Source organism: Microbacterium sp. Root53, from assembly GCF_001426925.1.
Taxonomy (GTDB): domain Bacteria; phylum Actinomycetota; class Actinomycetes; order Actinomycetales; family Microbacteriaceae; genus Microbacterium.
The window spans coordinates 1-56,044 of record NZ_LMFR01000010.1 but is presented as its reverse complement, the minus strand read 5'-3'; the positions used below and the strand labels follow the sequence as shown (position 1 = coordinate 56,044).

At 73.0% G+C, this 56,044-nt stretch carries 57 protein-coding genes and 1 tRNA gene (1 of these 58 cut by a window edge); 27 read left to right on the top strand and 31 right to left on the bottom strand.

Features of this window, described 5'->3' with window-relative positions:
• The 3 genes in view from ASD19_RS04620 to ASD19_RS04610 are tightly spaced (at most 14 nt apart) and all read left to right on the top strand, a layout consistent with a single transcriptional unit that may run on beyond the window.
• Positions 1-67, top strand: partial view of a sugar phosphate isomerase/epimerase family protein gene (locus ASD19_RS04620; protein ID WP_055989046.1) — the end only. It extends 833 nt beyond the left edge of the window; only the last 67 of its 900 coding nucleotides appear in the window; its start codon lies beyond the left edge, outside the window; its stop codon occupies positions 65-67.
• The gene (locus tag ASD19_RS04615) at positions 64-831 is read left to right on the top strand and encodes an SDR family NAD(P)-dependent oxidoreductase (protein ID WP_055989042.1); all 768 of its coding nucleotides are present in this window, start codon (positions 64-66) and stop codon (positions 829-831) included. The genes ASD19_RS04620 and ASD19_RS04615 overlap by 4 nt, the downstream gene beginning before the upstream one ends.
• 14 nt (positions 832-845) lie before the next feature.
• Positions 846-1,532, top strand: coding sequence for a GntR family transcriptional regulator (locus tag ASD19_RS04610; protein WP_055989039.1), 687 nt, complete (start codon positions 846-848; stop codon positions 1,530-1,532).
• Positions 1,533-1,597: 65 nt separating this feature from the next.
• On the opposite strand, the gene ASD19_RS04605 is transcribed toward ASD19_RS04610, so the two are convergent.
• From ASD19_RS04605 to ASD19_RS04580, 6 genes are all read right to left on the bottom strand, one after another.
• Entirely contained in the window at positions 1,598-2,455 is an 858-nt protein-coding gene (locus ASD19_RS04605) for an NAD(P)-dependent oxidoreductase (RefSeq protein WP_162246650.1), read from the bottom strand.
• A 59-nt stretch (positions 2,456-2,514) separates the two neighbouring features.
• On the bottom strand, positions 2,515-3,852 hold the full coding sequence (locus ASD19_RS04600; protein ID WP_055989033.1) for an NAD(P)H-dependent oxidoreductase: 1,338 nt from the start codon (positions 3,850-3,852) through the stop codon (positions 2,515-2,517).
• A gap of 73 nt (positions 3,853-3,925) precedes the next feature.
• Complete coding sequence (locus ASD19_RS04595; RefSeq protein WP_055989030.1) at positions 3,926-4,948, bottom strand: TRAP transporter substrate-binding protein; 1,023 nt, start codon at positions 4,946-4,948, stop codon at positions 3,926-3,928.
• A gap of 29 nt (positions 4,949-4,977) precedes the next feature.
• Positions 4,978-6,288: a TRAP transporter large permease gene (locus ASD19_RS04590; RefSeq protein ID WP_162246649.1), complete on the bottom strand. Its 1,311-nt coding sequence runs from the start codon at positions 6,286-6,288 to the stop codon at positions 4,978-4,980.
• Positions 6,289-6,299: 11 nt separating this feature from the next.
• Positions 6,300-6,857, bottom strand: coding sequence for a TRAP transporter small permease (locus ASD19_RS04585; protein ID WP_055989024.1), 558 nt, complete (start codon positions 6,855-6,857; stop codon positions 6,300-6,302).
• Between the two features lie 40 nt (positions 6,858-6,897).
• Complete coding sequence (locus ASD19_RS04580) at positions 6,898-8,253, bottom strand: NAD(P)H-dependent oxidoreductase (protein ID WP_055989020.1); 1,356 nt, start codon at positions 8,251-8,253, stop codon at positions 6,898-6,900.
• 132 nt (positions 8,254-8,385) lie between these two features.
• Here ASD19_RS04580 and ASD19_RS04575 point away from each other — a divergent pair.
• Positions 8,386-8,460: transfer RNA gene (locus ASD19_RS04575), tRNA-Arg, on the top strand.
• A gap of 99 nt (positions 8,461-8,559) precedes the next feature.
• Here ASD19_RS04575 and ASD19_RS14985 read toward each other — a convergent pair.
• From ASD19_RS14985 to ASD19_RS04550, 5 genes are all read right to left on the bottom strand, one after another.
• Entirely contained in the window at positions 8,560-9,795 is a 1,236-nt protein-coding gene (locus ASD19_RS14985; RefSeq protein ID WP_055989016.1) for an AMP-binding protein, read from the bottom strand.
• A gap of 7 nt (positions 9,796-9,802) precedes the next feature.
• Positions 9,803-10,483 carry a hypothetical protein gene (locus ASD19_RS04565; RefSeq protein ID WP_055989013.1) on the bottom strand — a complete coding sequence of 227 codons (681 nt, stop codon included), beginning with the start codon at positions 10,481-10,483 and terminating at the stop codon, positions 9,803-9,805.
• Between the two features lie 119 nt (positions 10,484-10,602).
• Positions 10,603-11,100, bottom strand: a complete 498-nt coding sequence (locus ASD19_RS04560; RefSeq protein WP_055989010.1) for an HNH endonuclease — start codon at positions 11,098-11,100, stop codon at positions 10,603-10,605.
• Between the two features lie 358 nt (positions 11,101-11,458).
• A complete protein-coding gene (locus ASD19_RS14900) occupies positions 11,459-12,262 on the bottom strand; it encodes a M23 family metallopeptidase (protein WP_268777924.1) in 804 nt (267 codons plus the stop codon).
• A gap of 338 nt (positions 12,263-12,600) precedes the next feature.
• Complete coding sequence (locus ASD19_RS04550) at positions 12,601-13,308, bottom strand: metal-dependent transcriptional regulator (RefSeq protein ID WP_055989002.1); 708 nt, start codon at positions 13,306-13,308, stop codon at positions 12,601-12,603.
• A gap of 99 nt (positions 13,309-13,407) precedes the next feature.
• On the opposite strand from ASD19_RS04550, the gene serC reads away from it, so the two are divergent.
• The gene (serC, locus tag ASD19_RS04545) at positions 13,408-14,523 is read left to right on the top strand and encodes a phosphoserine transaminase (protein ID WP_055988999.1); all 1,116 of its coding nucleotides are present in this window, start codon (positions 13,408-13,410) and stop codon (positions 14,521-14,523) included.
• A gap of 12 nt (positions 14,524-14,535) precedes the next feature.
• Here the strand turns inward: serC and ASD19_RS04540 are convergent, their stop codons facing one another.
• The 3 genes from ASD19_RS04540 to ASD19_RS04530 form a co-directional block, all read right to left on the bottom strand.
• Positions 14,536-15,933: an HNH endonuclease signature motif containing protein gene (locus ASD19_RS04540; protein ID WP_055988997.1), complete on the bottom strand. Its 1,398-nt coding sequence runs from the start codon at positions 15,931-15,933 to the stop codon at positions 14,536-14,538.
• Between the two features lie 189 nt (positions 15,934-16,122).
• The gene (locus ASD19_RS04535; protein ID WP_082542976.1) at positions 16,123-16,830 is read right to left on the bottom strand and encodes a DUF3027 domain-containing protein; all 708 of its coding nucleotides are present in this window, start codon (positions 16,828-16,830) and stop codon (positions 16,123-16,125) included.
• A complete protein-coding gene (locus ASD19_RS04530; protein ID WP_055988995.1) occupies positions 16,823-17,203 on the bottom strand; it encodes a cold-shock protein in 381 nt (126 codons plus the stop codon). Before ASD19_RS04530 ends, ASD19_RS04535 begins: the two co-directional genes overlap by 8 nt.
• A 98-nt stretch (positions 17,204-17,301) precedes the next feature.
• Between ASD19_RS04530 and ASD19_RS04525 the strand changes: the two genes are divergently transcribed.
• The 7 genes from ASD19_RS04525 to ASD19_RS04495 all read left to right on the top strand — a co-directional run bounded on the left by ASD19_RS04525 (position 17,302) and on the right by ASD19_RS04495 (position 25,572).
• A complete protein-coding gene (locus tag ASD19_RS04525) occupies positions 17,302-17,574 on the top strand; it encodes a hypothetical protein (RefSeq protein ID WP_055988993.1) in 273 nt (90 codons plus the stop codon).
• Positions 17,575-17,603: 29 nt separating this feature from the next.
• The gene (locus tag ASD19_RS04520) at positions 17,604-19,298 is read left to right on the top strand and encodes a helicase-associated domain-containing protein (RefSeq protein WP_055988991.1); all 1,695 of its coding nucleotides are present in this window, start codon (positions 17,604-17,606) and stop codon (positions 19,296-19,298) included.
• Positions 19,299-19,338: 40 nt separating this feature from the next.
• Complete coding sequence (locus ASD19_RS04515; RefSeq protein WP_055988989.1) at positions 19,339-20,982, top strand: DNA repair helicase XPB; 1,644 nt, start codon at positions 19,339-19,341, stop codon at positions 20,980-20,982.
• Positions 20,983-21,027: 45 nt separating this feature from the next.
• Entirely contained in the window at positions 21,028-22,476 is a 1,449-nt protein-coding gene (locus tag ASD19_RS04510; protein WP_055988986.1) for a L,D-transpeptidase, read from the top strand.
• Positions 22,477-22,611: 135 nt separating this feature from the next.
• Positions 22,612-23,307 carry a response regulator transcription factor gene (locus tag ASD19_RS04505; RefSeq protein ID WP_055988984.1) on the top strand — a complete coding sequence of 232 codons (696 nt, stop codon included), beginning with the start codon at positions 22,612-22,614 and terminating at the stop codon, positions 23,305-23,307.
• A 133-nt stretch (positions 23,308-23,440) separates the two neighbouring features.
• Positions 23,441-25,159 carry a sensor histidine kinase gene (locus tag ASD19_RS04500; protein ID WP_442922503.1) on the top strand — a complete coding sequence of 573 codons (1,719 nt, stop codon included), beginning with the start codon at positions 23,441-23,443 and terminating at the stop codon, positions 25,157-25,159.
• A 125-nt stretch (positions 25,160-25,284) separates the two neighbouring features.
• Positions 25,285-25,572, top strand: coding sequence for a WXG100 family type VII secretion target (locus tag ASD19_RS04495; RefSeq protein ID WP_055988982.1), 288 nt, complete (start codon positions 25,285-25,287; stop codon positions 25,570-25,572).
• A 59-nt stretch (positions 25,573-25,631) separates the two neighbouring features.
• Here the strand turns inward: ASD19_RS04495 and sfnG are convergent, their stop codons facing one another.
• The 6 genes from sfnG to ASD19_RS04465 form a co-directional block, all read right to left on the bottom strand.
• On the bottom strand, positions 25,632-26,828 hold the full coding sequence (sfnG, locus tag ASD19_RS04490; protein ID WP_055988980.1) for a dimethylsulfone monooxygenase SfnG: 1,197 nt from the start codon (positions 26,826-26,828) through the stop codon (positions 25,632-25,634).
• A 161-nt stretch (positions 26,829-26,989) separates the two neighbouring features.
• Positions 26,990-28,609, bottom strand: coding sequence for a chaperonin GroEL (gene groL / locus ASD19_RS04485; protein ID WP_055988979.1), 1,620 nt, complete (start codon positions 28,607-28,609; stop codon positions 26,990-26,992).
• A gap of 193 nt (positions 28,610-28,802) precedes the next feature.
• The gene (locus ASD19_RS04480) at positions 28,803-29,006 is read right to left on the bottom strand and encodes a cold-shock protein (RefSeq protein ID WP_055988977.1); all 204 of its coding nucleotides are present in this window, start codon (positions 29,004-29,006) and stop codon (positions 28,803-28,805) included.
• 105 nt (positions 29,007-29,111) lie between these two features.
• Positions 29,112-29,660 carry a LytR C-terminal domain-containing protein gene (locus tag ASD19_RS04475; RefSeq protein ID WP_055988975.1) on the bottom strand — a complete coding sequence of 183 codons (549 nt, stop codon included), beginning with the start codon at positions 29,658-29,660 and terminating at the stop codon, positions 29,112-29,114.
• 53 nt (positions 29,661-29,713) lie between these two features.
• On the bottom strand, positions 29,714-29,953 hold the full coding sequence (locus ASD19_RS04470) for a DUF3263 domain-containing protein (RefSeq protein WP_055988973.1): 240 nt from the start codon (positions 29,951-29,953) through the stop codon (positions 29,714-29,716).
• Positions 29,954-29,988: 35 nt separating this feature from the next.
• A complete protein-coding gene (locus ASD19_RS04465; protein ID WP_055988971.1) occupies positions 29,989-31,005 on the bottom strand; it encodes a DUF2332 family protein in 1,017 nt (338 codons plus the stop codon).
• 94 nt (positions 31,006-31,099) lie between these two features.
• On the opposite strand from ASD19_RS04465, the gene msrB reads away from it, so the two are divergent.
• Both msrB and ASD19_RS04455 read left to right on the top strand, forming a co-directional pair.
• The gene (msrB, locus tag ASD19_RS04460; RefSeq protein WP_055988969.1) at positions 31,100-31,525 is read left to right on the top strand and encodes a peptide-methionine (R)-S-oxide reductase MsrB; all 426 of its coding nucleotides are present in this window, start codon (positions 31,100-31,102) and stop codon (positions 31,523-31,525) included.
• On the top strand, positions 31,525-32,100 hold the full coding sequence (locus tag ASD19_RS04455; protein ID WP_055988967.1) for a nitroreductase family protein: 576 nt from the start codon (positions 31,525-31,527) through the stop codon (positions 32,098-32,100). The genes msrB and ASD19_RS04455 overlap by 1 nt, the downstream gene beginning before the upstream one ends.
• Positions 32,101-32,119: 19 nt before the next feature.
• Here the strand turns inward: ASD19_RS04455 and ASD19_RS04450 are convergent, their stop codons facing one another.
• Both ASD19_RS04450 and ASD19_RS04445 read right to left on the bottom strand, forming a co-directional pair.
• Complete coding sequence (locus ASD19_RS04450) at positions 32,120-33,079, bottom strand: DMT family transporter (protein WP_082542975.1); 960 nt, start codon at positions 33,077-33,079, stop codon at positions 32,120-32,122.
• 10 nt (positions 33,080-33,089) lie between these two features.
• A complete protein-coding gene (locus ASD19_RS04445) occupies positions 33,090-33,680 on the bottom strand; it encodes a nucleotidyltransferase family protein (RefSeq protein WP_200941062.1) in 591 nt (196 codons plus the stop codon).
• 103 nt (positions 33,681-33,783) lie between these two features.
• Between ASD19_RS04445 and ASD19_RS04440 the strand changes: the two genes are divergently transcribed.
• From ASD19_RS04440 to ASD19_RS04415, 6 genes are all read left to right on the top strand, one after another.
• Positions 33,784-34,821 (top strand): XdhC family protein, encoded by a 1,038-nt coding sequence (locus ASD19_RS04440; protein WP_055988965.1) that lies wholly within the window; start codon positions 33,784-33,786, stop codon positions 34,819-34,821.
• Positions 34,812-35,639, top strand: a complete 828-nt coding sequence (locus tag ASD19_RS04435; RefSeq protein WP_055988963.1) for an FAD binding domain-containing protein — start codon at positions 34,812-34,814, stop codon at positions 35,637-35,639. The genes ASD19_RS04440 and ASD19_RS04435 overlap by 10 nt, the downstream gene beginning before the upstream one ends.
• Complete coding sequence (locus ASD19_RS04430) at positions 35,636-38,341, top strand: molybdopterin-dependent oxidoreductase (protein ID WP_055988961.1); 2,706 nt, start codon at positions 35,636-35,638, stop codon at positions 38,339-38,341. Before ASD19_RS04435 ends, ASD19_RS04430 begins: the two co-directional genes overlap by 4 nt.
• Before the next feature lie 170 nt (positions 38,342-38,511).
• Positions 38,512-39,468, top strand: coding sequence for an ABC transporter substrate-binding protein (locus ASD19_RS04425; protein ID WP_055988959.1), 957 nt, complete (start codon positions 38,512-38,514; stop codon positions 39,466-39,468).
• A gap of 2 nt (positions 39,469-39,470) precedes the next feature.
• Positions 39,471-40,370: an ABC transporter permease gene (locus ASD19_RS04420; RefSeq protein WP_082542974.1), complete on the top strand. Its 900-nt coding sequence runs from the start codon at positions 39,471-39,473 to the stop codon at positions 40,368-40,370.
• Entirely contained in the window at positions 40,367-41,146 is a 780-nt protein-coding gene (locus ASD19_RS04415) for an ABC transporter ATP-binding protein (RefSeq protein ID WP_055988957.1), read from the top strand. Before ASD19_RS04420 ends, ASD19_RS04415 begins: the two co-directional genes overlap by 4 nt.
• Positions 41,147-41,165: 19 nt before the next feature.
• Here the strand turns inward: ASD19_RS04415 and ASD19_RS04410 are convergent, their stop codons facing one another.
• From ASD19_RS04410 to ASD19_RS04380, 7 genes are read right to left on the bottom strand one after another with little or no spacing between them, the layout of a single operon-like run.
• On the bottom strand, positions 41,166-42,464 hold the full coding sequence (locus tag ASD19_RS04410; protein WP_055988955.1) for an allantoate amidohydrolase: 1,299 nt from the start codon (positions 42,462-42,464) through the stop codon (positions 41,166-41,168).
• Positions 42,461-43,738: a pyridoxal-phosphate-dependent aminotransferase family protein gene (locus tag ASD19_RS04405; protein ID WP_055988953.1), complete on the bottom strand. Its 1,278-nt coding sequence runs from the start codon at positions 43,736-43,738 to the stop codon at positions 42,461-42,463. Before ASD19_RS04405 ends, ASD19_RS04410 begins: the two co-directional genes overlap by 4 nt.
• Positions 43,735-45,324 (bottom strand): AtzH-like domain-containing protein, encoded by a 1,590-nt coding sequence (locus ASD19_RS04400; RefSeq protein WP_055988951.1) that lies wholly within the window; start codon positions 45,322-45,324, stop codon positions 43,735-43,737. Before ASD19_RS04400 ends, ASD19_RS04405 begins: the two co-directional genes overlap by 4 nt.
• Positions 45,325-45,328: 4 nt before the next feature.
• Entirely contained in the window at positions 45,329-46,480 is a 1,152-nt protein-coding gene (locus tag ASD19_RS04395) for an acetamidase/formamidase family protein (RefSeq protein WP_082542982.1), read from the bottom strand.
• A gap of 8 nt (positions 46,481-46,488) precedes the next feature.
• On the bottom strand, positions 46,489-47,829 hold the full coding sequence (gene allB / locus ASD19_RS04390; protein ID WP_235562969.1) for an allantoinase AllB: 1,341 nt from the start codon (positions 47,827-47,829) through the stop codon (positions 46,489-46,491).
• Positions 47,826-48,590: an aspartate/glutamate racemase family protein gene (locus ASD19_RS04385; protein ID WP_055988949.1), complete on the bottom strand. Its 765-nt coding sequence runs from the start codon at positions 48,588-48,590 to the stop codon at positions 47,826-47,828. The genes allB and ASD19_RS04385 overlap by 4 nt, the downstream gene beginning before the upstream one ends.
• Positions 48,591-48,600: 10 nt before the next feature.
• Positions 48,601-50,334, bottom strand: a complete 1,734-nt coding sequence (locus tag ASD19_RS04380) for an NCS1 family nucleobase:cation symporter-1 (RefSeq protein WP_082542973.1) — start codon at positions 50,332-50,334, stop codon at positions 48,601-48,603.
• A gap of 180 nt (positions 50,335-50,514) precedes the next feature.
• Between ASD19_RS04380 and ASD19_RS04375 the strand changes: the two genes are divergently transcribed.
• The 7 genes from ASD19_RS04375 (at position 50,515) to ASD19_RS04345 (ending at position 55,320) form a co-directional block, all read left to right on the top strand.
• Positions 50,515-51,144, top strand: coding sequence for a helix-turn-helix domain-containing protein (locus ASD19_RS04375; protein ID WP_055988947.1), 630 nt, complete (start codon positions 50,515-50,517; stop codon positions 51,142-51,144).
• Positions 51,145-51,221: 77 nt separating this feature from the next.
• Positions 51,222-51,764, top strand: a complete 543-nt coding sequence (gene uraD / locus ASD19_RS04370; protein ID WP_055988945.1) for a 2-oxo-4-hydroxy-4-carboxy-5-ureidoimidazoline decarboxylase — start codon at positions 51,222-51,224, stop codon at positions 51,762-51,764.
• Complete coding sequence (gene uraH, locus ASD19_RS04365; protein ID WP_055988943.1) at positions 51,764-52,081, top strand: hydroxyisourate hydrolase; 318 nt, start codon at positions 51,764-51,766, stop codon at positions 52,079-52,081. The genes uraD and uraH overlap by 1 nt, the downstream gene beginning before the upstream one ends.
• A gap of 2 nt (positions 52,082-52,083) precedes the next feature.
• Complete coding sequence (pucL, locus tag ASD19_RS04360) at positions 52,084-53,025, top strand: factor-independent urate hydroxylase (protein ID WP_055988941.1); 942 nt, start codon at positions 52,084-52,086, stop codon at positions 53,023-53,025.
• 67 nt (positions 53,026-53,092) lie between these two features.
• Positions 53,093-53,578, top strand: coding sequence for a DUF2975 domain-containing protein (locus tag ASD19_RS04355; protein ID WP_055988939.1), 486 nt, complete (start codon positions 53,093-53,095; stop codon positions 53,576-53,578).
• A complete protein-coding gene (locus ASD19_RS04350; protein WP_055988937.1) occupies positions 53,578-53,844 on the top strand; it encodes a helix-turn-helix domain-containing protein in 267 nt (88 codons plus the stop codon). The genes ASD19_RS04355 and ASD19_RS04350 overlap by 1 nt, the downstream gene beginning before the upstream one ends.
• A gap of 48 nt (positions 53,845-53,892) precedes the next feature.
• A complete protein-coding gene (locus ASD19_RS04345; RefSeq protein WP_055988935.1) occupies positions 53,893-55,320 on the top strand; it encodes a serine/threonine-protein kinase in 1,428 nt (475 codons plus the stop codon).
• On the opposite strand, the gene ASD19_RS04340 is transcribed toward ASD19_RS04345, so the two are convergent.
• On the bottom strand, positions 55,317-55,790 hold the full coding sequence (locus tag ASD19_RS04340) for a GNAT family N-acetyltransferase (protein ID WP_055988934.1): 474 nt from the start codon (positions 55,788-55,790) through the stop codon (positions 55,317-55,319). The two genes, ASD19_RS04345 and ASD19_RS04340, sit on opposite strands and share 4 nt — an antisense overlap.
• Positions 55,791-55,820: 30 nt before the next feature.
• Positions 55,821-56,044: HNH endonuclease (locus ASD19_RS04335; protein ID WP_162246648.1), on the bottom strand; the 224-nt coding region annotated here is incomplete at its 5' end.

Sequence of the window (56,044 nt, the reverse complement as noted above, 5' to 3'; positions counted from 1 at the left end):
CCACGTGAGCCCGCTGCTCACCTCCGGACCTCCGTCCTCCACCATCCCATCCAAGGAGCACCCATGACCCAGCGCACGGCCGTCATCACCGGCGCCACCTCCGACCGCGGCATCGGCATGGCCACCGCGGAACGCCTCGCCCACGACGGGTGGGCGGTGGTCGTCCTCGACCTCGACGCCGCACGCTCCGCCGACGTGGCCGCCCGCATCGGCGCCGAGCATGGCGTGCCGGCGTTCGGCACGGCGATCGACGTGACCGACGAGGCCTCGGTCCTCGCGGCGCGCGACGCGGTCGCGACGGAGGTGGCCGAGGGCCGGCTGCCGCAGATCGGCGCGGTCATCAACATCGCGGGGATCACCTCGCCGGTGCCCTTCCTGGAGACCGACCTCGCGCTGTGGAACACCGTGATGGCCGTCAACGCGACGGGCACCTACCTCGTGACCAAGGCGTTCCTCCCGGCAATGATCGACGCGGGCTGGGGTCGCATCGTCAACATGTCGTCCGTGTCGGCTCAGCGCGGCGGGGGCGTGTTCGGCAAGGTCCCCTACTCGGCCGCGAAGGCCGCCATCCTCGGCTTCACCAAGGCCCTCGCCCGAGAGGTGGCCGACACGGGTGTGACCGTGAACTCCATCACCCCGGGCGCGGTGGACACGAACATCCGCGTGGGCACCACGCCGGAGCTCGAGGCGCGCATCGCGGCCGACATCCCGCTCGGCCGCACGGCGAGCACGGCCGAGATCGCCGCCGTGATCGCATTCCTGACCTCGGAGGACGCGTCCTACCTGCAGGGAAGCAATATCGATATCAACGGCGGAAGCCACATGCACTGATGGATACTGATCTCATGTCAACAGACGGACATTTCCAGGTCCTCGGGTCGATCACTCGCACGACGCGTCGCGAGCTGATCCTCGATCGCCTGCGGGCCGCGGTGACGTCCGGGCAGATCCCGCCGGGCACGCATCTCGGCGAGGCCGAGCTGAGCGCCCAGCTCGGGGTCTCCCGCGGCACGCTGCGCGAGGCGCTGCGGCACCTGCAGGAGGAGGGCCTGCTCTCCAAGGACTCGCGCGGACGCCTTTCGGTGCGCGTGGTCTCTCCCGACGAGGTCGGCGAGATCTTCGCGGTGCGCTACGCCTTGGAATCCCTCGCGATCGCCCTCGTCTGCGAGCGCGAGGACCTCCCCGCCATCGGCAAGACCCTGAGCGCGGCCCTGGCCAAGCTGCAGCAGAGCGAGATGGACACGCTGGACGCCCAGGTGGCGGCAGACCTCGCGTTCCACGAGGCCATCTGCGTCGCGAGCGGAAACCGCACGCTCGTCGACTCGTGGCGCCGCGTGAGCGGTCTGGCGCGCGCGACCATCACGGCCGCCGGCCGCGAGACCGCCCGCGAGAACATGTCGGCGGCGCGGCACGCGCCCATCCTCGACGCGATCGTGTCGGGCGATGCAGCGGAGGCGACCGCCGTGCTGCGCGAGCACAACGACGTCGCGCGGGCCCGCATCGTCGCGAATCTGACGGCCGGCGCCAGCTGACCTCCGCAACCCGCAGAGCGGCTCCTCCCGATCCGGGAGGAGCCGCTCTGTGCGTGGAGAGGGTGTCAGCGCGCGATCACGCGGTACACGCCCGTGTGGTCCAGCCCGCCGTCACCGGCGGCCACGGACCGCTCGAAGAGCGAGAGCGCCGTGCGCGCCCCGTCGAGCTCCAGCCCGTGCGCGGCGGCGACCTCGAGTGCGTAGCGGAGGTCCTTGACCTGATAGGCGACCGTGCCGCCCGGCTCGAAGGACTCCTCGACCCAGTGGTGCCGCTTCTGCCTCAGCACCTCGCTCTCCGCCAGGCCCGCGCCGAGCGCGTCCGCGAGGGTCTCCGGATCGATCCCCGCAGCGCGCGCCAAGGCGAACGCCTCGGACAGGGCGGCGACCGACTCGGCGACCACCAGCTGATTGCACAGCTTCGCGGTCGCCCCGGCGCCGACGTCACCCATTCGCACCACGCTCTTGGCGCATGGGGCGAGCACGCGGCCGATGACCGCGAAGTCGGGCTCGGACGCGCCGACCATGATGCTGAGCCGCCCCTCGGCCGCGCCCAGGACGCCGCCCGAGAGCGGGGCGTCGGCGATCGTGACCCCCCTCTCGTCCATCTCAGCGGCCAGCCCCCGCAGCGCGACCGGCGAGACCGTGCCGCAAACCAGGACGATCGGGCGCCGCGCCCTGCGGCCGAGTCCGGCGAGGAGACCCTCGCCGGACCCGGTTCCGAACAGGACGTCGCGCACGTCGGCGATGTCCGGCAGCACGGTCACGACGACGTCCGCGACCGCATCCGGAAGGGTCTGGGCGACCCGCGCACCGCCGACCTCGGCGGAGGACCGAGGCGACCGGTTCCACACCGTGAGCGGCCCCGCCGCCGCGAGGTTCCGCGCCATCGGCAGCCCCATGGCGCCGAGGCCGATGAGACTCACCGTCGGCGGTGCGCCGCCGTCCGCGACTTCCGCTGCATCCCGCATGAGCGCCGTCCGGTTCAGGAGCCGGCGACGAGCGCCTCGGTCTCGCGCCGCAGCTCGAGCGCCTGCGCCAGGCTGTCGTCGATCTCCACGTCGTCCCAGCGCACGCTCTGGCCCTGGGCCACCGCGTTCTTCAGGGGCACGTGGTGCGCGAGCGCCACCGGGAGGTACCCCTTGTCGACCGACGTCTGCGCGGGGACGAGCTTGCCGTACACGGCGAAGCCGCCCTCGCCGTCCAGCACCTCACCGGCCGCGAGGTCCTTCTTCGCCGTCGCGACGACGTCCGCGTAGAAGCCGGTCGCGGCGCCGGTCGCGACGCCGCGCAGCACGGCGTTGGCGATCGACATGTTCAGCTCCAGGCCGACGTAGTGGTACGGGCGATACAGCGCGGCGTACTGGCCGCTGGGGTCCGGGTGCCACGGGTACTCCGTGAAGCACGACGACACGTACTCGTTCGTGGCCTTCACGACCACGAACACGCCCTCCTGGGTGTTGTGGGGGATCCAGTCGCCCTCGCGCGTGTAGCTCGACATGACGTCGACCGTCCCCTCGTGCTCGAGCGCGCCGCCGGCCGCCTGCGGACGGCACACCGTGGCGATCTCCTCGAGGTCGCCCGGCGAGAAGGTGAGACCGTTCTCCCCCGGCCGCAGCTGCGCGGCGTTCGCGACGGCGGCCATCTCGATCGCAGCCTTCGTGCCATCGCGGAACGACGTGTGCATGTAGGGGTTCAGCTGGCCGGAGGCCTTGAGCTCGTCCGAGAACTCCCAGTGGTCCCAGACGTTGTCCGGGTTCATCTGGTGGTAGCCGGGCAGGTACTTGGCCCCCTTGCCCGCGCACACGACGTCGAAGCCGCTGGTGCGCGCCCAGTCGACCAGCTCGATGATGAGCGCCGGCTGGTCGCCGTACGCAAGGGCGTACACGACGCCCGCGTCCTTCGCGCGCCGGGCCAGCGCGGGCCCGGCCAGCGCGTCGGCCTCGACCGTGACCATCATGACGTGCTTGCCCGACTCGATCGCGGCGAGCGCGTGCGTGATGCCTACGACGGGGTTGCCGGTGGCCTCGACGATGACGTCGAGGTCGGCGGCGATCAGCTCCATGGCGTCGGCGACGACAGCGGTCTTGCCCTCGGCCAGGTCGGCCACGGAGTCGACGATGTCCTCAGCGGGCCATCCCACGCGCTCGAACGACTCCCGGGCGCGCGCGACGTTGATGTCGGCGACGCCCACGACGCGCACGCCGGGGATGTTGCGCGCCTGGGACAGGTACATGGTGCCGAAGCGGCCGGAGCCGATCAGCCCGACTCGGATGGGTTCGCCGGCGGCTTCGCGCTCGCGCAGCAGTTCGTGCAGGTTCACTCTTCTTCGCTCCTCGGGGATGTGTGCGTGCGGGGACAGACGTCGGGGCCCGCGGCGCGGGCCCCGACGCGACTCATCCCAGTTCGCGGATCTGGTCGATCCAGGTCTGGACCTGCTCGGGCAGTGCGTCGACGACGGGCTGGACCGCCTCCACCCATGCCTCGCGGTCGGTGATCTCATGGAACTCGGCGCCGGCGGCCTCGAGGTCGGCCCTGTACTGCTCCTCGTTGGCCAGCGTGCGCTCGCTGTACTCCGCGCCGACCTCGGCCGCGGTCTCCTCGATGATGGTGCGGATGTCCTCGGGGTAGCCCTGCAGGGTGTCGTTCCACATCAGGAAGTGGTAGTTCGCGTACATGTGCGACGTCATGCCGATGTGCGGCGCGACCTCGTGGATCGAGTTGAAGTAGATCGCGTCGAGCGGGTTCTCCTGACCGTCCAGCACGCCCGACTCGAGCGCCGAGTAGACCTCGTTGAACGGCAGCGCCTCGGCGCGGGCGCCGAGCGCGTTCCAGGTGTCCAGCATGGTCTGGGCGCTGGGTGTGCGGATGGTCAGGCCCTGCACGTCGGCGAGCTCGGTCACGGGCTCCTTGGTGGTGAGCTCGCGCGAGCCCCGGAACATGTTGCCGAGCATGGCGTAGCCGGAGGCGTCCGTGATCGACTGCTTGATCTCATCGCCCAGCTCGCCGTCCCAGACCTCGAAGAACTGGTCGCTGCTCTCGTAGAGGAACGGCGCGGTCTCGACTGCGGCGAGCTCGGTGTATGCCTCGAGCGACAGGATGGACTCGATCACGATGTCGGTGCTGCCCAACTGCAGCCCGTCGATCATCTCCTCCCACGTGCCGAGCGTGGAGTCGGAGTGGATCTCGACCGTGACCCGGCCGTCGGAGGCCTCTTCGACGCGCTTCGCGAACTCCTCCGACGCCCACTGGCGGGGATCGGTGGTGGAGCCCGCGTGGCCCAGGACGAGGTTGTAGGCCTCGTCGCCGGCGCCCGACGCGGCGCCGTCGCCGGTCTCGGACGTTCCGGAGCAGCCGGTCAGCAGCAGGCCGGTCGCCGCGACCCCCGCGAGGGAGGCGAGGAGCTTGGTGTTTCGCATGTGACTTTCCTTTCGGGTGGGGACGTGATTCAGGACGCCTCGAGGAGGGACGGCAGGAAGAGCGATATCTGGGGGATGTAGGTGATGAGCATCAGGTAGATGAGCCCGGTCAGGATGAACGGCCAGGCGGCCTTGATCGCGCTCACGAACGAGACCTTGGCGATCTCGCTGGACAGCATCAGCGCGATGCCGACGGGCGGTGTGATGAGGCCGATGCCGAGGTTGACGACGATGATGATGCCGAGGTGCACCGGGTCGACGCCGGCGGCGGTGAGCACCGGGAAAAGAATGGGCGTGATGATGATCAGCGCCGCGTTCGCCTCGATGAACATGCCCGCGACGATGAGCATGAGGTTCACCATCATCAGCAGCACGAGCGGGTTCTCGGTGACCGAGAACAGCGCCTCGGCGACCGTCTGGGGCACGCGCCCGGACGTCAGCGCCCACGAGTACAGCTGAGCCGCCGCGAGCACCAGCATGATGAGCCCCACCATGATCGACGACTCCGCGAAGGCGTGCACGAGCTTCTTCCACGTCAGCTCGCGGTAGATGAAGAGGCCCACCAGGAGCGCGTAGACGACCGCCACGGCCGCGGCTTCGGTCGCCGTGAACCAGCCGAAGCGGATGCCCGCGAGGATCACGAGCGGCAGGAGCAGCGCCGGAAGCGCCGGAAGCAGCGAAGGCCAGAACCTCGGACGCTCGGCCGGCGGGGTCTTGCCGATCAGTGCGGGGTCCGTGTTCGCAACGGCCTCGGGAGTGAAGCCACGGCTGCGCACCGTGAGGTGCACGGTGACCATCAGCATGGCGATGTAGAGGATCGCGGGGACGATGCCGGCGAAGAACAGGTGACCGATCGAGGTGCCCGTGACGACGCCGTACACGATCATCGTGATGCTCGGCGGCATGATCGGCGCGACGATCGGCGCCGCGGCGGTGACCGCAGCTGAGTAGGCGGCGCTGTAATTGCGCTGTTTCATGGCCTCGATCAGGATCCGCCCCAGGCTCGAGATGTCGGCGACGGCCGAGCCCGAGATGCCGCCGAAGAACAGCGCCGAGAGCACGTTCGTCTGCGCGAGCCCGCCACGCCACCCGCCCACGATCGAGTCCGCGAGTGTGAGCAGCCGGCGCGTGATGCCGCCGGCGTTCATGATCCCGCCCGCGAGGATGAACAGCGGGATCGCGAGCAGCGCGAACGGCGTGATCCCGGCCACGATGCGCTGCGCGCCGATTGCCAGGGGCGTGTCGGTCATGATCATCAGCGCCACGAAGGACGCCAGCGCAAGGGCCCAGCCGACGGGCACGCGCAGCAGCATCGCGAAGAGGAAATTCCCCAGGAGCATGGGCCCCATGATCAGATCTCTCCCTTCACGACGAGCTCGTCCTCGGGCTGGCAGAGGATCCGAGACGGAAGCGGGTCCGAATCCGGATCGCGGTTGAACACCGTGCGGAACCACGCCTCGACCGCGAACACCGCCGCGAGCGCGCACCCGACCGGCACCGCGAGGGAGAGGAGCCCGAACGGCACGCCGAGGCCGGGCAGCGAGCGTCGCATCGCGCTCGGCAGGGCCTGGGCGCCGTACAGGATGAGCGCGACGATCGCGACCAGCACGAGCACGCTCGCCACGGTCGTGACGAGGATCGCGATCCAGCGACGGCTCGGGAGGAACTCCCAGATGTCCAGCACCATGTGCCGGCCCTGGCGGACGCCCAGGGCGATCGCGAGCATGGACAGCCAGACGAACGCGAGCGCCGCGAGGTCGACGGTCCACGAGGACGAGGCGCGTGTGACATAGCGCGCGAGCACCTGCCAGGTCACGGCGAAGAGCACCACGGCGAGGCACACGACGCACAGCGCCTGCACGACGCGGTCGAGCCCTCCCATGAGTCTGTCGATCAGGGTGCCGTTCATTGTTCGCTCCTTTGCGACGCCGGGAGAGGTCCGGGCGGGATCAGTTCGGGCTGACGACGGGGCGGAACTCGGCCTCGAGCTCCCTGCGGACGCGGACCGCGAGAACGGACTCGTCGACGTCCACGTCCTCCCAGCGGACCACCGCACCCTCGGCGACGTCGCTGCGCAGCACCGCGCTGTGCGCGAGCCCCAGGGGCAGTGCCCCCTCCGCGAGCGAGTCGGCCGCGGGACGCAGCGTGCCGTAGACGGTGTACCCGCCTTCGCCGTCGAGTGTCGTCCCGCTCGTCAAGGCGCGCTTCGCCACGGTCACGACGTCGCCGCGGAACTGCGTCGGCGCGCCCGTGGGCTCGCCGCGGAGCACCGCGCTCGCGATGCTGACTCCGAGCTCGAGGCCGATCATGTGGTACGGCCGGTAGAGCGACGCGTAGCGGCCGCTCTCATCCGTCCGGACACCGTACTCGGCGAAGCACTGCGCCGCGTAGTCGGTCTGGGCCTCGAACGTGACGTACACGCCCCACCGCAGGTCGCGCTCGACCTCGGTGCCGTCACGATGCAGGCTCGACGCGATCTCGACCGTGCCGCTGCGGCTCAGCGTGCCGCCGGCCGAGGCCGGGCGGAACACGTCGGGGAGGTCGTCGACGCCGGCGGGCGGGAACGACAGGCCGTGCGCCTGCGGCTCGAGGCCGGTGCCGTTGGCGACGGCCGCCATCTCGATCGCGGACTTCGTGCCGTCGAGGAACGAGTTGAACATCTTCGGGTTGAAGTCGCCCGTCGCGAGCTGCTCGTCCGTGAAGCCGTAGTGGTCCCACACGGTGTCGGGCGTCGAGCGGTGGTACTCGGGGAGATACTTGGTGCCCTTCCCCGCCGCGACGACCTCGAACCCGACCGTGCGGCACCAGTCGACGAGCTCGCAGATGAGCGCCGGCTGGTCACCGTACGCCATCGAGTACACGACGCCGGCCTGCTGCGCGCGGCGCTGCAAAAGCGGCCCGACCATGCAGTCGGCCTCGACGTTGACCATGACGACGTGCTTGCCCTCGTCGATCGCGGCGATCGCGTGCGCCGTGCCGGCAAGCGGGTTGCCGGTGATCTCGAGCACGACCTCGACCGCCGGGTGTGCGAGCAGCGCGCGGGAGTCGTCGATGACGGCCGTGCGCCCCGTCCGAGCGGCCTCATCGAGACTCCGGGCGTCGCAGCGTTCCTGCGCCCAACCCGTCCGCGCCATCGCCGCCCGGGCCTTTGGGACGTCGAGATCGGCGACCCCGATGACATGGAGTGCGGGTGATACTGCCGCCTGTGTGAGGAACATCGACGCGAACTTGCCTGCCCCGATGACGCCGACGCGGACCGGCCCTGCTTCGTCGACGCGACGCGTCAACAGCGCGTGAAGGTTCACCCTGCTCCCTTGCAGTTGATCTGACGGTTGATTGTTGACAGTAGAATGGGTAACTGATGGTGTCAAGGGCTGATTCCAATCCACTCCCCGAACAGGGCGCGGCGGACGGCACCCCGTAGACTGGGCGGGCCAGCCTCTGTAGCTCAATGGAAGAGCAGTTCCGTCCTAAGGAAACGGTTGGGGGTTCGAGTCCCTCCAGGGGCACCAGCGATCGCCGCGAGTGCCGTCGGCACCGCCCATCCCGGGAGCGCGCATGTCCGACATCCGGCAGCTCGGGCCCGTGCTGATCGCGTGGGAGGACATCGGTCACGCGGAAGACCGCTCGCGCGCCGCAGGCAGGCTGCTCGGGCACCCGATCGGTCGCCTCGCGCCCGGCGCGGATGAGCGCGTCGGCCGCCGCTGCGCCCGGTGCGACGGGGACGACCACGGCGCGCCCCGGCCGCTCGCGGCCCCGGTCGCGCTCAGCGTCGCGTATGCCGGCACGACGGTCGTCGCGGCCGCCGCGCACGCGCGGGAGGCGGCCTCGGTCGGCGTGGACGTCGAGCGGGGCGACGCGGAGACCCTGCTCGAGGGCCTCGCTCCCCTCTTCGCGCCGCATCCGCCGCCGGATCTGCGTGGATGGACGCGGCTGGAGGCGGTGCTGAAAGCCGACGGACGCGGGCTGCGCGTCCCTCCGGGCGACGTGCGCGTGACAGAAATCCCGGGGAGCGTCCTGCCGGGGTCGCTCATGGCGCGGGTCGCGGGGCGCGCCGAGCCGATCGAGGTCGGGGCGGGCCCCGCGCCGGCCGGCTGCGTCGTCAGCGTGGCGGTCGTGCTCCCCCGGCCGGCAGCGACGGGCTGACCGGCGCGGGCGTGGCGCCCGGCGCCCCCTTGGGCAGCCGCGGCAGCTCCTCCTCGTCCAGCCAGGCCCGGAGCAACTCCACGACCGCGGGTCCGGCCGTCTCCTCGCACAGGCCGCAGGAAGTCGGCGGTCTTGGCCGTGCCGTCCCGGTGCGCGGCCGTCCACGCCCGCAGGATGCCGAAGAACGCGTCGTCGCCCACGGTCAGCCGCAGCGCGTGCAGCGCGAGGGCGCCGCGCTTGTAGACGCGGTCGTCGAACATCCGGTCCGCGCCGGGGTCCGACAGCACGAGGTCCTGCGGCTCGTGCGCCAGCTGCGCGTGGTGGCCGAGCGCGAGCCGGTGCGCATCCGGGCCCCCGGACCGCTCGGACCAGATCCACTCCTGCGGGTCGTCGGCGTCGACGGGCACGTAGGCGGCGCCCGCCGCCATGACGCCGAGGATCGCGATGTAGAGCTCGCGGTCGCCGGAGGGCATCCGCACCCCGACGCGGTCGCCACGCCGCACGCCGTGCTCGTGCAGGCGCGCGGCCGTGCGCCAGACCAGCGCGAGCAGCTCGCGGTAGCTGAGCGCTCCGGCCTCGTCCTCGAGCACCGAGGCCTCGGGGTGGCGCTGCGCGGTCTCGCGCAGGATGTCGATCAGCGTCCGGGCGGGCGGCGTCGCGCCGCTCCGGTTCAGCGGACCGGTGGCCTCTGCGGTGAGCACGCGCGCGTCAGGAGAGCAGTTCGACGAGCTGCGCCTTCGTCAGGCGCGAGTACCCGGTGCGCTGCTCCGCGCGCGCCTTCGCGCGCAGCTCGGCGACCGTGAGCGACGAGAGGTCGGACGCGTCGAACGGCGCCACGGCCGCCTTCGGCGCCCGCCTCCGCGGCGCGGGCTCGTTCGCCACCGCCGGGGCGGGGGCGCCGATCGTGGCGAGGTCCTCGACGTCGGCCGGCGGCGCCTCCTCCACCGGCACCTCGGGCACCTCGGGGGCCGCGGTGGCCTCGGCGGCCGCGGCCGACGAGACCTCGACCGCGGGCGGCTCCTCATGCACCGGTCGCGCCTCGCGCGCCTCCGCGCGCCTGCGGGCCTTCTCGACGAGCTTCGCCGCCGCCTTCTTCTCCGCAGCCTTCTCGGCGGCCCTGCGCGCGGCGAGCCTCGCCTCGACCTTGCCGGTCGCCTTCACGAGCGCGGCCAGGGCGGCCGTCGCCGCCTTCTCGACCTTGCGCGGCTTGCGCGCGACCTTCTTCTTCGAGACGTCGGCCGCGGCGGCGGCCTCCTCGACGACCGAGCGCAGCTTCTTCGCGTCCTTCTTCGGCAGCGTCCTGCTGAGCTTCTTCGCGCCCTTCGCGGCGTCGGCGGCGGCCGCGACCGCCGACCCCGCCGCCTTCTCGGCCTTGGTCTTCTTCGCCACGATCGGCCCCTCCCTCTCAGGTCCCGAGGATCGCGCGCCGTGCGCGGCCGCAGAGTCTACCGGCCACCGGGAAACGACAGGAGAACGGCCGCGGAATCACGCGGCGCGTCCGGCGGCCCTCAGGCCGCGAGGGCGAGGTACGGCTCCCAGCGCGGATCGGCGCGCTCCGCGCCCCGCACGCTCCAGGCCGTGCCGTGCGGTGGACGAGGCGTGATGCGCAGCTCCCACCCCATCTCCTGCGGCGTGCGGTCGCTCTTGATGTTGTTGCAGCGCAGGCAGCAGGCGGCGAGGTTCTCCCACGAATCGGCGCCGCCGCGCGAGCGGGGCAGGATGTGGTCGATGGTCGACGCCGGCTTGGCGCAGTACGCGCACCGGTAGGAGTCGCGGCGCAGCACGCCGCGACGGGTCACCGGGACGCGCCGCGAGACCGGCACCCGGACGTAGCGGGTCAGCACGATCACCGCGGGGCGGTCGTACGAGGCTCGGGTGCCCCAGACGGGCTCCTCCGCGTCGTGTTCGATGACGGTCGCCTTCTCGTTCATCACGAGCACCAGGGCCCGCTTGAACGACACCACGGCGAGGGGCTCGTAGCCCGCGTTCAGCACCAGCGTGCGCATCTGCATCCTCTCGATGGGTCCCGGACGGCTTCCGGGCTCTCGAACATCTGCCGCATCGCGGGGCTCAGGGATGTGCAGAGACGAAAAAAGGCGCTGTCACGCAGACAGCGCCTTCTCCACCGCGGTGTGACCGCGGCCCGTGTGCACACGATGCCGAAGGACGTAACGCCCGAGCGCATCCATGGTGCGGATGCGAGGTATTCGCTCCATCGGCTTCTCCCTTCGTCCCTCTCGGCGACGGGATCAGGGTAGCCCACGCGGGTGAGCCGTGCGCCGAACGCACGGTGAATTCCTGCGTGTCGCGCAGACGACGAGAGCCCCGGCGGATGCCGGGGCTCTCGAGGACGCGGGGATCCGGTCAGATGGGGAGGACGTTGACCGGGTCGACCAGGCCGCCGTTGATGCGCACCTCGATGTGGAGGTGGTTGGCGGTCGAGCGGCCGGTGGTGCCGACGTAGCCGATGATCTGGCCGGCCGAGACCGTCTGGCCGGGGCTCACGGCGATCGAGCTCATGTGGGCGTTGCGGACCTCCACGGACGAGCCGTTGACGTTTCCGACGAACGTGACCAGGTTGCCGTAGGCGCCCGAGTAGCCGGCCGTCACGACGCTGCCGGAGGCGACCGCGTAGATCGGGGTGCCGGCGGGGCTCACCATGTCGGTGCCCTGGTGGGCGCCGCCCACCGAGCGGCTGATGTAGTACGAGCCGCCGGGCAGGGGCGAGCCGAAGCTGCCGTTGAAGACCGGGGCGGCCGCGCTGGCGACCGACGGGGCCGAGGCGACCGAGGCGCTCGAGGACTGGGCCTTCGCGGCGGCGGCAGCGGCGGCCTTGGCGGCCTCCGCCTGCTCCTTGGCCCGCTCGGCCGCGGCGCGCTCGGCCTCGGCCTTGGCGATCTCCTCGGGGGTCGTAGCGGCGTAGCTCGAGCCGGTCAGCTCGGGCGACTCGACCTCGGAGGCGACGACGAGCGACTGGGCCTCGCCGGCGGCGACGTCGTGGATGGTGACGGCCTCGGTGTCGGACTGGATCGCCGCGTAGGCCGGGAAGGCCACGCCGGCGATCAGGGCGCCGACCGCGGCGACGGTGCCGATGGCCCGCAGGGGACGGACGCGGGGCTTGCCGGCGCGACGCGCCTCGCGCTCGGCGCGACGGATGGTCGATCGCACGGAGCGGGCGCTTGCGGGACGGGACGGGACGAGAGAGGTGGGGGCGTCGGAGTCGGCCACGGGCACGACGGCAGACGAACGGGTCTCGGACAAATCTGTTCCTCCATCACCTCGCGGTTCGGGTCCGCCGGCTCGTCAGCACTGGTTTGTCGGGGCACACAGTGTGCGATCCGTGGAAACGACGAGCCGTTGAGGCGATTTCCCACGGAGCAACCCAAGGAGGGTGCCTTGGGTATCCCCCGACCATACGGGAAAGTAACGGAATTGTCACGCTCGGATCGACATCCGACCCTGTGGATCCCCGGAGAGTGGGGCGAAGGGGCTTGACGCCCCCGGAATCACGCGGAGACGCGGTCGTCCACGAGGAAGATGTGGGAGGCCACCTCGACCGGCAGCTCGAGCCCCTCTTCGCGGTCGCCCATGTGGACGAGCACGTAGCCCTCGCTGTACCGGTACTGGCCCTCGGCCCCGGGGACCACGCCGGCCTCGCGCAGCTGCTGCAGCAGGTCGGGATCGACCTGCGCCGGCTCCGCCAGGCGGCGCACCGTGCCGCGGATGGGGCCGCCCTCCGCGTCGAGGCGCTTGACGAGGCCGACCACGCCTTCCTCGAACGTGTGCGCGGCGGGGCCGCCGAGCTGATCCAGGCCGGGGATGGGGTTGCCGTACGGCGACTCCGTGGGGTGGCCGAGCAGCTCGACCAGGCGGCGCTCCACCTGCTCGCTCATGACGTGCTCCCAGCGGCAGGCCTCCTCGTGGACGTACGCCCAGTCCAGTCCGATCACGTCGGACAGCAGGCGCTCCGCGAGGCGGTGCTTGCGCATCACGTCCACGGCCTTCTGCCGCCCGGCGTCGGTCAGCTCGAGGCGGCGGTCCTCGCCCACGACGACCAGGCCGTCGCGCTCCATCCGGCCGACGGTCTGCGAGACCGTGGGGCCCGAGTGACCCAGTCGCTCCGAGATGCGCGCCCGCAGCGGCACGATGTTCTCCTCCTCGAGCTCGAGGATCGTGCGGAGATACATCTCGGTGGTGTCGATCAGGTCGGTCATGGGAGCCCCGTCAGCTGGCAGCGGTGTCGCGATACTCAGGCCATCCTAACCAGCCGTCACCTGGCACCGGCGGCCCGCGCGGAGCGATAAAGTCGGGCCATGACGCTCACGATCCCCGCCGACCTCCTTCCCGCCGACGGACGCTTCGGATGCGGCCCCTCGAAGGTGCGCCCCGAGCAGGTGCAGGCCCTCGCGGCGATCGGCTCGTCGCTGCTGGGGACGTCGCACCGGCAGGCGCCGGTCAAGAACCTCGTCGGGAGCGTCCGCGAGCGGCTCTCGACGCTGTTCCGCCTGCCGGAGGGCTACGAGATCGTGCTGGGCAACGGCGGCTCGACCGCGTTCTGGGACGCGGCCGCCTTCGGCCTGATCGAGCGCCGCAGCCAGAACCTCACGTTCGGCGAGTTCGGGTCCAAGTTCGCCAAGGCGGCCAAGGCCCCCTGGCTCGAGGCGCCCGATGTGCGCGAGGCCCCCGCCGGCTCGCGCGTCGCGGCCGAGGCCGTGGCCGGCGTCGACGTGTACGCGTGGCCGCACAACGAGACCTCGACCGGCGTCGCCGCGCCGATCGCCCGCGTGCAGGGCGACGAGGGCGCGCTCACCGTGATCGACGCGACGAGCGCCGCCGGCGGCATCGACTTCGACGTGATCGAGACCGACGTCTACTACTTCGCGCCGCAGAAGAACCTCGGGTCGGACGGCGGCCTGTGGTTCGCCGCCATGTCGCCGGCGGCGATCGAGCGCATCGAGCGCATCGCGGCCTCGGACCGGTACATCCCGGAGTTCCTGAGCCTCTCGCAGGCCGTGGCGAACTCGCGGCTGCAGCAGACGCTGAACACCCCCGCGCTCGCGACGCTGCACCTGCTGGACAGCCAGCTCGGCTGGATCCTCGACAACGGCGGTCTCGAGTGGGCGGCCGCCCGCACCGCCGAGTCGTCGGGCGCGCTGTACGCGTGGGCCGAGGCGTCGGAGGTCGCGACGCCGTTCGTCGCGGACCCCGAGCACCGCTCCCCCGTGGTCGCCACCATCGACTTCGACGAGTCGATCGACGCCGCCGCGATCGCCAAGACGCTGCGCGCCAACGGCATCGTCGACACCGAGCCCTACCGCAAGCTCGGGCGCAACCAGCTGCGTGTGGCGACGTTCGTCTCGATCGACCCCGAGGACGTCCGTCAGCTCATCCGCAGCATCGACTTCGTCATCGAGAACACCGCCCGCTGACGCTCCGGCGTCCTAGAACGGCGGCGGGCCGGCGCCGAAGTCGGCGCGCGCGATCTCCGAGGACGCCTCGAACCGGACCACCGGTGTGGGTTTGTGTTTCACGACCCGGCCGGTGGGGCTGATGACCTCGATGACGCCGCCGGGCCCGTGTCGGAAGTCCCAGGCGGAGTTGTGTTTCAACACGTGGTGGGCCCGGCAGAGGTTGGCGAGGTTCCCGACGGCTGTGGGGCCACCGTCGGAGTACGGGATGGTGTGGTCGTCTTCGCAGCGGATCGCGGGTTGCCGGCAGCCGGGGAAGCGACAGTGCTCGTCGCGGGCGATCAGGAACCTGCGCTGCGCTTTGGTGGGCGTGTAGGTGTCGACCGTTCTCAGGCACCCGGTGTCGGGATCCTGGAACAAACGGATCCACGTCGCGGCCTCGCCGGCCAGGCGGCGCGCGGCGTCGGCGGGGATCGGGCCGTATCCGGCGAGGAACGCGGACTCGTCACCGATCCCGGTCAGGGTCTGCCACGGGACGGTGACCTGCACGGTGGCCTTGATCTTGGTGAGGGCGTCGCCGCCGTGCTGGTCGATCAAATCCGCCGTGGGGAGCCCGGCGAGGGTGATCTCGGCGAACACGTCCGCCCGGATCTGATCCAACGTCCGCCCATCACCCTCGCCCTTGGTGCGGTAGATCGTGCGGGCCATCTGGGTGGCCCGGTCGTGCATCGCGTACACCGTCACGGCCGGACCGATGTAGGTGAGCTCGCCCATCCCGTCCGGAAGCGGAGCCACGCTCACGGAGCGGTCGGCCATCGCCTCCTCGTGCCGCTCCTCCAGTGGTAGCGGCTCGATGTCATCGGCGAGCTTCCGTGCGACCGACCCGAGCTGCCCGGCGGTGAGCTTCACCGCCCGTGGCAGGATGATCCGCTCGAACTCCGCCCGCGCGTCCTCATCCCGTGCGACCGACCCGAGCTGCCCGGCGGTGAGCTTCACCGCCCGTGGCAGGATGATCCGCTCGAACTCCGCCCGCGCGTCCTCATCCTCCAGACGACTGCCGGCGTCGACGATCGCCCGGACGTGGGCCTCCGAGATGCGCCCTTCCTCGAACACCGCGAACGTCGCCGGGAACCCGTCAACCAGGTCGACGGACCATTCCATCCGGGCCCGGATCGTGCGGTCCGAGATCCGGGCGGCCACTCCGAACTCGGCAGCCATCGATCGGACCGGGTGCTCGAACTCCGACCCGATGCCGGCGCGGCGCATCTGCGCCTCGGCGATCGCACGGGCCTCGGCGAGCCGCTTGGCCTGGCGCGCCTGCGCCCTCGCGATCACCGCCTGGTCCTCCAAGAACCCCTCGACCAGCTCCGACGTGCGCGCCAGCTCACCCAGGGTGGGAGTCCACCCGGTCGAATGCGGCCGCGTCGTCATGCCCCGATTCTCCCAGGGGCCACCGACATTCCGACGCCCGGAAAGGGCCGATCAGGTATCTAAACCGAATCTGTGGACAAGTCGTCGCGGGTGCATCCTGTGGACGAGTGGCGCGCCTCCGCTCAACGACCGGAGGGCGGGCCGGCGCTGGCGCGCCTCCGCTCAACGACCGGAGGGCGGGCCGGAGGGTCACTCCTCCGAGTCGTCGTCCTCGTCGTCCTGCTCGTCGAAGTCCTCGTCGTCGTCCTCGTCCGACTCGTCCTCGTCGTCGTCCGGCGCTTCCTCGTCCGGGTCGAGCGTGTCGATGTCGACGCCGTCGACGTCGCCGGCGTGCAGGATCGGCGAGCCGTCCTCGTCGAAGTCCTCCTCGCCCTCGTCCTCGAAGTCGTCGCCGTCCTCGCCGTCCTCGCCCTCGGCGGCCGCCGCCGCCTCGGCCGCTGCGGCGGCCTGGGCGGCCTGGTACTCCTTGAGGCGCACGGCCCACGGCACCCACTCGGGGGCGAGCAGCGCGTCGTCGCCGGGCAGCAGCTCGGCCTCCAGCACGGTGGGCTCGGATCCCTCGACGACCGCGAGGGACACGGTCCAGAACCAGCCCGGATAGCCGAGCAGCGTGTTCTCGAATCGCAGGGAGACGACCCCGTCGCGCTCGACCGTGTGACCCGCGGGCGCGCCCACGGTCGACGGCGGCGTGATCTCGTGCAGGGCGGCCAGGGCAAGGTCGTGCGCCTCGAGCAGGCGACGGTCCGGCTCGGGCAGCTCCTCGGGCTCGGCCACGGGCTCCGCGTCCGCCACCTCGGCCTCGGCGACGGCCGACGCGGGCACCTCGAGCTCCGTCCCGGCCTCCACCGGCTCGGGCAGCTCGGCGCCCTCCGCGCCGTCCGCGGGGGCGTCAGACATCGAGCTCGTCCGCGACCTTGCGCAGCACGGCGGCGACCTTGCGGGCGTGACCGGACGACGGGTAGTGCCCGCGGCGGAGGTCCTCGCCCACGCCGTCGAGCAGCTTCACGAGGTCCTCGACGATGACCGCCATGTCGTCGGCCGGCTTGCGCTTGGCCTTCGCCAGGCTGGGCGGCGCCTCGAGCACGCGCACCGACAGCGCCTGCGGGCCCTTGCGGCCGTCGGCGATGCCGAACTCCAGGCGCGCACCCGGCTTCAGGGTCGTGCCGGCGGGCAGCGCGCTGGCGTGCAGGAACACGTCCTGGCCGTCCTCCGAGCTGATGAAGCCGAAGCCCTTCTCCTCGTCGTAGAACCTGACCTTGCCGGTGGGCATGACACAACCTCGATGCGCTGGGGAAAGACGAAACGCGAGACCGTCCGATCCCGCCCCTCCAGCCTATCGCGCCCGCGCGTGCGGCTAGTCTGAGGAGGATGAGCACGAACCGCCCCGACGATCTCCCCGTGCGCCGTATCGACCGCGTCCTCGCGTTCATGGCGCTCGGCATCGCGGTGCTGTCGGTCCTGTGCTTCTTCGCGATCATGATCTCGACGGCCGCCGGGATGCAGCACGCGGACTACGCCACGGGGATCTGGCCGGTGGTCGCCGCCATCCCGCTGTTCGGACTGCCGATCGCGTTCGCCCTGATCCTCGTGCTCCTCATCATGAGCTTCGTGCGGAGGGGCAAGGCGAACGGTCGGGCCTGACCGCCGCCTCCCCGTGACGTCTGAGCGCCGTGAACACCGCTGATTCCCGCGCCCTGGCCGAACGACTGGCCGCGGCCTCCGACGAGGACATCGCTGCCCTGCTGGGGCGGCGCCGGATCCCGGCCTCCGTCGGATGGCATGACTTCTTCGACGCCGCGGAGGCGCTGCTCGCCCCCGACGCCGTCGCCCGCGCCGTGTCGGCGCTGCCGCGCGACGTGCTCGCCGACCTCGCGGCCGGGGCGGGTCCCGAGCGCCTGGGCCTGACGGACGCGCAGGGCGCGCCGTACGCCGAGGTGCGCGCGGCGCTCGGCGACGTCGCTCCGACGCGCACGCCGGCCGGCGCGCCGGCCCCGGCGGACGAGCTCGCCACGGCGCATGCGGCGGAGCGCGCGTTCACCACGACCTCGGCGCTCGCCGACCTCGTGCTCCTCACCCTGCGCGCCCCGCTCTCCCGCGTCGGGACGGGGGCCGTCGGCGCCGCCGACCGCCGCCGGATGGCGCAGGACGAGATCGTGCGTGATCCGGATGACGCCGACGAGCTGGTCGCGCTCGGCGAGGCTGGCGGCCTGCTGTCGGTCGCGGACCGGCAGTGGCTCGTCAGCCCGGCGGGGGCCGCATGGGTGCGCGAGTCCACCGGCGAGCGCTGGAGCCGCCTGGTGACGTCGCTGCGCGACGCGCTCCCCGAGGGCGTCCGCACCGCAGAGGGCGGATGGATCGACCCCGCGCTGTGGGACGACGCCTACCCGCTCGACGAGTCGTGGCCGCCGCGCGCGGCGAGATGGCGCGGGCTGATGCGGCTCGCGGGCCTCGTGACCGAGGGTGCCCGGGCCCCGTGGGACGCCGAGCCGCCCTGGGCCGCGCCGCTGCGCGAGGGGCGCGCGCCGGACGTCGCCGCGCTCATCGAGCTGCTGCCGCACGAGGTGGACCAGGTGTTCCTGCAGAACGACCTCACCGCCATCTCGCCCGGCCCGCTGGCCCCCGCGCTCGATGTGCGGCTCCAGGGCATCGCGGCGCGCGAGTCGCACGCGCAGGCCTCGACCTACCGCTTCACGGAGGCGACGATCGCGGGCGCGCTGTCGGCCGGCGAGACCGCCGAGGGCATCCTGGCGTTCCTGTCGCAGCTGTCGCTCACGGGCGTGCCGCAGCCGCTCGAGTACCTCGTGCAGCGGACCGCCGAGCGCCACGGCCTCGTGCGCGTGACGCTGGATCCGTCGACGCGCCAGACGATCGTGTCGAGCCGGGACCACGCGCTGCTCGAGACGATCGCGGTCGACCAGTCGCTGCGGGCGCTCGGGCTGGTCCAGGACGGCCGGATGCTCCGCACCCGCGCGGCCCGGGATGCCGTGTACTGGGCGCTCGCCGACGCCCGGTACCCCGTCGTCGCCCTCGACGAGCAGGGCGAGGCGCAGGCGCTCGACCGCCGCCGCGTCGCCCCGCGCGCGGCCGACGACGGCTCCGCGAAGCGGTACGGCCCGCTGATCGAGCGGCTGCGCGGAGCCCACGGCGCCGATGCCGATGCCGCGTGGCTCGAGCGCGAGCTCGAGACGGCCGTGCGCACGAAGGCCGTGCTCGAGGTCGACGTGGCGCTGCCCGACGGCTCGAGCCGCACCTTCACGCTGGAGGCGACCGGTCTCGGCGGCGGGCGCCTGCGGGGCCGCGACCGGGGCGCCGACGTCGAGCGCACGCTGCCGATCAAGAGCATCATCGCGGTCCGCGCCCGCTGAGCGGACCCCGCCATCCGGTGCGCCGGTAGACTGGTCCGCTATGGCTGATGGCCCCCTGATCGTCCAGAGCGACCGCACCGTGCTGCTGGAGGTCGCGCATCCCGACGCGGAGACCGCGCGTCACGAGCTCGCGATCTTCGCCGAGCTCGAGCGCGCGCCCGAGCACATCCACACCTACCGGATCACCCGGCTGGGCCTGTGGAACGCGCGCGCCGCGGGCCACACCGCCGACGACATGCTGCAGACCCTCGACCGGTGGTCGCGGTTCCCGGTGCCGCCGTCGGTGTCGGTCGACATCCGCGAGACCGTCGAGCGGTACGGCCGCCTGTCGATCCGCCGGGGCGACGAGGGCGAGCTGCTGCTCACCTCCACGGACCGCGCCGTGCTCGCCGAGGTGTCGCGCAACAAGCGCATCCAGCCGCTGCTGATCGCGCAGCCGAGCCCCGAGACCTACGTGGTCGACGCCTGGGCACGGGGTCACATCAAGCAGGAGCTGCTGAAGATCGGCTGGCCCGCGGAGGATCTCGCCGGCTACACGCCGGGCACTCCGCACCCCATCGACCTGGACGAGGACGGCTGGGCGCTGCGCCCCTACCAGGCCGAGGCGGTCGAGAAGTTCAGCGAGGGCGGGTCGGGCGTCGTGGTGCTGCCGTGCGGCGCCGGCAAGACGCTGGTCGGCGCGGGCGCGATGGCCGTCACCCGCACGACCACGCTCATCCTCGTCACCAACACGGTTTCGGCGCGCCAGTGGCGCGACGAGCTGCTCAAGCGCACGTCGCTCACGCCCGAGGAGATCGGCGAGTACTCCGGCCAGACCAAGGAGATCAAGCCCGTCACGATCGCGACGTATCAGATCCTGACGGCGCGCCGGAGGGGCGAGTACCCGCACCTCGCGCTGCTCGACGCGCTGGACTGGGGCCTGATCGTGTACGACGAGGTGCACCTGCTGCCCGCGCCCGTGTTCAAGCTGACGGCCGACCTGCAGGCGCGCCGGCGTCTCGGCCTGACCGCGACGCTCGTGCGCGAGGACGGCCGCGAGGGCGACGTGTTCAGCCTGATCGGGCCCAAGCGCTTCGACGCCCCGTGGAAGGAGATCGAGGCCCAGGGCTTCATCTCCCCCGCCGCCTGCTACGAGGTGCGGGTCGACCTGCCCCCGAGCGAGCGCCTCGAGTACGCGGCGAGCGCCGACGAGGACCGCTACCGCCTCGCGGCCACGGCGCCGGCGAAGATCGACGTCGTCAAGAGCCTGATCGCCAAGCACCCCGACGAGCAGATCCTCGTGATCGGGCAGTACCTCGAGCAGCTGGACGAGCTGTCCGAGGCGCTCGACGCCCCGAAGATCACCGGATCCACGCCGGTGGACGAGCGGGAGAGGCTGTTCCAGGCCTTCCGCGAGGGCACGATCAACCTGCTCGTGGTGTCGAAGGTCGCGAACTTCTCCGTCGACCTGCCGGAGGCCTCGGTCGCGATCCAGGTGTCGGGCTCGTTCGGCTCGCGCCAGGAGGAGGCCCAGCGCCTGGGCCGCCTGCTGCGGCCCAAGCAGTCGAACCACACGGCCAGCTTCTACACGCTGATCGCCCGTGACACCGTGGACCAGGACTTCGCGCAGAACCGTCAGCGGTTCCTCGCCGAGCAGGGCTACAGCTACACGATCCTGGATGCCGAGCGCCTCGAGGCCGCCTGACCGCATCCGCGTGAAGGGAACGGGCTCCACCGGGCAATACCTGGTGTGAGCACCGTCACCGAGCCGATCGTCCTCCCCGACGCCGCCGTCGAGCCCGCGCCGCCGTCGCGACCCCGCGCGCGCGGCGCCCGCGTCGCGCTGTGGCTCGGGCTCCCCCTGCTCCTGGCCGGCGCGGCGGCGGCCGTCGCCTCCACCCAGCTGATCGCGCCGGGCGTCACCGTGGCCGGCGCGGACATCGGCTGGATGACCGCCGACGCGGCCGCCGACGCCATCCGCGACCGCGTGTCGGGCGCCGAGGTGCACGTCGCGGGCGCTGCGCTGACCTCCGCGGGCCTGGGCGTCTCGGTCGACGCCGAGGCGCTCGCCGCGCGGGCGCTGGGGGCGCATCCCCTCTGGAACGTGACGGCGTGGGACCCCGGGCCGCTCCCGACGGGGCTCGCGCTCGACGCCGCCACGGCGGCCGCTACGCTGCGCCAGCACCTCCCCGACCTGTTCGCCGACCCGGTCGACGCCCGGGTGGTCTTCGACGAGGAGGCCGGGAGGTTCGCCGCGGATCCCGCCCGTCCCGGACGGGGCGTCGACCTGGCCGCGCTCGAGACCGACCTGCGCGACGCGCTGACCGCGGGCGGCGCCCTCGCCGCGGAGCCGCGGCCGACCGAGCAGGAGCCGGCCATCGAGACCGGCGCCGCCGAGGAGCTCGCGTCGCGGCTCAACGGACAGGCCGACGAGGCGGGCTTCCACCTGGACGGGGCCGGCTCGCTCCCGATCGGCCTGGCGACCGTCGCGTCGTGGATCGACATCGCCCCGGATCCGGCCGCGGGAGGATTCACGATCTCGGCCGACGTCCCGGCCATCGGCGAGGTCGTGGCGGGGCTGCCGCAGAAGCTGAACCGCGCGCCGGCGGACTCGCTCGTGGTGACGGACTCGGCCGGCCGGCACCTGCGCGCCATCCAGGCGGGACAGGACGGCTACGGCCTGGCCTCCACCGCGGGGCTCGCCGAGAAGGTCGCCGCCTCGGTGGAGAAGGGCGACCTGACGTTCGAGCTGCAGGGGCAGATCATCCCGCACGGCGCGCAGACGCTCTTCCGGAGCATCGAGGTCGACAAGAGCGCCGGCAGGACGCACCTCTACGAGAACGGCGCGCTCGTCGCGTCCTATCCCGTGGCGATCGGCACGGGCGGCGTGCGCGACGGCGTCCAGACCGAGACGCAGACGGGCCGCTTCACCGTGACGTCGCAGCTCGCGGGACAGCACATGGGCTCGTGCGACGCACGGGGGAACCACATCCCGGGCGGCCGGTTCGCCTACTGCCAGCCGAACGTGCCGTGGGTGTCGTACTTCAACGGCGACCAGGGCTTCCACGGCACGTACTGGCACGGCAACTTCGGCGCGGGCGCCCGCATGAGCCACGGCTGCGTCAACATGACCGTCGCGGCCGCCGAGCACGTGTACCGCTTCGCCCAGATCGGCACCGAGGTCTGGGTGCACGAGTGAGGCGGGGCGCCCCAGGGCCTCGCCGCTTGAAGTCGCCTCACCGAGGCGTGACCCGGACAGCGGGCCGCTGTTCGCTTTCGGCCGATCCGGCGCGATATCCAGCCGGATCATGAACAGCACCGACATAATGGGCGCATGACCGCACCGCGCATCCTGGTCGTCGACGACGAGCCCAACATCCGAGACCTGCTCTCGCAGAGCCTGCGGTTCGCGGGCTTCCAGGTGAAGACCGTCGCGAACGGCGCACAGACGATCTCGGCCGTCCTCGAGGAGGAGCCCGACCTGATCGTGCTCGACGTGATGCTGCCCGACATGAACGGGTTCAGCGTCACCAAGCGCCTGCGCGACGCGGGCTACACCGCCCCGATCCTGTTCCTCACCGCCAAGGACGAGACCGAGGACAAGATCAAGGGCCTCAACGTCGGCGGCGACGACTACGTCACCAAGCCGTTCAGCCTCGACGAGATCGTGGCGCGGATCCAGGCGATCCTGCGCCGCACGATGCAGAACGACGAGGAGGAGCAGGTCATCCGCGCCGGCGAGCTGACCATGGATCAGGACACGCACGACGTGTACGTCGGCGACACCGCGATCGACCTCAGCCCCACCGAGTTCAAGCTGCTGCGCTACCTGATGCTCAACCCGAACCGGGTGCTGTCGAAGGCGCAGATCCTCGACCACGTGTGGGAGTACGACTTCAACGGCGACGCGGGCATCGTCGAGTCCTACATCTCGTACCTGCGTCGCAAGATCGACCCGCACGCGTCGGAGTCGCTCATCCAGACCAAGCGCGGCTTCGGCTACATGCTGAAGGTGGACAAGGCGGGCTGATCCCCGCCCGCGCCGCCGCATCCCCGCGGCGGCGCTCCCGTTCGAAAGAGGCGACGCCCTGGCTGACAAGACCGATGCGCTGACGCGATGGTGGCGCCGCATCAGCCTGCGGGCCAAGGTCACGGGCGTCACGGTGACGGTGCTCGCGCTCGGCCTGATGGCGGCGGGCGTCGGGACCGTGCCCATCCTGCGCAACGCGATGCTGAGCAACGTCGACTCGTCGCTCACGCAGCTCGCGGCGGGCGCGGTCGGAGAGCAGCTGTTCAACATCTCGTCGAGCGGCGACGCCGGCCCGACGTTCACGGCCAAGGCGGGCGCGCCGCGCACCGAGTACTACGTCGCGATCTACGGCCCCGACGGCGACCTGATGGCCAGCGCGGGCGGGCAGGATCCGCGGCAGAGCCGCCCCGACTTCCCCGCCAAGTTCGGCACGGACTACGCGTACTCGCACCAGGGCAGCATCATCCTGCTCGACAACACGACGGGCGAGGGCCCCGGCTACCACGCGGCGTTCGCGGTCGTGCAGTTCCCCGGCAGCAACAACATCTACACGCAGCTGGTCGCCCTGCCGCTCGACGAGGTCGAGAAGGTCGTCGGCACCTACTTCGGGATCTTCTTCCTGGTCGCGCTCGTCACGATCATCGGCGGGGCGCTGCTGACCCGCTGGGCCGTGACGCTCACGTTCCGCCGGTTCGGGCAGGTCGAGGCCACCGCGATGTCGATCGCGGCGGGCGACTTCAGCCAGCGCCTGACCGACATCGAGCCCAGCACCGAGATCGGCCGGCTCAAAGCCGCGATCAACACCATGCTGGACCGGATCGACGACGCGATCGCCGAGCGCGACGCGACCGTCCGGCAGATGCGACGCTTCGTGGGCGACGCGAGCCACGAGCTGCGCACGCCGCTGGTCAGCGTGCGCGGCTACGCCGAGCTGTACCGGATGGGCGCCATCCAGGGCGACGAGGACACGGCCCGCGCGATGGAGCGGATCGAGAAGGAGGCCATCCGGATGGGCGTCCTCGTCGAGGACCTCCTCGCCCTCGCGCGCCTGGACGAGAAGCGCGAGCTCGACATCCAGCCGCTCGACCTGCGCCCGCTGGCACGCGACGCCGCGCTCGACGTGCGCGCGGCCGAGCCGTCGCGCACGGTGACCGTGATCGACACCACGATCGAGGCGCTGACCGGCCCCATCACGATCTCGCGGCCGGACGAGGAGCTGCCGGCCGAGGCGGGCGGCGGCGCGGACGAGGCCCCGCGTCGCCGCGCGCGCCCGGTCGCCGCGAACGCCCTCACGGCCCTGCTGCGCCGGCGCCCGCGCGCCGCGGGCGAGCCGGCGGCCGACACCGGCGAGGCCGAGACCGCCGTGCCGCGGCTCGACTTCTCGGTGCCGCAGGCCCTGCGGCCCGTGGCCGTTCCGCCGATCGTGCTCGGTGAGGAGCACCGCGTGCGCCAGGTGATCGCGAACCTGCTCGGCAACGCGCGCCGCTTCAGCCCGGAGGGCTCCCCGATCGAGATCGAGGTCGGGGTCGACGTGGGCGCGGGCATGGGCTGGATCGCCGTGGTCGACCACGGCGAGGGCGTGCCGGAGGCGATCCGCGAGCAGATCTTCGAGCGGTTCTGGCGGGCCGACACGTCGCGCGCGCGGGAGACCGGCGGCAGCGGCCTGGGCCTGGCCATCGTCGCCTCGATCGTCGAGGCGCTGCACGGCTCCGTCGAGGTGCGCGACACCCCGGGCGGCGGCGCGACGTTCCGCGTGGCCTTCCCGCTCGCGCCGCGCACCGACGAGGAGCTCGCGCTGGCCGCGACCCGGCCGATGCCGCGCATCCGCGGCGCCGAGACGCCCTCGGGCTGAGCGGCCGTTCGTCCCCAGCCTCGCCGACGCGGCGGGCTGTTCGAGGCCGCCGGGCACGGGCCGACGGGCCGCGCCACGCGTCCCTAGCGTGGGTGTCACCCATCCGATGACCCAGGGAGCACCTCATGGCCGTGTTCAGTGTCGACAGCGACGCGATCCTCACCGCGAACGGGCAGGCCCTCGCGACCGCCGAGCGCCTGCGGGCCGAGACGGCCGCGCTCAGCGCCCAGCTGCTGGACCTGCAATCGGCCTGGACGGGCTCGGCGGCGGTCGCGTTCCAGGGCACGCTCGATCAGTGGAAGGCGACCCAGCGCGCGGTCGAGGACACGCTCGACGGCATCGGCCGGCTGCTCGGCGCGGCCGGGGCGCAGTACGCCGACACCGAGCGCACGGCGGCCGGCATGTTCCGCTGACGCGCGGAGGGGGTGGGGCGCGATGCCCCACCCCCTCCGGGTGCCGTTCGTGCGCCGGGTCAGACGGCCGCGGGCGCGGCGACCTGCGGCAGCAGCTCGGTGTTCAGCTCGGTGCCGTTGGCGCGTGCCAGGTCGGCCTCGAGCTCGCGGACGATCGGCAGGACGTCGCGGCCGAAGGCCTCGACCTCCTCCTGGAAGTGCAGGTAGGCGGTCAGGACCAGGTTCACGCCGATCTTCTTGAACGCGATGATGCGCTCGGCGATCTGCTCCGGGGTGCCGATCAGGCCGGTGCGGAAGCCGTCGTTGTACTGCACGAGGTCCTCGAAGGTCGAGTCCTCCCACATGCCCTTGCCGTCCTTGGTCGACTGGCCGGCCTCCTTGACCGCCGCGGCGAAGCCCTCGACGGCGGGGCGGTGGGCCTTCGCGATGATCTCGCGCAGGGTCTCGACCGCCTCGTTCTCGGTGTCGCGCGCGATCACGAAGCCGTTGATGCCGAAGCGCGGCTTCTGCGGCGCGGTGCGCCCGCCCGACTCGGCGGCCGCGACGACGCCCGCGATGTTCTCCTGGAAGCCCTCCAGCGAGCGGCCGTTCGAGAAGTACCAGTCCGCGGTGCGGCCGGCCGCGGCCTGCGCCGCGGTCGAGTTGCCGCCGAAGAAGATCTCGGGGTGCGCGCGGCCGGGCACGTCGAGCGGCTTCGGCGAGAGCGTGAAGTCCGAGATCTGGTAGTGCTTGCCGTCGAACGAGTAGCCGTCCTCGGTCAGCAGGCCGCGCAGGATCGAGATGAACTCCTCGGTGCGCACGTAGCGCTCGTCGTGCTCGAGCCAGGGCAGGCCGAACTTCACGAACTCGTCCTTGAGCCACCCCGACACGATGTTGACGGCGGCGCGGCCGTTCGAGATGTGGTCGGCCGTGATGAGCCACTTGGCGAGCACCCCGGGGTGCCACATGCCCGGGTGGACGGCGGCGATGATCTTGAGTCGCTCGGTCGCGCCCAGCAGGCCCAGCGTGAACGACGTGGCCTCGTGCTGCTTGTCGGCGCCGTAGCTCGCGGCGTAGCGCGTCTGCGACAGCGCGTACTCGAAGCCGGCGTCCTCGGCGATGCGGGCGAGCTTCTTGTTGTAGTCGAAGTCCCAGCTGGTGCGCTGCTCGATGGTGGAGACGACGAGGCCGCCGGAGACGTTCGGCACCCAGTAGGCGAACTTCAGGGGCGTCTCGAGGTCGGCGACGGGCGAGACCTCGGTGTCGATGACGGTCATGGGAATCCTTCGGGTGTTCGGATCGGGTCACGCAAGTATGGCGACGCACCCTACCGTGCTCCAAGCGGCTGTTACGCCCTGTGTCATCCACGCCCCGGAGACGCGGGACGGCCCCTCCCCCGCGAGGGGAAGGGGCCGTCCGAGAGGAGATCAGGCGTGGATCAGAAGTCCATGCCCGCACCCTCGGCGCCCGCCGGAGCGGCCGCCTTCTCGGGCTTGTCGGCGACGACGGCCTCGGTGGTGAGGAAGAGGCCGGCGATCGACGCGGCGTTCTGCAGCGCCGAGCGCGTCACCTTGGCGGGGTCGATGATGCCCTGCGCGAACAGGTCGCCGTACTCGCCCGTGGCGGCGTTCAGACCGTGGCCGACCGGGAGGTCGGCGACCTTGTTGGCCACGACGCCCGGCTCGAGGCCGGCGTTGAGGGCGATCTGCTTCAGCGGAGCCTCGATCGCGACCTTGACGATGTTCGCGCCGGTCGCCTCGTCGCCGACGAGGTCCAGGCCGTCGAACGCGGTCTTGCCGGCCTGGATGAGGGCCACGCCACCACCGGCGACGATGCCCTCCTCGACGGCGGCCTTCGCGTTGCGCACGGCGTCCTCGATGCGGTGCTTGCGCTCCTTGAGCTCGACCTCGGTGGCCGCGCCCGCCTTGATGACGGCGACGCCGCCGGCGAGCTTGGCGAGGCGCTCCTGCAGCTTCTCGCGGTCGTAGTCGCTGTCGGTGTTCTCGATCTCGCGACGGATCTGGGTCACGCGGCCCTCGATCTGCGACGCGTCGCCGGCGCCCTCGACGATCGTGGTCTCGTCCTTGGTGACGATGACCTTGCGGGCGCGGCCGAGGAGCTCGAGGTCGGTGTTCTCGAGCTTGAGGCCGACCTCCTCGGTGATGACCTGGCCGCCCGTGAGGATCGCGATGTCCTGCAGCTGGGCCTTGCGGCGGTCGCCGAAGCCGGGGGCCTTGACGGCGACCGACTTGAAGATCCCGCGGATCTTGTTCAGCACGAGCGTCGCGAGGGCCTCGCCCTCGACATCCTCGGCGATGATGACGAGCTCCTTGCCCGCCTGGATGACCTTGTCGACGACCGGCAGAAGGTCCTTGATGTTCGAGATCTTCTGGTTCGCGATCAGGATGTACGGGTCCTCGAAGACCGCCTCCTGGCGCTCCGGGTCCGTGACGAAGTAGGGGTTCAGGTAGCCCTTGTCGAAGCGCATGCCCTCGGTGAGCTCGAGCTCGGTGCCGAACGTGTTCGACTCCTCGACCGTGACGACGCCCTCCTTGCCCACCTTGTCGATGGCCTCGGCGATGAGCTCGCCGATCGCGGGGTCGGCGGCCGAGATCGACGCGGTCGCGGCGATCTGCTCCTTCGACTCGACCTCCTTGGCCTGCGCGAGCAGCTCGTCCGAGAGCGCCTTGACGGCCTTCTCGATGCCGCGCTTCAGGCTGATGGGGTCGGCGCCGGCGGCGACGTTGCGGAGGCCCTCGCGGACCAGCGCCTGGGCGAGGACCGTGGCGGTCGTGGTGCCGTCACCCGCGACGTCGTCGGTCTTCTTGGCGACCTCCTTGACCAGCTCGGCGCCGATCTTCTCGTACGGGTCGTCGAGCTCGATCTCCTTGGCGATCGAGACGCCGTCGTTCGTGATGGTGGGGGCGCCCCACTTCTTCTCGAGCACGACGTTGCGACCGCGCGGGCCGAGCGTCACCTTGACGGCGTCGGCCAGCGTGTTGAGGCCGCGCTCGAGGCCACGACGGGCCTCCTCGTCGAAAGCGATCATCTTTGCCATGTTGGTGTCGTCCCTCCCGGACGTAGGCGTGTGGTCTTTAGCACTCCTCTTGCACGAGTGCTAGGACGATTCTGGCACTCTCCCCCATCGAGTGCAAGCCGCGTCCGGCGGGCGCGCCCGTGGGCGGGCGACGCCCGGACGCGCGAGAGCGCCCCGCGGTCCGGGCCGCGGGGCGCTCTGCGTGGACGCCGGGTCAGACGGGGCGGACGGCCTCCGCCTGCGGGCCCTTCTGGCCCGAGCCGACGGTGAACTCGACGGACTGCCCCTCCTCCAGGACGCGGAAGCCGCTCATCTCGATGTTCGAGTAGTGGACGAAGACGTCCTGGCTGCCGTCTGCCACGGTGATGAACCCGTAGCCCTTCTCGGCGTTGAACCACTTCACGGTGCCCTGGGTCATGCGAAAACTCTCCTGGTGCTGGGGGCGGATATCGGGAATGGTATCCGCGCCGTTCCGCGCCAGAACGCCGAGAGGGCGAGAATGAACACGCCCGAATCGAACTGTTTACCCGGCCGAAACACGGTCGAGACCGGCGACCACCGTGATCTCCTTGAGCGCCGGATCCGGCGGGCTCTGGTACTGGTCGCTCAGCGCGACGCGCGCGCCGCCGATGGCCTGCGCGATGCCCAGCGCGACGGCCTCCTCCTCGGGAGACGCGTAGTACACGGTCGTGGCGGGGAAGTCCGTCGCGGACGACTCGCTCGGCAGGACCATGTCGTCCGACCATCCGGCCGCCACAAGTTCGGCGGCGACCTCCTCGGCCACGCCCTGCGAGCCCGTGCCGTTGAGCACGAGCACCGTGTAGGTGGGGTCGAAGATCGGCGACACCGTGGACTGCGGCACCGGGGACTGCTGTCCCGGCACGATGTCGACGCGCTGCGACAGGACGAGGAACGCGAGGATGCCCGCGATCGTGAGCAGGACCGTCGCGAGCGCGGCCCACAGCAGCACGACGCGGCGGGGTGCGCGGGGCTGCTCGGCACGATGGGCGCCGACCCTGGCGGACTGGCGCGGGACGTCGTCGAAGCGGTCCCGGGGGTAGGTGGTCGGCACGACCCCGATGCTACCCGGACGCCCCTGGGGCGACGCCTCAGGCGCGGCTCCGGTCAGCCGGCGATGCGGGAGCGGTCCGCGCGGCGCGCGTCGCGCAGGCGGCGCAGCCGGCCCACGAGCAGCGGGTCCTCGGCGAGCGCGTCGGCCGAGTCGATCAGCCGGCCCAGCAGCTGGTAGTAGCGCGCCGGCGCCATCTCGAGCTGGGACCGGATGGCCTCCTCCTTCGCGCCGCCGTGGCGGCGCCACTCGGCCTCGAAGGCGAGGATGGCGCGGTCGCGGTCGGAGAGGGGCACGTCCCCACGGTAGGCGGCGCTGCGGCGCGCGCCGGTCAGGCGCGCCAGTCGATCCAGGCGCCCAGAGGGTCGGCGGCCGCGAGCACCTCGCCGTCGAGCGCGAGCGCGAATCCCGGGCCCCACGTCCCGGGGTCGATGGGCGGGGTCCAGGCGTCGTGCAGCGCGGGCTGGTCGAGCGTGATCCAGTGCACGGGCTCGGGGCGGATGCCGCCCGGTGCCCGCAGCGCCGCGATCAGCGCGTCGCGCCGGCCGCGCGGCACGTACGGCAGCACACCGGGGGTCGTGATCACGAGCGCGGCATCGCGCGGCGCCTCGGCCGCGAGGCGGCGCACGAGCCCGAGATCCGCGGCATCCCCCGCGACGAGGCGCGGCGGGTCGGCGGCGGCGACGTCGATCGCGGCGGCGATCCGCCGGGCCCTGGCCGTCTCCTCGGGCCACACGAGCCCCTCGAGCCAGGCCCGGTCGGCGGGGTCGCCGGCGTCCAGCGGCTGCAGGTCGATGCCCGCGCGCCACACGACGTCCGGCAGGCGGAGGTCCGGCACGGCTCCGCGCAGCTCGGCCTCGAGCACGACGGCCGCTCCCCCGCCCGGATCCACCGCGACGACGTCGTCGCCCGCACGGAAGCGGTACGCGTAGCGATCCGGGTACAGGCACAGCCCGCCCGAGGCGCCGAGCTCGAGCAGCGCGATCGGGCCCTGCAGGCGCGCGAGGGCGGGAAGGAGCGCGGCGCAGCGCAGCGGCTCGTTCGTCTGGAGCGTGCGCGCCGCGCACTCGGCGACCACCGTGGCGGCGTGCGCGCGCACGAACGCCGCCCAGGCGTCGTAGCCGCCGTCCAGCGGGGCGCCCAGCATCCGCGTGACGGCGAACACGAGCGGCGGCTGCCGGCGCGTGGCGGGGATGCGGGCGAGGATCTCGCACATCCCGGGATCGACCGCGACGCCCTCGGCCCACGCGAGATAGACGTCCGAGCGGCCCGGCGCCTCGTCGCGTGCGAAGCGGGCGAACCGGTCCGCGACGGCGGCCGGGTCGTGGTCGGTCGTCGGGGCGCTCATCCCCTCATTCTCCCGGGCCGCGAACGTTACGACACGTCCGGTCCGCGCACCCTCCCGCGGACGTAGTCTGTAAGGCGATCAACGGGAGGAACCCATGTCGTACAACGTGAGCAAGTCCGAGGATGAGTGGCGCCAGGAGCTCACCCCCGAGCAGTACGCGGTGCTGCGCGAGGCCGGCACCGAGCGCCCCTGGACGGGCGAGCTGCTGGACGAGGAGCGCGCGGGCCTGTACACGTGCGCGGCGTGCGGTTCGGAGCTGTTCAAGAGCGGCACCAAGTTCGACTCGCACTGCGGCTGGCCCAGCTTCTACGAGTCCATCCGCCCCGACGCGGTCGAGCTGCTCGAGGACAACAGCCACGGCATGGAGCGCACCGAGGTGCGCTGCGCCAACTGCGGCTCGCACCTGGGTCACGTCTTCCCGGACGGCTTCGGCACGCCCACGGGCGACCGCTACTGCATGAACTCGCTGTCGCTGAACTTCACTCCGGAGGAGAGCGACGAGCAGGACGCCTCGGCCTGATGACCGCGGCGGCCGTCGGGGGCGCGCGGGCCGCGATGCTCGCGCGCCGCTCGCTGTCGAAGGTCACGGACGACGCGCCCACGCACGACGAGCTCGTCGAGCTGGTGTCGGCCGCGGGCCGCGTCGCCGACCACAAGGAGCTCAAACCCTGGCGGCTGATCGAGATCCGCGGCGACGACCGCGTAGCGCTCGGCCGCGCGATCGCGAAGGCCGAGGGCAAGAAGGGCGTGTACTCCAAGCCCCTCCGCGCGCCGCTGCTGATCGCGATCGTCGCGTCGGTGCGGCGCGGCAAGGTGCCGGTCTGGGAGCAGGAGGCCGTCGCCTCCGGCGTCGCCCATGCGCTCAGCCTGCTGCTGGACGAGGCGGGCTACGGCGTCTTCTGGCGCACGGGCGGCTGCACGCGGCACCCCGCGGTCGCCAAGGCGCACGGCCTCACGAAGGACGAGGTCCTGCTCGGCTGGCTCTATGTCGGCGGAAAGCCCACCCGGTCGCGCCCGCTGCGCCGCAAGGCCGTCGACGGCGCCAAGTTCCTCTCCGCTCTCCCCGCGGGCAAGAAGGCCAAGAAGAAGGCCTGACGACCTCGGCCCGCGCGCCTCAGCGGGCGGAACGCCGGCCGACCGCGGCGATCGTGACTCCCACGCACGCGACCGCGACCGTGATGGCGGAGCGGACCGGCGACGGCGGCACCGCGGGCGGCCACAGCAGGTCGAGCGCGAGCGAGCCCACGAGCATCCCGAGCACGGATCCGAGCGAGAGCAGCAGCACGCCGATCCGCGGCGCGAGCGCCGCCGACAGCGCGATGTAGGCGACGCCGATCGCGCCGCCCAGGTACAGCCACGGGTCGGCCGGAAGCGGCGCGACGCCGGCGAGCGGCGCCCGCACCAGCGCGATCGCCCCGAGCACGACCGTGCCACCGGCGAAGTTGACGAGCGTCGCGGTCATCGCCGACGCGGTGGCCCGCTGCAGCCGGCCGTTGGTGGCCTGCTGCCACGCGAGGCCGGCGCCGACCAGGAGCGGAAGCAGCAGCATCCACAGCGGCGCCTGCGCGACCGTGCCGCCCGTGAGCGAGACGGTCACGGCCGCGAGCGCGAGCGCCACGCCGACCACCCGCGGCACGGTCACCGCCGTCACGCCGGCCGGACTGTACCCGACGCGGTCCAGGATCAGTCCGCTGAGCGTCTGCCCCGCCACGACGCCCACCGTGAACAGCGCCGTGCCGATCACCCCGACCACGGCGCCCTGCGAGCCCACCGTGAGCGCTCCGGCCGCGCCGCCGATCAGGATCCACCACGGGATGTCGCGCGCGCGGACGCCGCGCACGAGCCGCGCGACGCCGGCCCGGCCCGCCGGCAGCGCCGCGGCGAGCGCGACCATGATGGCCAGGCCCGATCCGAACGAGATGACGGCGGCCACGATCGCGTCGTCGAGCGCGGCGCCGAGCCCGCCGTTCAGCCGCGACTGGATGGCCGTCAGCACGCCGACCGCGATGGCTCCCGCCACCGGGGCGAGGCCCCGGGCGCGGCGTGACGGCGACGGCTGGTCCGGGGTGCTCACTCCCTCAAGCCTACGACCCCAGGTGGGCGCCGCCGCGCTCGTCGATGTCGTCCCCCGACCACAGGTCCCCGCACTCCACCTGCCGGGCGGCGGCCGCCCGCAGATACGCCCGGGCGCCCTCGTCTCCGCGGAGCGTTGCCCGCAGCGCCGCGACGTGATCCGCGCCGACCAGGACCGGATGGCCCGGGCGGCCGCGGTACACGGCCTGAGCCAGCGCCTGACGCAGCGGCCGCCCGCCCTCGGCGATCACGCGGCGAACCGCGCCGGGGACCACATCGGGCGTGTCGACCGGCAGGATGACGACGCCGTCGGCCGGGACCGCCGCGGCGAGCGCGCCGCGCAGCGTGGCGGCCAGTCCGCGCGCCGCGTCGCCGATGACGACCGACGTCGCGGGCGTCGGCACCAGGGCGGCGGCCGCCGCGGAGGCCGGCGACAGCGCCACGACGACCCGGTCGCACCCGCCCTTGACCAGCGCGTCGACCGCGCGCGCCACCCACGGCGTCCCGTCGGCGCCGCGCGCGAGCGCCTTCGGGCCGCCGAACCGGCGACCCGCTCCGGCGGCGAGCACGAGGCCGCACAGGCGCACGCGGGCGGGGTCCATCGCCGCAGTCTAGGACCCGCAGGTCACGGCGCGGGGTCGGGCGCGTGACGCGCCGGGCGTGGCGTGTAGCAGTCCGGTAACACGGCATGACTACGGTGGCGCCATGCTCGAACTCGCCGCCGTGATCCTCGACCGGCTGCGCGCCGGGCGGCGGATCGCGGTGGTCACGGTCACCGGCGTCGCGCGCAGCGCCCCGCGGGGCGTCGGCTCATCCATGGCGGTGGCCGACGACGGCGAGGTGATCGGCTCGATCTCGGGCGGCTGCGTGGAGGGCGACGCGATCGTCCTCGCCCGCACGGTGCTCGCGACCGGGCGGGCACAGGCGGCGGGGTTCGGCTTCGACGACGAGGCCGCGTTCGCGGCGGGCCTGGCGTGCGGCGGGCGGATCGACGTGCTCGCGTACGAGGTCCGGGCCGGCGACGACGTGGCCCGCGCGGCGCTCGAGCGGGCCGCGGCGGACCGGCCCGTCGCTGTCGGGCTCGTGCTGCAGGGCGACGCCGCGGGGCGCATCCTGCCGGTTCCGGACGGCCCGGCGGTCCTGGCTCTCGCGCACGCACCGCGGCCGCGCCTCATCCTGCTCGGCGCCGGCGAGCACGCAGCCGCGCTGTGCCGGGTCGGCGCGGCGGCGGGCTTCGCCGTGACGGTGTGCGACGTGTGGGAGACGCTCATCACCCCGGAGCGCTTCCCCGACGCGGCCGAGCGGGTCGTGGGCGACCCGGCCGAGTACCTGCGGGGCGAGGCCGGGGATCGGGTCGACGCCCGCACGGCCGTGTGCGTCCTCACGCATGACACGCGCCTCGACGTCCCCGCGATCGCGACCGCGCTCGCCCTGCCCGTCGGGTTCGTGGGAGCGCTCGGCGCCCGCCGCACGATCGCGCGGCGCGCCGAGCTGCTGCGCGCCGCGGGCGTGGAGGACGCGGACCTCGCCCGGCTGCACTCCCCCCTGGGCCTCGACCTCGGAGGGGCCTCGCCCGACGAGGTGGCGCTCTCGGCGCTGGCCGAGATCGTCCAGTCGCGCCACGGCGGAACGGGACGACCACTGCGCGACGGCCAGGGCCCCCTGCACGGCACCCTCGGCACCGCGCCCGCCGGCCCGGACGCCGCCTGCGCGCTCGGCGAGGGGCGGCCCGCGTGGACCTGAGCACCGTCACGTCCTTCCGCCGCGCGCGCGGCCCCGGCGACCTCGCGCTGGCGCCGGGCGAGACCGTGCTCGCCGGCGGCACGTGGCTGTTCGGGGAGCCTCAGCCCGAGGTCACGGGGCTCGTCGACCTCACGGCGATGGGGTGGCCAGACCTGGAGGTCTCCCCCGCCGGGCTGCGGATCGGCGCCACGTGCTCCATCGCGCGACTCGTCCGGTTCGCGCGCGACGGCGAGGCGCCCGCGGAGTGGGCCGCGACCCGGATGTTCCCGGTCGCCGCGGACGCGCTGCTCGCGTCGTTCAAGATCTGGAACACCGCGACGGTCGGCGGCAACATCGCCCGAGCGTTCGCGGCCGCGGCGATGGTGTCGCTCGCCACCGGGCTCGACGGCACCGCCGAGGTGTGGACCCCCGACGGCGGCGAGCGCACGCTGCCCGTCGCCGAGATCCCCGCGCGGGACGGGGTCAGCACGCTGCGGCTGGGCGAGGTCATCCGCGCGATCGACCTGCCCGCGCGCACGCTGCGCTCGCGCTTCACGCTGCACCGGATCGCGCTCGCCGAGCTCGGCAGGTCCGCGGCGGTCGTGACGGGCCGGGCCGACGAGGACGGCGCGGCCGTGTTCGTCGTGACCGCGGCCACCGAGCGCCCGGTCGTGCTGCGGTTCCCCGCGGCGCCCTCGGCGACCGAGCTGGCCGAGGCGGTGCGGTCCGCGCCGGGCTACTTCTCGGATCCGCTGGGCGCGGCCGACTGGCGGCGGGCCGTGTCGGTCGTGCTCGCCGAGCGCGCCCGCGCGGAGCTGGCCGGGGAGACGCGCGCGTGAGGCTCGAGATCGACGGCGCCGCGGTCGAGGCCGACCCGCGGCCGGGACAGTGCCTGCGCACGCTGCTGCGCGAGCACGGCGCCCTGTCTGTCAAGCGCGGCTGCGATTCCGGCGACTGCGGGGCGTGCGCCGTGCTGCTGGACGGCGAGCCCGTGCACTCGTGCGTCGTGCCGGCGGTGCGCGCCGAGGACCGGGCGGTCACGACCGCCGCGGGCCTCGCCCCCGGCGACGCGCTGCATCCGGTGCAGGACGCGCTCGCGAACGGCTTCGGGTTCCAGTGCGGGTTCTGCACGCCCGGCATGAGCGTTACGGCATCGTGCCTCGGCGAGGAGGACCTCCCGGATCTCGACCGCCGCCTCAAGGGGAGCCTGTGCCGCTGCACCGGGTACCGGCCGATCCGCGAGGCCGTACGCGCGGCCGTGCTCGGACCGGTCCGGGAGACCGGCCCGGACCCCGGCGATGGTGTCGGAGTCTCGGCCGTGCCCGAGCCGGCGCAGCGGGTGGTGCAGGGCCTCGAGCCGTACGCGTTCGACGACGTCCCGGCGGGCGCGCTCATCCTGCGCGTGCTCGGCTCGCCGCATCCGCACGCCCGCATCCGCGCGATCGACGCCGCCGCCGCGCGCGCGGTGCCGGGGGTCGTGGCGGTGTACACGCACGAGGACGCGCCCGCGGCCCGGTACTCGACCGCGCGCCACGAGCATCGGCAGGACGACCCCGACGACACCCGCATGCTCGACGACGTCGTGCGCCACGTGGGGCAGCGGGTCGCCGCGGTCGTGGCCGAGACCGCGGCGGCCGCCGAGCGGGCGTGCGCACTGATCCGCGTCGACTACGAGCCGCTGCCCGCCGTGTTCGATCCCGAGGAGGCGCGGACGCCCGGCGCGCCGCTCGTGCATCCGGAGCGCACGCCCGAGGACCGCGTCGCCGATGCGGGGCGCAACGTCGTCGCGGCGCTGCACGCGGGCTACGGCGGCGACGTCGACGCGGCGCTCGCTGCGAGCCCCGTCACGGTGAGCGGCACGTGGCGCACGGGGCGCTCGATCCACGCTCAGCTCGAGACGCACGGATCCGTCGGCTGGCTGGACGAGGAGGGACGGCTGGTCATCCGCTCGTCGACGCAGGTGCCGTTCCTGACGCGCGACGAGCTGTGCACGCTGTTCGACCTGCCGCGCGACCGCGTGCGGGTGTACGCGCCCCGCGTGGGCGGCGGCTTCGGCGGCAAGCAGGAGATGTTCACGGAGGACCTCGTCGCGTTCGCCGTGCTGCGCACCGGCCGCCCCGTGGCGTACGAGTTCACGCGCGCCGAGCAGTTCTGGCGCTCGTCCATGCGGCATCCGATGCGGGTGTCGGTGACGCTGGGCGCCGAGCCCGACGGCCGACTGACGGCGATCAAGCTCGACGTGCTGAGCGACACCGGCGCGTACGGCAACCACGCGATCGGGGTGCTGTTCCACGGGTGCGCCGAGTCGGTCACGCTGTACCGCGCGCCCGTCGCGCGGGTGGACGCCGAGGCGGTCTACACCAACAACGTGCCGTCGGGCGCCTTCCGCGGCTACGGACTGGGCCAGGTCACGCTCGGGATCGAGTCTGCGCTCGACATGCTCGCCGAGCGCATCGGGATGGACCCGTTCGACATCCGGCGCATCAACGCCGTGCGGGAGGGCGACGCGCTCCGCCGGGCGGACGGCGAGATCGAGGCCGACCTGGTCTGGGGAAGCTACGGCCTGGACCAGTGCCTCGACCTCGCGCAGGCCGCGCTCGCCGAGCCCGGGGAGGACCCGCCCGCGGGGTGGCTGGTCGGCGAGGGCATGGCCGCCGCGATGATCGCCACGCTCGCGCCGCGCGGCCACCGCGCCCACGCGACCGCCACGCTCCTGCCCGGCGGCGCGTTCGAGCTGCGGACGGGCACGGCCGAGTTCGGCAACGGCACGACGACCGTCCAGCGCCAGATCGCCGCGAGCGTCTTCGGGGTGGGCGCCGATCGGATCCGGCTCGCGCACGCCGACACCGACGCCGTCGCGTTCGACACGGGCGCGTTCGCATCGGCCGGCACGACGATCGCGGGCAAGGCGCTGCACGGCGCGTGCCTTGCGCTGCGCGACCGGATCGTCGAGGAGGCCGCGGCGCGCGTGGGCGCACCGGCGGCAGAGTGCGCGTACGGGCCCGACGGCGTGCGGACGCCCGCCGGCGTCGTGCCGCTCGCGGAGATCGCGGGCGCGGGCGGGCTGACCGCCTCGGGCGAGGAGCACGGCGAGCTGCGATCGCTCGCGTTCAACGTGCACGCCGTGCGGGTCGCGGTCGATCCCGAGACCGGCGCCGTGCGCATCCTGCGGAACGTGCACGCGGCCGACGCGGGCTTCGTGATGAACCCCGCCCAGTGCCGCGGGCAGATCGAGGGCGGCGTCGCCCAGGGCATCGGCGGGGCGCTGTACGAGGAGGTGGTCGTCGCGGACGGCCGCGTGCAGAACCCCGCGTTCCGCACCTACCGCGTGCCGCAGTCGGCCGACATCCCCGACGTCGAGGTGCTGTTCGCGACGACGAGCGACGATCTCGGTCCGTTCGGCGCGAAGTCGATGAGCGAGTCGCCGTACAACCCCGTCGCGCCCGCGATCGGCAACGCGATCGCCCGGGCGCTGGGCGCCCGCCCGTTCGAGCAGCCGTTCACGCGCGAGCGCGTGTGGCGGCTCGCGCAGGGCGCCTGAGCGCGAGACCGCGATCCCCCGACGGGCCCGGCGGATGAAGTGATCGCTTCACGGTTTTACGTGAGCGAAATGACCGGGAAACGGCCTCGACCGCCGCGGCCGATTGACTGCGGAGCAGGCGCACGAGCGCCGCGGATCCCCACCGAATCCCCCGTCCGAAAGGCGCCGCCATGCACCTCCGTCGACTGCTCATCCCGATCGCCGCGAGCGCCGCCGCGGCGCTGGTCCTGTCCGGCTGCTCGTCGTCCTCCGACGCCGCATCGGGCGCCGCCGGCGAGACCGCGACCGTCAAGATCGGCACCCTGCGCGGCCAGCCGCACTTCTACGCGCCGTTCCTCTACGAGGACTTCGCGGCCGAGGGCGTCCGGTTCGAGGTCATCACGCTCGACACCACGCCCGCCCTCAGCGACGCGCTCGTCGCCGGCACGATCGACTTCGCGATCAGCGGCGTCACCCCCACGATCGCCTCGGTCGCGCAGGGCCGCGACCTCAGGATCGTCGCGTCCGCCGCCGACGGCGGATCCGGGTTCATCGGCAACGACTCCATCCAGACGCTGGACGACCTGGTCGGCAAGAAGGTCGGCTACATGCAGACGACCGCGCAGGAGGTCGCCATGCGCCTCACGCTCGAGGAGGCCGGCGTCGATCCCGACGACATCGAGCTCGTCACGGTGCTGGCGCCCGAGATGGCCGGGCAGCTCGGGTCCGGGTCGATCGACGCGTTCTTCGGCGTCGAGATCGGCGCCTCGATCGCGCTCGAGCAGGGCGGCCACGAGTTCGCCGACCCGTACGCGACGCCGATCGGAAAGGTCAACCTCGGCCTCGTCACGACGGGTGCGCTGATCGCGGAGGACCCCGAGCTCGTGCAGCAGGTGGTCGACACACACGTGGCCGCGACCGACTGGATGACCGGCAACGAGGACGAATGGCTGTCCGAGATGGTCAGCATGTTCGGCGGCGACCAGGCGATCTTCGACACCGCGATCGCGAACTTCTGGATGCGCTCCGACCTCTCGGAGGAGTACCTCGGCCAGCTCGAGGCGCTCGCGACCGAGATGGGCGAGCTGGGCTTCGTCGAGGAGGCGCCCGCGATCGAGGACGTCGTCGACACGTCGTTCGTGGAGTGAGCATGACCGCCACCGCGACTCTCGCTCCGCCCGCCACGCGGCCGGTCGCGCCGGGCTTCTCCGGGCGTCGGCGCGGGCGCGGCATCCGGTCCCTGCCCGCCCGGATCGCCCTGGGGCTCGTCGTCCCCGTCCTGTTCGTCGCGTTCTGGCACCTCGGTCGCGAGCTGCAGCTCGAGCTGCCGTTCGGCATCCGGATGGGGTACCTGCCGTACCCCGCGGACGTGGCCGTGACGCTGTGGGACTTCGCCTTCGGCGGCCTGCGGGACGACGCGTTCAGCACGACCCTGTGGCAGCACCTCGGCGCGAGCGCGCTGCGGGTCGGCGCCGGATTCGGCCTGGCGACGCTGATCGCCGTGCCTGTCGGGGTGCTGATGGGGCGCTTCTACGTCATGGACTCGCTGTTCGATCCGTTCATCAACCTGATCCGCCCCATCCCCGCGACCGCGTGGGTGCCGCTCGTCGCGCTGCTGATCGGCATCGGCGACCAGGCCACGATCTTCCTGATCACGCTGTCGGCGTTCTTCCCGATCGTGCTGGGCGCCGCGAGCGGCACCCGGCAGGTGCCCGAGCGGCTGGTGGAGGCTGCGCGCATGCTCGGGACCACGCGGGCCGCCGTGCTGTGGCGGGTCATGGTGCCCGCCGCGGCGCCCGCGATCGTCAACGGGCTGCGCGTGGGGCTGGGGCTGGCGTGGGTGATCCTCGTGCTCGGCGAGTCCACGGGCGTGAACGAGGGCCTGGGCGCCACCATCACGCTCGCGCGCGACATCGTGCGCACCGACCTGATCGTGGCCGGGATGATCGTCATCGGCCTGTCCGGGTTCCTGTCGGACCGGCTGCTCAGCCTCGTGCTGCGGCTGCTGGTCGGGCGGCGCCCGGTGTTCCAGAAGGGGGCGCGCGGATGAGCGCGGAGATCCACATCGCGGGGCTCGAGAAGCGGTTCGCGACCGCGTCGGGCGACGTCCTGGCCGTGGCGGACGTGTCGCTCGACGTCGCGGCGGGCGAGTTCGTCGCGGTCGTGGGGGCCAGCGGATGCGGCAAGAGCACGCTGCTGCGCATCCTGGCCGGCTTCGAGGAGCCCAGCGGCGGCGAGGTCACGGTCGCGGGGGCGCCGATCTCGGGCCCGGGGCCCGACCGCGGGGTCGTGTTCCAGGACTACGGCCTGTTCCCATGGCTGACCGTACGCGAGAACGTCGCGTACGGCCCCTCGCGCCGCGGGATGTCGCGCGCGGCCGCGCGGGCCACGGCCGACGCGCACCTCGAGACCGTGGGGCTGACGCGCTTCGCGCAGCGCTTCCCCGGCGAGCTGTCCGGCGGCATGCAGCAGCGCGTCGCCATTGCGCGCGTGCTGGCGAACGACCCGGCCGTGATGCTGATGGACGAGCCGTTCGGCGCGCTCGACGCCCTCACCCGCAGCGACCTGCAGGTGCAGCTGCGGCGCATCCAGCGCTCGGAGGGCCGCACGGTCGTGTTCATCACGCACTCGATCGAGGAGGCCGTGTACCTCGCCGACCGGGTCGTCGTGATGACCGGCGGCGCCTCGCACGGCGTGCCGGGGCACATCCGCGCGGTCGTCCCGGTCCCGCTCGGCGACGACCGCGATGTCACGGCCCCCGCGTTCAACGCCCTCAAGCGCGAGATCTCTGAGCTCGTCCACGAGCGCACCGCCGCGGTCGCCTGACCGCGCCTGCCGCGCCGGCTCAGCGGGGCTCGGCGCCGACGTGCGCGACCGCCTCGGCGAGGGCGCGGATGCCCAGCGCGACGTCCGGCGCGGAGACCGACTCGTCGGGGTGGTGGCTGATGCCGTCGGGGTTGCGGAGGAACAGCATGCCCACCGGCGCGACGGCGCCCAGCGCCATGCCGTCGTGGCCCGCGGGGCTGAACAGCGTCGCCGGCTCCGCGGCGGCGCCGACCGAGTGCCGGATGCCCTCGCGCACGACGTCCTGCAGCAGCGGCGCGCAGAACACGGCCGGCGCGCTGTGCACCTCGCGGGCGCGCCAGCGCAAGCCGCGGCGCCCCATGATGTCGTCGAGCTCGAGCGAGATCGCCCGCCACACGCGGTCGCGGTCCGCGTCGAACTCGCCGCGGAGGTCCAGGCTGAACCGGGCCTCGCCCGGGACGACGTTCACGGCCCCGGGGAACGCCTCGAGCTGACCCACCGTGCCGATGATGTGGTGCTCGCCGCGGCAGATCCGCTCGACCGCGAGCGCGGCCTCGCTCGCGCCCAGCAGCGCGTCGCGGCGCATGTCGTACGGCGTGCCGCCCGCGTGCCGGGCCTCGCCCTCGACCAGCAGCTGGAAGCGCCGCGCGCTCGCGATCGACGACACCACGGCGAGCGCCTCGCCGCGACGGTCCAGCTCGGGCCCCTGCTCGATGTGGGCCTCGAGGTAGCCCACGAGCTGCTCGGGCCGGCGCGCGGCCTCGCCGATGCGTCCGGGGTCCAGGCCGAACTCTCGGTACGCCTCGCGCAGGGTCGTGCCGTCGGCGTCCGCGAGGTCCCACCACGCGTCGTCCCACGTCCCCGCCATGGCCGACGAGCCGAGCAGGGCCTTGCCGAAGCGGGTGCCCTCCTCGTCGCTGAACGCCGCCACCTCGAGCCCGAAGGGGAACGGCGACCGCGAGCGGCCCTCGTCGTCGACCCGGCGCAGCAGCCGCACGACCTCGATGGCCATCAGCACGCCCAGGATGCCGTCGAACCGCCCGGCGTCGATCACGGTGTCGAGGTGCGATCCGAGCATGAGCACGGGCGCGTCCGGGTCGTCCGCGGGGAGCAGGCCGAGCTGGTTGCCCGCGGCGTCCTGGCGCGGCGTCATTCCCGCCTCGCGCATCCACTCGGCCGCGAGCCGGTTCACGCGCGCGTGCTCGGGCGACAGGTGCACTCTCGTGATCGCGCCGTCGTCGGCCGTGACCCGCGCGAGCTCGTCGCAGCGCGCCATCACGCGCCGCGCGGCCGAGGCCACGGTCTCGGGCGAGAGCTCTGGCAGCCGGGTCGTGGTCATCCGGCGGCCCCGGATGCGGCGCCCGGTGCCGCGGGCGCCCCCGCGAACGCGTCGAGCGCGGCGTCGACCCCGCCGCCGGCGGGCACGCGCGCGCCGAAGCGGCGCAGCACGGCCTCCAGCGCCGCGAGCGTGGTCAGCACGGTGTCGCGCCGGGCGTTGTACCCCATGGTGCCGATGCGCCACACGCGGCCGTGCAGGGGGCCGAAGGACGTGCCGATCTCGATGCCGAAGTCCTCGAGCAGCGCGGCGCGCGCGGCGTCGCCGGGCACGCCCTCGGGGATCTCGACCGCCACGACGTTGTTCATCTTGTGCGCGACGTCGCCGAACACCGTCAGCCCCAGCCCCTCGACGCCCGCGAGCATCGCCGCGCCGGCGACCCGGTGCCGCTCGATCACGGCCCCGCGCCCCTCGGCGAGCAGCACGCGCGCGCACTCGCGCGCCGCGTACAGCATCGAGGTGGCCTCGGTGTGGTGGTTCAGGCGGCGCGGCCCCCAGTAGTCGAGGATCATCCCGAGGTCGAAGTAGTTGGAGCGGACGAAGTCCGTCGCGCTCTCGTCGCCGGCCTCCCGGATGCCCGCCTCGACGCGGCCGCGGGAGCGGATCACCTCGACCGCGCGCTCCGAGAGGGTGATCGGCGCCGAGCCGCTGGGGCCGCCCAGGCACTTCTGCAGACCGGCCGTCGCGGCGTCCACACCCCACGCGTCGGCCTCGAACGGGTTGCCGCCGAGCGACGCAGTCGCGTCGGTGTAGAACAGCACGCCGTGGCGGGCGCAGAGCTCGCCGACCTCGTCGAGCGGCTGGTTCATGGTCGTCGAGGTGTCGCCCTGCACGAGCGCGAGCACGTGCGGCTTCACGCGCAGGATGGCCTCCTCGATCGCCGACACCGGCACGACCTGCCCCCACTCGACCTCGATCGTGTGCACCTCGGCGAGCGCCCGCTCGGCGATCTCGGCGAGCAGGTGGCCGAAGCGGCCGAACACGGGGACCAGCACGCGGTCGCCCGGCCGCACGAGCGAGACCAGGGCCGCCTCGATGCCCGCGCGCGACGTGCCGTCGATCAGCAGGGTCGCGTCGTTCCGCGTGGCCCACACCTGGCGGTACAGCTCCTGGGTGTCGCTCATCGCGGCCGTCATGAACGGGTCGTACTGGCCCACGAGCGGCGCGGACATGGCCCGCAGCACGCTCGGGTACGCCGAGATCGGCCCCGGCCCCATCAGCAGGCGGGCGGGCGGGTCGAGCGGCGCGACGGGAGCGGACGGACGGTCGGGGGTCATGCGGGATCCTTCGGCTGTGCGGCAAGGCCGCGGGCGAGTCGGACGAGGGCGATGTCGGTGCCGGCGCGCGAGGCCAGGCACACGCCGACCGGCGCCGGCCCGAGCCGGGCGGGCACCGTCAGCAGCGGAACGGAGACGGCCGGGATGCCGGCGATCGCGACGGGCGTGGTCATCCGCAGGGTGGCGGTGCGCACGGCGTCGACGCGGCCGCCGTCGGCGGTGCGCATGGGTGCCGGCCCGGGCACCGTGGGCATGATCAGGACGGCGTCGCCGACGATCGCGTCGATGCGCTCCTTGAGCGGCCCGAGCGCGGCGCGCGCCGCGCTCTCCTGCTCGGGCGTGATCGCGGCGGCCGCGCGGAAGCGCTCGGCGACCGCGGCGCCGACCGCGCCGGGATGCTCGCGCAGCCAGTCGCCGTCGTTGCGCCACGCCTCCGCGCCCTGCACCACGCGGAACGGCTCCTGGTATCCGGCGAGGTCGCCGATGCGGATGCGCTCGACGTCGGCGCCCATCCCGGCGAGCAGCGCCTCGAACGCCTCGCGCGTGGCGGGCTCGACGGCGTCGAGCACCTCCTCGGGCACCGCGAACCGCGACGGCAGGTCCGTCCCCGACTCGCCGTAGACGTTCTCGGTCGACTCGGATCCGTCGTAGCTCAGGCACCAGTCGACCACGCGCTGCAGCGTCTCGCCGTCGCGCGTGAGCCAGCCCACCGTGTCGAAGGACTGCGCGAGCGGCAGGAGGCCCTGACGGGGCACGAGCCCGTGCGTGGTCCGCAGCCCCCAGAGCCCCTGATACGACGCGGGCACGCGGATGGAGCCGGCCGTGTCGGTCGCGAGGCCGATGTCGGCCTGGCCGGTGGCGACGGCCGACGCGGGCCCGCTCGACGATCCTCCGGGCAGGGCCCCTGGGACCGCGCCGTTGGGCGGCGTGCCGTAGTGCGCGTTGTCGCCCGCGATCGAGTACGCGAACTCGTCCGTGCGCGCGATCCCGCGCAGCGAGGCGCCCCCGCGCAGCAGGTCGGCCACCGCGGGCGCCGTGCTCTGCTCTGGCCTGACGGAGTCGAGGTACGCAGGGTTTCCCGCGCCGATCCGGTAGCCCTTGATCGCGAACAGGTCCTTGACCGCGAACGTCAGTCCGGCCAGCGCACCGTCCCACGCGCCCTGGAACAGCGGGTCCCCGACGGTGCGCCAGATCGCGCGGTCGAACGCCTTGGGGCGGGGCGACACGTGCGCCGCCGTGATGCGCCATCCGGCGTCGGTGCGGGTCCACACCTGGGTCTGCAATCCGCGGCCGCCGGCGTCGAAGCGCGAGACCGACACGATCAGCGCGACGCCGTCGCCCAGCGCGCGGTGCTCCATCCGCTCGATCACGCGCGGCCCGACGCCGCCGCGCAGCGACCGGAAGGCGCTGATCGCCTCGTGGCCGACGAGCAGCCCCGCGTCGTCGCCGCGCATCGTGTCGTCGCCGGCCGCGAACCAGCCGTCCAGCGCGTCGAGGTCGTTCGCCAGGATGGCCCGCTCGTACGAGAGGAACGCCTCGAGCAGATCGGCGGGGACCTCGGCCGCGCCGGGGATCGTCGTGTCCATGAGGTCAGTCTCCTCCCGCGCCCGCGAGCGGCACGTCGGCGAGATCCGACAGCCGGATGCGCGCGTGCACGCCCGTGACGACGTCGACCACCTGCGAGACGTCGAAGTCCGTCGCGGCCGAGAGGTACGCGTACGCGAGGTGCTCGTCCATGCCCCATCGCGCCCGCAGCAGCGACAGCGCGGCGCGCACGCACGCGCGCATCGCCTCGCCGAGGTCGCGGTCCAGGCCCGTCGGAACCAGGTGCTCGGGGGTGCGGATGAGCGGTCCGGTCACCTCGCCGAACTCGGCGAGCGCGACCGCCCGCGGCAGGACGTCGAAGCGCAGCGTGGCGCGCAGCGAGGCCTCGAGCGCGGTCAGCGCGACCTCGCCGTCGCCCTGTGCGAAGTGCGGATCGCCCACGTACGCCAGCGCACCGTCGACCTGCACCGGGAGGTGCAGGGCCGTGCCCTCGACCAGGAGGTTCACGTCGATGTTGCCCCCGTGCGGCCCGGGCGGCACGGAGTGCGGCCGCTCGTCCGTCGCGGGCGCGACGCCCATGGTGCCGAGGAACGGCGCCAGCGGGAACGCGATCGCGCGGGGTCCGCCCTCGACCGCCGGCATCGTGCCCGCGAGCCGGCCGTCGCGCTCCTCGACCGCCGCGAACACGCTCACGGTGCGGCCGTCGCGCGGCAGCTCGAGCGGGAGCGCGCCGCGGCCGTGGCGGTTGGAGATCACGCCGTACGGCACGCGGGGCTCGAGCCGCTCCACCGTGATCCGCAGCAGATCGCCGGGCCGGGCGCCCTCGACCCGGATGGGGCCGGTGACGACATGCGGGCCGTCGTGCTCCGGATCGCGCGCGACGCGCGCCGCGATGTCGATCGCGTCGCGCAGCACGGCCCGCTCGGGAACGCCGTGGCCCGCGAAGAAGGCCCGCGGATCGGAGCCCTGGTCGGGGAGGATCCCCTCGTGGCTGACGGTGTCGATCACCACGACGTCGCCGGACCGCACGGTGAGCACCGGCGCATCGACCGCGCACGGCAGCCGGCCCCACAGCACGGTCTCCGGTGTGGCCGGCAGGTAGACCGCGCCGTCCGGCACGCCCTCCCCCGGCTGCAGGATCGCCACGTCCGCGAACGCCGGGGCGTCCGCCCCGACGCCGAACCGGTTCCGCTCGATCTCTTCGTTCACTCCGCTCCTCCCGCCAGCACATCCCGCCCGGACCGCGCGAGCACGCCCTCGCCGTGCCGGTACACGACCTCGCCGTGCAGCCACGTCTCGGCCACGACGCCACGCAGCCGCGCGCCGTGCCACGGCGAGAGCTTGTTGCGGTACTCCAGCCGCGCGGCGTCGACCTCGAACTCGGCCTCGGGGTCGAACACGGCCAGGTGCGCGGGCGCGCCGGGGGCGATCCTGCCGCGGTCCGCGAGCCGCACGAGGTCCGCGGGCCCGGTCGTGAACAGCGGCAGGATGCGCTCGAGCGCGATGCCGCGGCGCCGCGCCTCGGTCCACACGGCGGCGAGCCCGGTCTGCACGCCCGCGATGCCGCCCCACGCCTCGCCCAGATCCGGCTTCAGCTTGAGGTCCGCCGTGGCGGGCGAGTGGTCGCTCACGATCGCGGCGATCGTGCCGTCGAGCACGCCGTCCCAGAGCCGGTCCTGGTTGGCGCCGTCGCGGATGGGCGGGCAGCACTTGAATGTGCCCGCGCCGTCGGGCACCTCCTCGGCCCGCAGCGTCAGGTAATGCGGGCACGTCTCGACCGTGATCCGGACGCCGGCGGCCCGCGCGGCGCGCACGTCGTCGAGCGCGTCGGCGGCGGCCACGTGGACGATGTGGGCGCGCGCGCCGGTGCGGCGCGCGGCCTCGATCACGATCCGGATGGCCGCGACCTCGCCCTCGGGCGGCCGCGTGGCGACGAAGTCGCGGAACCCGGGGCCGTGCGCCTCGGACAGGTGCTCGTCGAGCTCGGCGTGCGCGATCAGCAGCCCGTCGCGCGGCGCGAGCTCGGCCAGCGCGCGCTCGACGCCGTCCGCGTCCAGGTGCCCGAACTCGTCGATCCCGCTGGGCGCCATGAAGCACTTCACGCCGACGACGCCCGCGTCGAGCAGGGCTCCGAGCGATCCGAGGTTCTCGGGCACGGCGCCGCCCCAGTACGCGACGTCCACCGCGAGCTTTCCGCGCGCCGCGGCGCGCTTGGCGGCGAGCGCCGACGGATCGATCGTGACAGGGATGCTGTTGAGCGGCATCTCGACCACGGTCGTGATCCCGCCCGCCGCCGCGGCGGCCGTGCCGGTCGCGAATCCCTCCCAGTCCGTGCGGCCCGGCTCGTTCAGGTGCACGTGGCTGTCGACCAGCCCGGGCAGCAGCACGCGGGCGTCATCCAGCACCACGTCCGCCGACGGGTCGAACGGCTCGACCGCGGCGATGAGGCCGTCGCGCAGGCGCACGGTCGCGGGCGCGAACGCCCCGTCAAGGTAGACGCGCCGCGCGGCGATCGACTCCACGCGGTCGCTCGATGCGACGCTCACGCGCCCACGCTACCGAGCGCGGATGCCGCGCGGATGTCGACACCCACGTCCGCGGATCGCACGGGCGGGGGCGCGTACTCGTCGCGCTTGCTCACGCCGACGCCCATCCGGGCCATGGCCGTGGCGAGCCCGACAGCGGCCGCGACCCCGTCGACCACGGGCACGCCGAGCCGGTGCTGCAGCGTGCGGCACAGGTCGGCCATGCCGGCGCAGCCGAGCACGATCGCGTCGGCGCCGTCCTCGCGCACGGCGCGCTCGCACCATCCGAGGATCTCCTCGAACGCCGCCGAACCCGTGTCCTCGAGCTCCAGGACCGGGATGCCCGTCCCGTACGCCGCGACGCACGCGCGCTCGAACCCGTAGCGCGCGAGCAGGTCCTGGGCCCGGCCGAGCGTGCGCGACAGGGTCGTGACCACCGCGAACGTGCGGCCGGTCAGGGCCGCGACGTGCATGGCGGCCTCGGCGATGCCGATCACCGGCACGTCCACGAGCTCGCGCGCCGCGTCGAGCCCCGGATCCCCGAAGCAGGCCACGACGTAGCCGTCCGAGCCGCCGGCGGCGAGGTCGGCGCGCACGGCGTCGACGACCGCCGCACCGGCCAGGATCTCGTCGACGTGGCTCTCCACGGCGGCGGGGCCGCGGCCGGGCTCGGGGCAGACCGCGACGATGTCGACGTCGGGGCCCGCCACCTCCCGGGCGGCGACCGCGATCTTGTCGGTCATCGCCCGGGAGGTGTTGGGGTTGATCAGCGTGATGCGCATGCTGCGGGTGTCACTCCTTCGCGCCCGCGGCGGCGGGCACGGGGTCGGCGGCCTGGGCCGCATCGGTCTCGGCGGCGCTCTCGCCCGCGGCTGCGGCGGCCTGCGCCTCGGCGACGGCGATCGCGGCGGTCGCGGTGTCGGGGTAGCCCTCGAGCACGTCGGGAGCGGTGCCGTCCGACACGCCCCGGGTCTCGCCCTCGAGCGTCGGCACGCGCGGGTGCAGGCGCTCGAACAGCACCAGGAACGCGAAGCCCAGGCCGCACCCGACGAACCAGCTGAAGTCGCTGATCGAGCCCCAGCCCGCGTCGATCACGCCGGCGAACACGAGCGACTTCGGCACGATCGCCACCGCGATGGTCGGCACGCCCGCCGCGACGATGGCCCACATGGCGTTGGGGTTGTAGCCGCCGCGGTACCAGTACCGCGCGCCCTCGTCCATCGTGTACATGTCGTCCACGTGGATGCGCTGCCGCGCGATCACGTAGTAGCCGGCGATCAGGATGCCGAACAGCGGGCCGATCAGCGCGGCCAGGATGCCGAGCGAGTAGTGGATCGCCTGGTCGTTGCCGTACCAGTTCCACGGGGTCAGGATGACCGAGCCGACCGCGGCGATCATGCCGCCCATCCGCCAGCTGATGCGATGGGGCGCGACGTTCGAGAAGTCGAACGCGGGCGAGATGAAGTTGGCGACGATGTTGATGCCGACCGTCGCGGTGACGAACGTCAGGCCGCCCAGCAGGATCGCGAACCAGTGGTCGATGCGCTCGACCGTGTGGATCGGGTCGGTGATGAGCTCGCCGAAGACCGGCACGGTGGCCGAGGCCGTGATGACGGTCAGGATCGAGAAGAACAGGAAGTTGACCGGCAGGCCCCACATGTTGCCGCGCTTGACGGCCTGGAACGACTTGCCGTACCGCGCGAAGTCGCCGAAGTTCAGCATCGGGCCCGAGAAGTACGACACCACGATGGCGATGGCCGTGAGCATGACGGGGATCGACGCCCAGAAGTCGAGGGGCTCGCCGCTCGACAGGTCGAGGCTGATGTTCTCCCATCCGGCCTGCGAGACGAGGTAGATGGCGAGCACGATCATCACGACGTACACGGCGGGGCCCGCCCAGTCGATGAACCGCCGGATGGCCTCCATGCCGTTCCAGAACACGGCGGCCTGCGCGACCCACAGGATGGCGTACGAGATCCAGCCCAGCGCGTGCAGCCCCAGGAAGCTCGGCTCGAGCAGCGCGGCGCTGCCGGGGATGAACTTGAGGAAGATGATGTTGAGCGACTCGGCCGCGAGGTAGGTCTGCACGCCGTACCAGGCGATCGCGATGACGCCGCGGATGATCGCGGGCACGTTGGCGCCCTTGATGCCGAACAGGAAGCGGTTCACGACGGGGTACGGCACGCCCGTGCGCTGGCTGGGCTTGGCCACGAGGTTGGTGAACACCTGCACGATCACGATGCCCACGAGCAGGGCCACGAGCACCTGCCAGCTGGCGATCCCGAGGGCGAACAGCGAGCCGGCGGTCACGTAGCCGCCGACCGAGTGCACGTCGCTCATCCAGAACGCGAAGATGTTGTACGAGGTCCACTTCTGCTTGCGCAGCGGCGCGAGGTCCTCGTTGGCGAGGCGCGGGTCGTAGCCCGGGCGCATGTTGCCGGAGCCGGTGGGGAGACCGGCGGCCTCGACGACGTCCTGCGGTTTGGTGAGGGGGGCCGCGGAGGCGGCCGGTGTGGTCTGAGTCACGGTGGAGCCTTTCCGGATCGGGGGAGATCGGTGGGGTCGGAGCTCCGGAGCGGGGTGCTCTCTCCGGACGAGGGATGAGTGTGAAGTTATCGCTTCACACTTTTCGCCCTGAGTCCGTCCTGTTACGGGCTCGTAAATCGTCGGCCGGTCCCGCGCGGGGGCGGCGGTTAGCATGGCCGCGTGACCGTCACCGACCCGCATGCCGCGCCCGCATCCGGACGCGGCGACGAGGACGCCCGGGGTCACGTCGGCCGTCGCCTGCGCGACGTGCGGTCGCGCACGGGCGTCTCGGTGTCCGAGCTCGCGCGGCGCCTGGGGATCTCCACGAGCGCCGTCTCGCAGATCGAGCGGGGCGTGATGCAGCCCAGCGTGTCGCGGCTCATCGCGATCACCGACGCGCTCGGCGTGCCTCTCGCCACCGTGTTCGGCCCCGGGCCGGCCGACGACGGCGACGACGACGCGCCGCACGGCTACACGCTCACGCGAGCCGAGGACGCCGCTCCCCTGCCGCTGGGAGGCGGAGTCACGTTCCGCCGGCTCGCGCCCGGAGACAGCCCCGGCATCGACTACTTCGAGTCCGTGTACCCGCCGGGCAGCACCGCGACCGGCAAGGACCGGCTGTTCCGCCACGAGGGCTACGAGGTCGGCGAGGTGCTGACCGGCGAGCTCACGATCGACTTCACCGACGAGATCGTGGTGCTGCGCCCGGGCGACACCATCAGCTACCCGTGCGACGTGCCGCATCGACTGCACAACACGGGATCGGCGCCGGCCGTCGCGCGCTGGCTCATCGTCCATCCGGCCCGCTGAACCACCCACGGCGACGGGTGAAGCTCCGACTTCACGGCGTAACGGTCGCGAAACACGCGCCGCGCTAGCCTGGCCCCGTGCTCGTTGCCCGCTTCGACCGCCTCCCCGCCGATGAGGCCGCCGGCGTCGTGCGTGTGTGGGCCGACGTGCCCCGTTGGATCGCCGCGATCGTCGCCGGGCGGCCCTACTCCTCCGTCGACGCGCTCGCCGCGCGCGCGACCGAGCTGGCCGCCGGCTGGAGCGAGGAGGACCTGGACGCGGCGCTCGCGCACCACCCCCGGATCGGCGAGCGGCCGGCCGGATCCGGCGCGGACGCACGCCACTCGCGCCGCGAGCAGGCGGCCATGGCCCATGCTGGCGCGGACGTCGCCGAGCGCCTGCGGGCCGGCAACGCGGAATACGAGCGCCGATTCGGGCGCGTGTTCCTGATCCGTGCCGCGGGCCGCGCTGCGGAGGAGATGCTCGCCGAGCTGGAGCGGCGCCTCACCAACGATCCCGAGACCGAATGGCGCGAGGCCGCCGGGCAGCTCGCCCAGATCGCGCTGCTGCGCCTGCGCGGTGCGTTCGACGACCCGGCGCCGCCCGATGCCCGGACCCCCGCCCTCGCCGAGGAGGCATGATGCCGCAGCTCACCACGCACGTTCTCGACGCCACATCCGGGCTCCCCGCCGCCGGCGTGGGGCTCACCCTGAGCCTCGCGGGCGAGGTGATCGCGACCGGGGAGACCGACGCGGACGGCCGGGCGGGGCTCGGCCCCGAGGTGCTCGAGCCCGGCGAATACGCCCTGCGCTTCGAGACCGGGGAGCACTTCGCCGCAGCGGGCGTCGAGACCTTCTACCCGCACGTCACCGTGGCGTTCACGGTCGCCGACCAGCGGCACCTGCACGTGCCGATCCTGCTCAGCCCGTTCGCCTACTCCACCTACCGAGGGAGCTGACCGTGACCGACGTCGCCGCAGCCGCCGCGCCGGATGTCTCGGTGCACCTGGGCGCCAACAAGTACGGCAAGGCCGAGAACCGGCTGGTGCGCATCACCCGGGACACCGACCGCCACGAGATCGAGGACCTGACCGTCACGTCGCAGCTGCGCGGCGAGGCCCTCGCCGGGTCGTTCCTGACGGGCGACAACTCGAAGATCGTCGCCACCGACACCCAGAAGAACACGATCTTCGCCCTCGCCAAGAAGCACGGGGTCGGATCGCCCGAGCGCTTCCTCACCCTGCTGGCCGAGCACTTCACCGGCTCGTTCGACTGGATCGAGGGCGGCCTGTGGCAGGCCGAGCAGCACGAGTGGGAGCGCATCGCGGTCGCCGGCCGGGCGCACGACCACTCGTTCGTGCGCAAGGGCCAGGGCACGCGCCTGGCCACCGTGCAGGTCGCGGACGGCGCCACGCACATCACGGGCGGCGTGAAGGACCTCGTGGTGCTCAAGTCGACGGGGTCCGAGTTCCGCGGATACCCGCGCACCGAGTACACGACGCTGCCCGAGACCGACGACCGGATCATGGCGACGTCCGTGACGGCGCGCTGGCGCTACCTGCCCGAGGCCGTGGCCGACGGCGTCGACTACGACGCGGTGTACGTGGCGGTCGTGCAGGCGCTGCTGGAGCAGTTCGCCGAGGTGCATTCGCTCGCGCTGCAGCAGACGCTGTTCGAGATGGGGCGGGCCGCCATCGTGGCCTGCCCGGCGCTGGCGGAGATCCGCTTCGCCATGCCGAACAAGCACCACTTCGCGTACGATCTGGCGCGGTTCGGGCTCGAGAACCGCAACGAGGTGTTCATCGCCGACGACCGGCCATACGGGCTGATCGAGGGCACCGTCGTGCGCGACGGCGTCGCCGAGGCCCCCGACGCGTGGCGCGACGTGCCCTCGTTCATCTGAGCGACCCACTTGCCTCTCTTATCGAAAAACGATAGATTTCTCTCGTCGTTCGATGAAGGAGGCCCGCATGGGCAGGTACGTGGTGCTGGCGTCGCAGTTCGTGATCGCGCTGTCGCTCGCGGGGTCGCTCGTGGTGCAGACCGTGATCCTGCCCCTCGTGTGGATCGACTTGGAGGGCGAGGCGCTGTGGGGGCGGATCGCGCTCGTGACGATCGCCGCCCTGTGGATCCTCGGCCTGCAGGTGTGCGCCGTGTGCGTATGGCGACTGCTCGGCATGGTGCGCCGCGGCTCGGTGTTCTCGCGCCGCGCGTTCCGCTGGGTCGATGTGATCATCGCCGCGATCGCGTTCGACGCGGTGATCACGTTCGTCCTCGCCGTGCTGCTCGCGCCCGGCGACGTCGCGCCGGGCGTCGTCGCGCTGGTGTGCGGCGCGGCGCTCGTCACGGGAGGCGTGGCGCTGCTGGTCGTGGTGATGCGGCAGCTGCTGCAGCAGGCGATCGACCGCGATGCCGAGGCGCGGGCGCTCCGGTCGGAGCTGGACGAGGTGATCTGATGCCGATCATCGTCGACGTCGACGTCATGCTCGCTCGCCGCAAGATGGCGGTCGGCACGCTCGCCGAGCGCGTCGGGATCACGCCCGCCAATCTCGCGGTGTTGAAGAACGGCCGCGCCAAGGCCGTGCGGTTCACGACGCTCGACGCGCTGTGCCAGGTGCTCGACTGCCAGCCCGGCGACCTGCTGCGATGGGTGCCGGACGAGGACGCGGGCGGCGTGGAGACGGCTGTCAAGGCGGACGACCGTCCAGGTTCGAGCGGGTAGATTCGGCCGCAAGCCGCATGGCCCGACGTGCGGCGAGGAGGAATCCCCGTGACCGAGACCCCCGACGAGACCCCGACCGAGCAGCTGCTCGACGGCCGCTACCGGCTGGGCGAGTGCGTCGGCACCGGCGGGATGGGCCGCGTGTACCGCGCGGAGGACATCGCGCTGGGCCGGACCGTCGCGATCAAGATGGTGCACCCCGACGTCGAGGACGCCTCGGCCATCGATCGCGCGCGCGGCGAGGTCGCGGTGCTCGCCTCGCTGAGCCACCCGTCGCTCGTGACGCTGTTCGACGCGCAGCTGGCGCCCGGGCGGCAGGACTACCTCGTGATGGAGTTCGTCGAGGGCCCGACGCTGAGCGCGCGACTCGAGCACGGGCCGCTGTCCCCCGTCGACGCGACCCAGCTGGCGGCCGAGCTCGCGGAGGCGCTGCACGTCGTGCACGCGGCGGGGATCGTGCATCGCGACGTGAAGCCGTCCAACGTCCTGCTGGCGCAGACGAACGTGCCCGGCCGCGCGTTCCGCGCGAAGCTCGCCGACTTCGGCATCGCGTACCTGCTCGACGGCGCCCGCCTGACCAAGCCCGGGATGGTGGTCGGCACCGCCGCCTACCTGTCCCCCGAGCAGGCGCGGGGCGCGGACCCCACGCCCGCGTCGGACGTGTACTCGCTGGGACTGGTGCTCCTCGAGGCGCTCACCGGGCAGCGCGCGTTCCCGCGGTCCACCCCGGTCGAGGCGCTCGCCGCCCGACAGTCGACACCCCCGGTCATCCCCGATTCGGTCCCGGCCCCCTGGGCGGGCCTGCTGACCCGGATGACCGCCCTCGACCCGGCCGAGCGACCCACCGCGATCGAGGTGGCGCGCTCCGCGGCGGCCCTCGCCCGCGAGCCGGGCCTCGCTCCCCCGGTCGCCGCCGCATTGGCGGCGCCGCCGCTCATCGCGGCCGGCGACACCGGGACCGCAGCGACCGTTCCCCTCGCTGCCGGAGCGGACGCCGCGACCATGCGGATGCCTTCCGGCGACGACGCCGCGACCGCGGTGCTGCCGCCCGCGGACGCTGTGCCGGCCGCCGCGAGCTCGGCCGGCCGGTTCACCGACGCGCCCTCACGGCGCCGTGTGCGCCCCGCGGCGCTGCTGATCGGCGGAGCGGCCGTCGCCGCCGGCCTGGCCGCGGCGGGCATCTGGGCCGCCGGCGGGGCCGACGCCCCGACGCCGGAGCGCTCCGCCGTGGTCGAGCGCACGGTCGTCACGCCCAGCGAGACGCCCACCGAGGTTCCCGTGGCCCCCGTCGAGCCCCTCACGGAGGAGGAGCAGAAGAAGGCCGAGGAGGAGCAGAAGAAGGCCGAGGAGGAGCAGAAGAAGGCGGAAGAGGCCCAGAAGAAGGCCGATGAAGAGGCCGCCAAGAAGGCCGAGGAAGCGCAGAAGAAGGCCGAGGAGGAGGCCAAGAAGGACGCCGAGGAAGACGGCGACGACTAGCCTGACTCGCGCAGGCGCGCCCGCATGGCGGACTGCTGCGTCTCCGTGAACCCGACCGCGGTGTACATCCCCCTCCCGGCCGCGGTCGCGAACAGCTCGGCGCGCCGGGCGCCGGTGGAGCGTGCCCACCTCATGACGTGCTCGAGCGCGGCGCGCGCATACCCCTGGCCACGCGCCGCCGGCAGCGTGCAGACGTTGCTGACCAGCACGTCTCCGCCCTCGGGAGCATGCGGCGACGGCGCCGCGTCGCGGAGGGATCCCAGCGCGCACGACACGACGACTCCGTCCACCTCGACGACGGCGACGCAGTACCGCGGATCGTCGATCCGGGCCTCGAACCACACGCGGGCATGGTCTCGCCACGCGGCGTCGCCCGCTGCGATGCCCATCGCCTCGAACATCTCCGCACGCAGCGCCACGACCGCGTCGACATCCGCCTGTCGCGCGCGGCGCACCGTCGGTTCACCCATGACGCCATTCTCGTCGAGCCGCGCCGAAGGTCAGAAGGGTGGTGCGCCGCCGCCGGCGTATTCGATGCGGTACGGGCTGTCGAAGTACTCGTACCCGGCCGGGCTGCGGTACCGGAGGATGCCGCGGCCGACCTGGTCGACGTCCCAGGGCGAGTGGTGCTTCATCATGTGATGCGGCTCGCACAGGTGCGCCAGGTTGTCCACGCTGGTGGGCCCGTCCTTGGACCACGGGATCGTGTGGTCGATGTCGCAGT

Excerpts from the sequence above, each read along its gene's own strand:
- ASD19_RS04405 (WP_055988953.1), bottom strand. The coding sequence starts at position 43,738 with ATGACCCCCGACCGTCCGTCCGCTCCCGTCGCGCCGCTCGACCCGCCC.
- ASD19_RS04415 (WP_055988957.1), top strand. The coding sequence starts at position 40,367 with ATGAGCGCGGAGATCCACATCGCGGGGCTCGAGAAGCGGTTCGCGACC.
- ASD19_RS04505 (WP_055988984.1), top strand. The coding sequence starts at position 22,612 with ATGACCGCACCGCGCATCCTGGTCGTCGACGACGAGCCCAACATCCGA.
- ASD19_RS04445 (WP_200941062.1), bottom strand. The coding sequence starts at position 33,680 with ATGGACCCCGCCCGCGTGCGCCTGTGCGGCCTCGTGCTCGCCGCCGGA.
- ASD19_RS04550 (WP_055989002.1), bottom strand. The coding sequence starts at position 13,308 with ATGACCGACCTGATCGACACCACCGAGATGTATCTCCGCACGATCCTC.
- msrB (WP_055988969.1), top strand. The coding sequence starts at position 31,100 with ATGTCGTACAACGTGAGCAAGTCCGAGGATGAGTGGCGCCAGGAGCTC.
- ASD19_RS04420 (WP_082542974.1), top strand. The coding sequence starts at position 39,471 with ATGACCGCCACCGCGACTCTCGCTCCGCCCGCCACGCGGCCGGTCGCG.
- ASD19_RS04535 (WP_082542976.1), bottom strand. The coding sequence starts at position 16,830 with ATGTCTGACGCCCCCGCGGACGGCGCGGAGGGCGCCGAGCTGCCCGAG.
- ASD19_RS04465 (WP_055988971.1), bottom strand. The coding sequence starts at position 31,005 with ATGAGCGCCCCGACGACCGACCACGACCCGGCCGCCGTCGCGGACCGG.
- ASD19_RS04355 (WP_055988939.1), top strand. The coding sequence starts at position 53,093 with ATGGGCAGGTACGTGGTGCTGGCGTCGCAGTTCGTGATCGCGCTGTCG.
- ASD19_RS04425 (WP_055988959.1), top strand. The coding sequence starts at position 38,512 with ATGCACCTCCGTCGACTGCTCATCCCGATCGCCGCGAGCGCCGCCGCG.
- ASD19_RS04455 (WP_055988967.1), top strand. The coding sequence starts at position 31,525 with ATGACCGCGGCGGCCGTCGGGGGCGCGCGGGCCGCGATGCTCGCGCGC.
- ASD19_RS04615 (WP_055989042.1), top strand. The coding sequence starts at position 64 with ATGACCCAGCGCACGGCCGTCATCACCGGCGCCACCTCCGACCGCGGC.
- ASD19_RS04585 (WP_055989024.1), bottom strand. The coding sequence starts at position 6,857 with ATGAACGGCACCCTGATCGACAGACTCATGGGAGGGCTCGACCGCGTC.
- uraH (WP_055988943.1), top strand. The coding sequence starts at position 51,764 with ATGCCGCAGCTCACCACGCACGTTCTCGACGCCACATCCGGGCTCCCC.
- serC (WP_055988999.1), top strand. The coding sequence starts at position 13,408 with ATGACGCTCACGATCCCCGCCGACCTCCTTCCCGCCGACGGACGCTTC.
- ASD19_RS04540 (WP_055988997.1), bottom strand. The coding sequence starts at position 15,933 with ATGACGACGCGGCCGCATTCGACCGGGTGGACTCCCACCCTGGGTGAG.
- ASD19_RS04610 (WP_055989039.1), top strand. The coding sequence starts at position 846 with ATGTCAACAGACGGACATTTCCAGGTCCTCGGGTCGATCACTCGCACG.
- ASD19_RS04385 (WP_055988949.1), bottom strand. The coding sequence starts at position 48,590 with ATGCGCATCACGCTGATCAACCCCAACACCTCCCGGGCGATGACCGAC.
- groL (WP_055988979.1), bottom strand. The coding sequence starts at position 28,609 with ATGGCAAAGATGATCGCTTTCGACGAGGAGGCCCGTCGTGGCCTCGAG.
- ASD19_RS04495 (WP_055988982.1), top strand. The coding sequence starts at position 25,285 with ATGGCCGTGTTCAGTGTCGACAGCGACGCGATCCTCACCGCGAACGGG.
- ASD19_RS04595 (WP_055989030.1), bottom strand. The coding sequence starts at position 4,948 with ATGCGAAACACCAAGCTCCTCGCCTCCCTCGCGGGGGTCGCGGCGACC.
- ASD19_RS04440 (WP_055988965.1), top strand. The coding sequence starts at position 33,784 with ATGCTCGAACTCGCCGCCGTGATCCTCGACCGGCTGCGCGCCGGGCGG.
- ASD19_RS04525 (WP_055988993.1), top strand. The coding sequence starts at position 17,302 with ATGAGCACGAACCGCCCCGACGATCTCCCCGTGCGCCGTATCGACCGC.
- ASD19_RS04480 (WP_055988977.1), bottom strand. The coding sequence starts at position 29,006 with ATGACCCAGGGCACCGTGAAGTGGTTCAACGCCGAGAAGGGCTACGGG.
- ASD19_RS04400 (WP_055988951.1), bottom strand. The coding sequence starts at position 45,324 with ATGGACACGACGATCCCCGGCGCGGCCGAGGTCCCCGCCGATCTGCTC.
- sfnG (WP_055988980.1), bottom strand. The coding sequence starts at position 26,828 with ATGACCGTCATCGACACCGAGGTCTCGCCCGTCGCCGACCTCGAGACG.
- ASD19_RS04410 (WP_055988955.1), bottom strand. The coding sequence starts at position 42,464 with ATGACCACGACCCGGCTGCCAGAGCTCTCGCCCGAGACCGTGGCCTCG.
- ASD19_RS04530 (WP_055988995.1), bottom strand. The coding sequence starts at position 17,203 with ATGCCCACCGGCAAGGTCAGGTTCTACGACGAGGAGAAGGGCTTCGGC.
- ASD19_RS04350 (WP_055988937.1), top strand. The coding sequence starts at position 53,578 with ATGCCGATCATCGTCGACGTCGACGTCATGCTCGCTCGCCGCAAGATG.
- ASD19_RS04590 (WP_162246649.1), bottom strand. The coding sequence starts at position 6,288 with ATGCTCCTGGGGAATTTCCTCTTCGCGATGCTGCTGCGCGTGCCCGTC.
- ASD19_RS04340 (WP_055988934.1), bottom strand. The coding sequence starts at position 55,790 with ATGGGTGAACCGACGGTGCGCCGCGCGCGACAGGCGGATGTCGACGCG.
- ASD19_RS04515 (WP_055988989.1), top strand. The coding sequence starts at position 19,339 with ATGGCTGATGGCCCCCTGATCGTCCAGAGCGACCGCACCGTGCTGCTG.
- ASD19_RS04560 (WP_055989010.1), bottom strand. The coding sequence starts at position 11,100 with ATGCGCACGCTGGTGCTGAACGCGGGCTACGAGCCCCTCGCCGTGGTG.